64 protein-coding genes and 3 other annotated features (2 of these 67 running past the window's edge) are annotated in these 56,934 nt (G+C 40.9%); of the genes, 23 read left to right on the top strand and 41 right to left on the bottom strand.

The window, feature by feature from the left end:
* Positions 1 to 2,603, bottom strand: partial view of a 2-oxoglutarate dehydrogenase E1 component gene (locus tag LCL96_RS06425; protein ID WP_224940592.1) — the 5' portion only. 244 nt of this gene lie to the left of the window's left edge; 2,603 of the gene's 2,847 nt are visible here — the first part of the coding sequence; it begins with the start codon at positions 2,601 to 2,603; its stop codon lies off the left edge, out of view.
* A gap of 530 nt (positions 2,604 to 3,133) precedes the next feature.
* Here LCL96_RS06425 and LCL96_RS06420 point away from each other — a divergent pair.
* Positions 3,134 to 3,646 (top strand): Hsp20/alpha crystallin family protein, encoded by a 513-nt coding sequence (locus LCL96_RS06420; RefSeq protein WP_224940591.1) that lies wholly within the window; start codon positions 3,134 to 3,136, stop codon positions 3,644 to 3,646.
* 13 nt (positions 3,647 to 3,659) lie between these two features.
* Here LCL96_RS06420 and LCL96_RS06415 read toward each other — a convergent pair whose 3' ends face one another.
* Both LCL96_RS06415 and LCL96_RS06410 read right to left on the bottom strand, forming a co-directional pair.
* A complete protein-coding gene (locus LCL96_RS06415; RefSeq protein WP_224940590.1) occupies positions 3,660 to 5,069 on the bottom strand; it encodes a HAMP domain-containing histidine kinase in 1,410 nt (469 codons plus the stop codon).
* Positions 5,066 to 5,746: a response regulator transcription factor gene (locus LCL96_RS06410; protein WP_224940589.1), complete on the bottom strand. Its 681-nt coding sequence runs from the start codon at positions 5,744 to 5,746 to the stop codon at positions 5,066 to 5,068. The genes LCL96_RS06415 and LCL96_RS06410 overlap by 4 nt, the downstream gene beginning before the upstream one ends.
* Before the next feature lie 348 nt (positions 5,747 to 6,094).
* On the opposite strand from LCL96_RS06410, the gene LCL96_RS06405 reads away from it, so the two are divergent.
* The 6 genes from LCL96_RS06405 (at position 6,095) to LCL96_RS06380 (ending at position 10,547) form a co-directional block, all read left to right on the top strand.
* Positions 6,095 to 7,315 (top strand): MFS transporter, encoded by a 1,221-nt coding sequence (locus tag LCL96_RS06405; RefSeq protein ID WP_224940588.1) that lies wholly within the window; start codon positions 6,095 to 6,097, stop codon positions 7,313 to 7,315.
* Positions 7,316 to 7,453: 138 nt separating this feature from the next.
* Positions 7,454 to 7,630: a hypothetical protein gene (locus LCL96_RS06400; protein ID WP_224940587.1), complete on the top strand. Its 177-nt coding sequence runs from the start codon at positions 7,454 to 7,456 to the stop codon at positions 7,628 to 7,630.
* A gap of 827 nt (positions 7,631 to 8,457) precedes the next feature.
* On the top strand, positions 8,458 to 9,186 hold the full coding sequence (locus LCL96_RS06395) for a LamB/YcsF family protein (protein ID WP_224940586.1): 729 nt from the start codon (positions 8,458 to 8,460) through the stop codon (positions 9,184 to 9,186).
* A 72-nt stretch (positions 9,187 to 9,258) separates the two neighbouring features.
* Positions 9,259 to 9,552 (top strand): hypothetical protein, encoded by a 294-nt coding sequence (locus LCL96_RS06390; protein ID WP_224940585.1) that lies wholly within the window; start codon positions 9,259 to 9,261, stop codon positions 9,550 to 9,552.
* 12 nt (positions 9,553 to 9,564) lie between these two features.
* Positions 9,565 to 10,095: a 2'-5' RNA ligase family protein gene (locus LCL96_RS06385; RefSeq protein WP_224940584.1), complete on the top strand. Its 531-nt coding sequence runs from the start codon at positions 9,565 to 9,567 to the stop codon at positions 10,093 to 10,095.
* Positions 10,096 to 10,139: 44 nt separating this feature from the next.
* Positions 10,140 to 10,547, top strand: a complete 408-nt coding sequence (locus LCL96_RS06380) for a secondary thiamine-phosphate synthase enzyme YjbQ (RefSeq protein WP_224940583.1) — start codon at positions 10,140 to 10,142, stop codon at positions 10,545 to 10,547.
* A 112-nt stretch (positions 10,548 to 10,659) separates the two neighbouring features.
* Here LCL96_RS06380 and LCL96_RS06375 read toward each other — a convergent pair whose 3' ends face one another.
* Together LCL96_RS06375 and LCL96_RS06370 are read right to left on the bottom strand one after the other, a co-directional pair.
* On the bottom strand, positions 10,660 to 11,049 hold the full coding sequence (locus tag LCL96_RS06375; RefSeq protein ID WP_224940582.1) for a thiol-disulfide oxidoreductase DCC family protein: 390 nt from the start codon (positions 11,047 to 11,049) through the stop codon (positions 10,660 to 10,662).
* A 98-nt stretch (positions 11,050 to 11,147) separates the two neighbouring features.
* Positions 11,148 to 11,726 (bottom strand): histidine phosphatase family protein, encoded by a 579-nt coding sequence (locus LCL96_RS06370; RefSeq protein WP_224940581.1) that lies wholly within the window; start codon positions 11,724 to 11,726, stop codon positions 11,148 to 11,150.
* Between the two features lie 185 nt (positions 11,727 to 11,911).
* On the opposite strand from LCL96_RS06370, the gene LCL96_RS06365 reads away from it, so the two are divergent.
* On the top strand, positions 11,912 to 12,766 hold the full coding sequence (locus LCL96_RS06365; RefSeq protein WP_224940580.1) for an STAS domain-containing protein: 855 nt from the start codon (positions 11,912 to 11,914) through the stop codon (positions 12,764 to 12,766).
* 54 nt (positions 12,767 to 12,820) lie between these two features.
* Here the strand turns inward: LCL96_RS06365 and LCL96_RS06360 are convergent, their stop codons facing one another.
* Positions 12,821 to 13,312 (bottom strand): hypothetical protein, encoded by a 492-nt coding sequence (locus LCL96_RS06360; RefSeq protein WP_224940579.1) that lies wholly within the window; start codon positions 13,310 to 13,312, stop codon positions 12,821 to 12,823.
* Positions 13,296 to 13,781, bottom strand: a complete 486-nt coding sequence (locus LCL96_RS06355) for a hypothetical protein (protein ID WP_224940578.1) — start codon at positions 13,779 to 13,781, stop codon at positions 13,296 to 13,298. Before LCL96_RS06355 ends, LCL96_RS06360 begins: the two co-directional genes overlap by 17 nt.
* A 130-nt stretch (positions 13,782 to 13,911) precedes the next feature.
* On the opposite strand from LCL96_RS06355, the gene LCL96_RS06350 reads away from it, so the two are divergent.
* Both LCL96_RS06350 and LCL96_RS06345 read left to right on the top strand, forming a co-directional pair.
* Complete coding sequence (locus LCL96_RS06350; protein ID WP_224940577.1) at positions 13,912 to 14,109, top strand: hypothetical protein; 198 nt, start codon at positions 13,912 to 13,914, stop codon at positions 14,107 to 14,109.
* A gap of 464 nt (positions 14,110 to 14,573) precedes the next feature.
* Positions 14,574 to 14,765 (top strand): hypothetical protein, encoded by a 192-nt coding sequence (locus LCL96_RS06345; RefSeq protein WP_224940576.1) that lies wholly within the window; start codon positions 14,574 to 14,576, stop codon positions 14,763 to 14,765.
* Between the two features lie 56 nt (positions 14,766 to 14,821).
* Here LCL96_RS06345 and LCL96_RS06340 read toward each other — a convergent pair whose 3' ends face one another.
* Genes LCL96_RS06340 through LCL96_RS06325 form a run of 4 tightly spaced genes read right to left on the bottom strand, consistent with a single transcriptional unit; the run spans position 14,822 to position 16,462 of the window.
* Positions 14,822 to 15,292: an NUDIX hydrolase gene (locus LCL96_RS06340; RefSeq protein ID WP_224940575.1), complete on the bottom strand. Its 471-nt coding sequence runs from the start codon at positions 15,290 to 15,292 to the stop codon at positions 14,822 to 14,824.
* Positions 15,293 to 15,347: 55 nt separating this feature from the next.
* Entirely contained in the window at positions 15,348 to 15,692 is a 345-nt protein-coding gene (locus LCL96_RS06335; protein WP_224940574.1) for a VOC family protein, read from the bottom strand.
* Positions 15,693 to 15,715: 23 nt separating this feature from the next.
* Positions 15,716 to 16,078: an aminoacyl-tRNA hydrolase gene (locus LCL96_RS06330; protein WP_224940573.1), complete on the bottom strand. Its 363-nt coding sequence runs from the start codon at positions 16,076 to 16,078 to the stop codon at positions 15,716 to 15,718.
* A gap of 54 nt (positions 16,079 to 16,132) precedes the next feature.
* Positions 16,133 to 16,462, bottom strand: coding sequence for a hypothetical protein (locus LCL96_RS06325; protein WP_224940572.1), 330 nt, complete (start codon positions 16,460 to 16,462; stop codon positions 16,133 to 16,135).
* Positions 16,463 to 16,630: 168 nt separating this feature from the next.
* On the opposite strand from LCL96_RS06325, the gene LCL96_RS06320 reads away from it, so the two are divergent.
* Genes LCL96_RS06320 through LCL96_RS06310 form a run of 3 tightly spaced genes read left to right on the top strand, consistent with a single transcriptional unit; the run spans position 16,631 to position 17,887 of the window.
* Positions 16,631 to 17,224 (top strand): TetR/AcrR family transcriptional regulator, encoded by a 594-nt coding sequence (locus LCL96_RS06320; protein ID WP_224940571.1) that lies wholly within the window; start codon positions 16,631 to 16,633, stop codon positions 17,222 to 17,224.
* Positions 17,225 to 17,228: 4 nt separating this feature from the next.
* The gene (locus LCL96_RS06315; RefSeq protein ID WP_224940570.1) at positions 17,229 to 17,573 is read left to right on the top strand and encodes a DMT family transporter; all 345 of its coding nucleotides are present in this window, start codon (positions 17,229 to 17,231) and stop codon (positions 17,571 to 17,573) included.
* Positions 17,573 to 17,887 (top strand): DMT family transporter, encoded by a 315-nt coding sequence (locus LCL96_RS06310; protein WP_224940569.1) that lies wholly within the window; start codon positions 17,573 to 17,575, stop codon positions 17,885 to 17,887. The genes LCL96_RS06315 and LCL96_RS06310 overlap by 1 nt, the downstream gene beginning before the upstream one ends.
* 44 nt (positions 17,888 to 17,931) lie before the next feature.
* Here the strand turns inward: LCL96_RS06310 and LCL96_RS06305 are convergent, their stop codons facing one another.
* Genes LCL96_RS06305 through LCL96_RS06295 form a run of 3 tightly spaced genes read right to left on the bottom strand, consistent with a single transcriptional unit; the run spans position 17,932 to position 21,657 of the window.
* Positions 17,932 to 19,035, bottom strand: a complete 1,104-nt coding sequence (locus LCL96_RS06305) for a Ger(x)C family spore germination protein (RefSeq protein WP_224940568.1) — start codon at positions 19,033 to 19,035, stop codon at positions 17,932 to 17,934.
* Positions 19,032 to 20,141, bottom strand: a complete 1,110-nt coding sequence (locus LCL96_RS06300; RefSeq protein WP_224940567.1) for a GerAB/ArcD/ProY family transporter — start codon at positions 20,139 to 20,141, stop codon at positions 19,032 to 19,034. The genes LCL96_RS06305 and LCL96_RS06300 overlap by 4 nt, the downstream gene beginning before the upstream one ends.
* Positions 20,125 to 21,657: a spore germination protein gene (locus LCL96_RS06295; RefSeq protein WP_224940566.1), complete on the bottom strand. Its 1,533-nt coding sequence runs from the start codon at positions 21,655 to 21,657 to the stop codon at positions 20,125 to 20,127. Before LCL96_RS06295 ends, LCL96_RS06300 begins: the two co-directional genes overlap by 17 nt.
* A 271-nt stretch (positions 21,658 to 21,928) precedes the next feature.
* Between LCL96_RS06295 and LCL96_RS06290 the strand changes: the two genes are divergently transcribed.
* Positions 21,929 to 23,020 (top strand): AI-2E family transporter, encoded by a 1,092-nt coding sequence (locus tag LCL96_RS06290; RefSeq protein WP_224940565.1) that lies wholly within the window; start codon positions 21,929 to 21,931, stop codon positions 23,018 to 23,020.
* 105 nt (positions 23,021 to 23,125) lie between these two features.
* Here LCL96_RS06290 and LCL96_RS06285 read toward each other — a convergent pair whose 3' ends face one another.
* The 3 genes from LCL96_RS06285 to LCL96_RS06275 all read right to left on the bottom strand — a co-directional run bounded on the left by LCL96_RS06285 (position 23,126) and on the right by LCL96_RS06275 (position 25,820).
* The gene (locus LCL96_RS06285; protein WP_224940564.1) at positions 23,126 to 23,395 is read right to left on the bottom strand and encodes a hypothetical protein; all 270 of its coding nucleotides are present in this window, start codon (positions 23,393 to 23,395) and stop codon (positions 23,126 to 23,128) included.
* A 77-nt stretch (positions 23,396 to 23,472) separates the two neighbouring features.
* On the bottom strand, positions 23,473 to 24,177 hold the full coding sequence (locus LCL96_RS06280; protein WP_224940563.1) for a peptidase E: 705 nt from the start codon (positions 24,175 to 24,177) through the stop codon (positions 23,473 to 23,475).
* A gap of 131 nt (positions 24,178 to 24,308) precedes the next feature.
* Positions 24,309 to 25,820, bottom strand: a complete 1,512-nt coding sequence (locus LCL96_RS06275; protein WP_224940562.1) for a BCCT family transporter — start codon at positions 25,818 to 25,820, stop codon at positions 24,309 to 24,311.
* Positions 25,821 to 26,046: 226 nt separating this feature from the next.
* Here LCL96_RS06275 and LCL96_RS23400 point away from each other — a divergent pair, with 226 nt between their 5' ends.
* Positions 26,047 to 26,178: a hypothetical protein gene (locus tag LCL96_RS23400; RefSeq protein WP_263628064.1), complete on the top strand. Its 132-nt coding sequence runs from the start codon at positions 26,047 to 26,049 to the stop codon at positions 26,176 to 26,178.
* 452 nt (positions 26,179 to 26,630) lie between these two features.
* Here LCL96_RS23400 and LCL96_RS06270 read toward each other — a convergent pair whose 3' ends face one another.
* From LCL96_RS06270 to mscL, 4 genes are all read right to left on the bottom strand, one after another.
* Positions 26,631 to 28,160: an MDR family MFS transporter gene (locus LCL96_RS06270; RefSeq protein WP_318246412.1), complete on the bottom strand. Its 1,530-nt coding sequence runs from the start codon at positions 28,158 to 28,160 to the stop codon at positions 26,631 to 26,633.
* 150 nt (positions 28,161 to 28,310) lie between these two features.
* Positions 28,311 to 28,508 (bottom strand): cold-shock protein CspD, encoded by a 198-nt coding sequence (cspD, locus tag LCL96_RS06265; RefSeq protein ID WP_032088076.1) that lies wholly within the window; start codon positions 28,506 to 28,508, stop codon positions 28,311 to 28,313.
* 179 nt (positions 28,509 to 28,687) lie between these two features.
* On the bottom strand, positions 28,688 to 29,242 hold the full coding sequence (locus tag LCL96_RS06260) for a DinB family protein (RefSeq protein WP_224940561.1): 555 nt from the start codon (positions 29,240 to 29,242) through the stop codon (positions 28,688 to 28,690).
* 88 nt (positions 29,243 to 29,330) lie between these two features.
* Positions 29,331 to 29,714 carry a large conductance mechanosensitive channel protein MscL gene (gene mscL / locus LCL96_RS06255; protein ID WP_224940560.1) on the bottom strand — a complete coding sequence of 128 codons (384 nt, stop codon included), beginning with the start codon at positions 29,712 to 29,714 and terminating at the stop codon, positions 29,331 to 29,333.
* Positions 29,715 to 29,861: 147 nt separating this feature from the next.
* Between mscL and LCL96_RS06250 the strand changes: the two genes are divergently transcribed.
* Positions 29,862 to 30,332: an NUDIX domain-containing protein gene (locus LCL96_RS06250; protein WP_224940559.1), complete on the top strand. Its 471-nt coding sequence runs from the start codon at positions 29,862 to 29,864 to the stop codon at positions 30,330 to 30,332.
* Between the two features lie 123 nt (positions 30,333 to 30,455).
* The gene (locus LCL96_RS06245; protein ID WP_224940558.1) at positions 30,456 to 30,707 is read left to right on the top strand and encodes a DUF2164 domain-containing protein; all 252 of its coding nucleotides are present in this window, start codon (positions 30,456 to 30,458) and stop codon (positions 30,705 to 30,707) included.
* 33 nt (positions 30,708 to 30,740) lie between these two features.
* On the opposite strand, the gene LCL96_RS06240 is transcribed toward LCL96_RS06245, so the two are convergent.
* Entirely contained in the window at positions 30,741 to 31,190 is a 450-nt protein-coding gene (locus LCL96_RS06240) for a hypothetical protein (RefSeq protein WP_224940557.1), read from the bottom strand.
* A 677-nt stretch (positions 31,191 to 31,867) separates the two neighbouring features.
* Positions 31,868 to 32,485, bottom strand: coding sequence for an NUDIX hydrolase (locus tag LCL96_RS06235; RefSeq protein WP_224940556.1), 618 nt, complete (start codon positions 32,483 to 32,485; stop codon positions 31,868 to 31,870).
* A gap of 198 nt (positions 32,486 to 32,683) precedes the next feature.
* Here LCL96_RS06235 and LCL96_RS06230 point away from each other — a divergent pair, with 198 nt between their 5' ends.
* Positions 32,684 to 33,298: a PH domain-containing protein gene (locus LCL96_RS06230; RefSeq protein WP_224940555.1), complete on the top strand. Its 615-nt coding sequence runs from the start codon at positions 32,684 to 32,686 to the stop codon at positions 33,296 to 33,298.
* A 38-nt stretch (positions 33,299 to 33,336) separates the two neighbouring features.
* Here LCL96_RS06230 and LCL96_RS06225 read toward each other — a convergent pair whose 3' ends face one another.
* Complete coding sequence (locus LCL96_RS06225) at positions 33,337 to 34,320, bottom strand: cation diffusion facilitator family transporter (RefSeq protein WP_224940554.1); 984 nt, start codon at positions 34,318 to 34,320, stop codon at positions 33,337 to 33,339.
* 148 nt (positions 34,321 to 34,468) lie between these two features.
* Between LCL96_RS06225 and LCL96_RS06220 the strand changes: the two genes are divergently transcribed.
* Positions 34,469 to 35,530, top strand: a complete 1,062-nt coding sequence (locus tag LCL96_RS06220; RefSeq protein WP_224940553.1) for a DUF3900 domain-containing protein — start codon at positions 34,469 to 34,471, stop codon at positions 35,528 to 35,530.
* 138 nt (positions 35,531 to 35,668) lie between these two features.
* Entirely contained in the window at positions 35,669 to 36,490 is an 822-nt protein-coding gene (locus tag LCL96_RS06215) for a GNAT family N-acetyltransferase (protein WP_224940552.1), read from the top strand.
* A gap of 42 nt (positions 36,491 to 36,532) precedes the next feature.
* Here LCL96_RS06215 and LCL96_RS06210 read toward each other — a convergent pair whose 3' ends face one another.
* Both LCL96_RS06210 and metG read right to left on the bottom strand, forming a co-directional pair.
* On the bottom strand, positions 36,533 to 37,021 hold the full coding sequence (locus LCL96_RS06210) for a metallophosphoesterase family protein (protein WP_224940551.1): 489 nt from the start codon (positions 37,019 to 37,021) through the stop codon (positions 36,533 to 36,535).
* Position 37,022: 1 nt separating this feature from the next.
* Positions 37,023 to 38,666 carry a methionine--tRNA ligase gene (gene metG / locus LCL96_RS06205; protein ID WP_224940550.1) on the bottom strand — a complete coding sequence of 548 codons (1,644 nt, stop codon included), beginning with the start codon at positions 38,664 to 38,666 and terminating at the stop codon, positions 37,023 to 37,025.
* Positions 38,667 to 38,724: 58 nt separating this feature from the next.
* Positions 38,725 to 38,987 (bottom strand) — a binding site (T-box leader).
* Between the two features lie 144 nt (positions 38,988 to 39,131).
* On the opposite strand from metG, the gene LCL96_RS06200 reads away from it, so the two are divergent.
* The gene (locus LCL96_RS06200) at positions 39,132 to 39,719 is read left to right on the top strand and encodes a class I SAM-dependent DNA methyltransferase (protein WP_224941313.1); all 588 of its coding nucleotides are present in this window, start codon (positions 39,132 to 39,134) and stop codon (positions 39,717 to 39,719) included.
* 99 nt (positions 39,720 to 39,818) lie between these two features.
* On the opposite strand, the gene LCL96_RS06195 is transcribed toward LCL96_RS06200, so the two are convergent.
* From LCL96_RS06195 to LCL96_RS06140, 12 genes are all read right to left on the bottom strand, one after another.
* Positions 39,819 to 39,986 carry a hypothetical protein gene (locus tag LCL96_RS06195; RefSeq protein ID WP_224940549.1) on the bottom strand — a complete coding sequence of 56 codons (168 nt, stop codon included), beginning with the start codon at positions 39,984 to 39,986 and terminating at the stop codon, positions 39,819 to 39,821.
* Between the two features lie 147 nt (positions 39,987 to 40,133).
* Positions 40,134 to 40,925, bottom strand: coding sequence for a tryptophan synthase subunit alpha (gene trpA, locus LCL96_RS06190; protein ID WP_224940548.1), 792 nt, complete (start codon positions 40,923 to 40,925; stop codon positions 40,134 to 40,136).
* The gene (trpB, locus tag LCL96_RS06185) at positions 40,918 to 42,120 is read right to left on the bottom strand and encodes a tryptophan synthase subunit beta (RefSeq protein WP_224940547.1); all 1,203 of its coding nucleotides are present in this window, start codon (positions 42,118 to 42,120) and stop codon (positions 40,918 to 40,920) included. The genes trpA and trpB overlap by 8 nt, the downstream gene beginning before the upstream one ends.
* Positions 42,121 to 42,148: 28 nt before the next feature.
* On the bottom strand, positions 42,149 to 42,754 hold the full coding sequence (locus LCL96_RS06180; RefSeq protein WP_224940546.1) for a phosphoribosylanthranilate isomerase: 606 nt from the start codon (positions 42,752 to 42,754) through the stop codon (positions 42,149 to 42,151).
* Positions 42,751 to 43,539 carry an indole-3-glycerol phosphate synthase TrpC gene (gene trpC / locus LCL96_RS06175; protein ID WP_224940545.1) on the bottom strand — a complete coding sequence of 263 codons (789 nt, stop codon included), beginning with the start codon at positions 43,537 to 43,539 and terminating at the stop codon, positions 42,751 to 42,753. The genes LCL96_RS06180 and trpC overlap by 4 nt, the downstream gene beginning before the upstream one ends.
* A complete protein-coding gene (trpD, locus tag LCL96_RS06170; RefSeq protein ID WP_224940544.1) occupies positions 43,540 to 44,565 on the bottom strand; it encodes an anthranilate phosphoribosyltransferase in 1,026 nt (341 codons plus the stop codon). It abuts the gene before it with no gap.
* Positions 44,537 to 45,148, bottom strand: a complete 612-nt coding sequence (locus LCL96_RS06165) for an anthranilate synthase component II (protein ID WP_224940543.1) — start codon at positions 45,146 to 45,148, stop codon at positions 44,537 to 44,539. The genes trpD and LCL96_RS06165 overlap by 29 nt, the downstream gene beginning before the upstream one ends.
* Positions 45,145 to 46,542: an anthranilate synthase component I gene (gene trpE / locus LCL96_RS06160; protein WP_224940542.1), complete on the bottom strand. Its 1,398-nt coding sequence runs from the start codon at positions 46,540 to 46,542 to the stop codon at positions 45,145 to 45,147. The genes LCL96_RS06165 and trpE overlap by 4 nt, the downstream gene beginning before the upstream one ends.
* A gap of 70 nt (positions 46,543 to 46,612) precedes the next feature.
* Positions 46,613 to 46,862, bottom strand: a binding site (T-box leader).
* A gap of 49 nt (positions 46,863 to 46,911) precedes the next feature.
* Positions 46,912 to 47,158 (bottom strand) — a binding site (T-box leader).
* A 91-nt stretch (positions 47,159 to 47,249) separates the two neighbouring features.
* A complete protein-coding gene (locus LCL96_RS06155) occupies positions 47,250 to 48,107 on the bottom strand; it encodes a GNAT family N-acetyltransferase (protein WP_224940541.1) in 858 nt (285 codons plus the stop codon).
* A gap of 48 nt (positions 48,108 to 48,155) precedes the next feature.
* Positions 48,156 to 49,652 carry an FAD-dependent oxidoreductase gene (locus LCL96_RS06150; RefSeq protein ID WP_224940540.1) on the bottom strand — a complete coding sequence of 499 codons (1,497 nt, stop codon included), beginning with the start codon at positions 49,650 to 49,652 and terminating at the stop codon, positions 48,156 to 48,158.
* A 74-nt stretch (positions 49,653 to 49,726) separates the two neighbouring features.
* Positions 49,727 to 51,169, bottom strand: coding sequence for a sodium/pantothenate symporter (gene panF / locus LCL96_RS06145; protein WP_224940539.1), 1,443 nt, complete (start codon positions 51,167 to 51,169; stop codon positions 49,727 to 49,729).
* Positions 51,162 to 51,437: a YhdT family protein gene (locus LCL96_RS06140; protein WP_224940538.1), complete on the bottom strand. Its 276-nt coding sequence runs from the start codon at positions 51,435 to 51,437 to the stop codon at positions 51,162 to 51,164. Before LCL96_RS06140 ends, panF begins: the two co-directional genes overlap by 8 nt.
* Before the next feature lie 336 nt (positions 51,438 to 51,773).
* Here LCL96_RS06140 and LCL96_RS06135 point away from each other — a divergent pair, with 336 nt between their 5' ends.
* Entirely contained in the window at positions 51,774 to 53,324 is a 1,551-nt protein-coding gene (locus tag LCL96_RS06135; protein ID WP_224940537.1) for a hypothetical protein, read from the top strand.
* Positions 53,325 to 53,368: 44 nt separating this feature from the next.
* Here LCL96_RS06135 and LCL96_RS06130 read toward each other — a convergent pair whose 3' ends face one another.
* Both LCL96_RS06130 and LCL96_RS06125 read right to left on the bottom strand, forming a co-directional pair.
* The gene (locus LCL96_RS06130; protein WP_224940536.1) at positions 53,369 to 54,034 is read right to left on the bottom strand and encodes a phosphatase PAP2 family protein; all 666 of its coding nucleotides are present in this window, start codon (positions 54,032 to 54,034) and stop codon (positions 53,369 to 53,371) included.
* 30 nt (positions 54,035 to 54,064) lie between these two features.
* Positions 54,065 to 54,895, bottom strand: coding sequence for a Ku protein (locus LCL96_RS06125; protein WP_224941312.1), 831 nt, complete (start codon positions 54,893 to 54,895; stop codon positions 54,065 to 54,067).
* Positions 54,896 to 55,032: 137 nt separating this feature from the next.
* Between LCL96_RS06125 and LCL96_RS06120 the strand changes: the two genes are divergently transcribed.
* A complete protein-coding gene (locus LCL96_RS06120) occupies positions 55,033 to 56,874 on the top strand; it encodes a DNA ligase D (RefSeq protein WP_318246401.1) in 1,842 nt (613 codons plus the stop codon).
* Between the two features lie 47 nt (positions 56,875 to 56,921).
* On the opposite strand, the gene dapF is transcribed toward LCL96_RS06120, so the two are convergent.
* Positions 56,922 to 56,934, bottom strand: partial view of a diaminopimelate epimerase gene (gene dapF / locus LCL96_RS06115; protein ID WP_224940535.1) — the 3' end only. It continues 983 nt past the right edge of the window; only the last 13 of its 996 coding nucleotides appear in the window; its start codon lies off the right edge, out of view; it ends in the stop codon at positions 56,922 to 56,924.

Below are 56,934 nucleotides of genomic sequence, written 5' to 3'. Positions count from 1 at the left end.
GGGAAAGGATAAATTTCTTCGACTCTTAATATATGCAACCAATCTTTATCATCGATATCCTGAAGCTTCTCTTCTAAATCAATTGCAATCTTCCCACTGCATAATACCACTCTTTCAACGGCATCGGGATTTTCTCCAAGACCTTTTTGTTCAAGGACTGAATGGAATTCACCCTGTGCTAATTCATCTGCAGTGACGGCTGCAAATTGATTACGAAGTAAACTTTTCGGCGTCATAATGACCAGTGGCCGAACTTCTTCTTTTTGTAAGATGGCTGCCTGACGTCTTAAAATATGGAAGTATTGACCGGCTGTGGAACAATTGGCAACTGTCCAGTTATATTCTCCACCAAGCTGTAAAAATCGTTCAAGACGGGCGCTGGAGTGTTCAGGTCCCTGTCCTTCATATCCATGTGGAAGAAGCATGACAAGACCTGTTTTTTGTCCCCATTTTGCCCTTCCGGCAGAAATGAACTGATCAAACATCACTTGTGCCATGTTCGAGAAGTCACCAAATTGGGCTTCCCACAGCACCAGTGTTTCTGGAGCGAATACATTATACCCATATTCATATCCGACAACTGCTGTTTCGGTAAGAGGACTGTTATGGACAACAAATGATGCATGGCTATCCTTCAGGTTGTGTAAAGGAATGTATTCCTCACCGGATTTCTCATCATGAAGTACCAAGTGGCGCTGAGCAAATGTTCCCCTCTCAGAGTCCTGACCGGTCAATCGAATCGGCGTACCGTCCTTTAATATAGAAGCAAATGCCAGTGTCTCGGCATGTGCCCAATCAATTTTCCCTTTGCCTTCAAATACCTGACTTCTCCTCTTCAAGATGCGATCTAATTTCTTGAATACATTAAATCCATCCGGCCATTGAAGAAGTTCATTGTTAAGACCTTCAAGCTTTTCAAAATCAACGCTCGTATTGATTTCCGGTAGCCCGTTTGCTACATCCTCAGGAGGAGCCAGAACTGTGTCGGGATCATCATCTTTTGCCGGTACTTTATCATACGCAGCTTTCAACTCTTCTTCGATTTCAGTATCCATCTTCTCCACATCTGAATCAGTCAAAACCCCCTCAGATATTAGCTTATCTGCATACATCTTCTTAACATTCGGATGATTCTGAATGACAGAATACATCAATGGATTAGTCACCATCGGTTCGTCCATTTCATTGTGTCCAAATCGACGGTAACCGATTAAATCAATGACAAAATCCTTTCCAAATGTTTTACGATATTCATAGGCAAGTACCGCAGCAGCAAGACAAGCTTCTGGATCATCCGCATTGACATGCACGATAGGGACCTCGAATCCTTTAGCAGTATCAGATGCATATTTCGTCGAACGTGAATCGCGGCTCTCTGTCGTGAAACCAATCATATTGTTGGCGATGAGGTGTATCGAGCCTCCTGTATTATACCCGCGAAGTTGACTCATATTTAAAGTTTCAGCCACAACACCTTGACCAGGGAACGCAGCATCTCCATGAATCATGACAGCATAGGATGCTTCCGGTGATTGCTCTGGGTATCCCTTTTCTTCTCTAACTTCCTGAGCTGCACGTGTATATCCGGCAACGATCGGGCTCACAACTTCCAGGTGACTCGGGTTGTTGGCAAGTGTCACCCGTGCGCGTGCCGTAGGTGATTGTTGTGGGGAGATTTCACGGTCAGCCCCAAGATGATACTTAACATCACCCGTCCATCCGAATGTAATGCCAATCGAGCCTTCAGAAGGAATTAAATCCTTGCTCGGCGCATGTTGAAATTCTGCAAAGATCATTTCATACGGTTTCCCGATCACATGAGCCAATACGTTTAAGCGTCCTCGATGCGCCATACCGATATTCACTGTTTTAGCACCGGATTCAACTGAATAACGGACCATTTCGTCCAATAATGGAATCATTGCATCCAACCCTTCAATCGAGAAGCGTTTTTGGCCTACAAAGGTACGGTGTACGTATTTTTCAAAGCCGTCCACTTGAGCAAGTCGTCTTAATAATGCGACTTTTTTATCCTTTGAAAGTGGACTGAAATAGGATTCAGATTCAATTTTTTCTCTTAGCCAGTTCTTTTCTTCAAGTTCATGTACATGGGCATATTCAAATGCCAATTTATTTGTATAGACCTGCCTTAAGTGTTGAATCGCCTGTAAACCGTCTTTAATGTGAGAAGGTGCATTCGGACATAGGAAATCCACAGGGATTTGCTTTAAATCGTCTTCCGTAAGATTAAACTCAGACAGTTCGATTCTTCTTGTGTCCTTATTCCGGTCATTAAGGGGATTAATATCCGCAGCCAAATGACCATATGTACGAATATTATCTGCTAATTTAACCGCAGCCACCATTTTACTAAGAGCGGTTGGCTGTTCAGGTAGTGTAAAGGACGAGTCTCCATGCTGTGCGCTGGCGATGACCTTGACATCTTCAACTGTAGGAGGTCCCCATTGTTCAAATAATTCCTTTAGCTCAGGATCTACCTCTGATGGATCTTCAAGGAATTGTTCATAAACCTCCATTACATAACCCAGGTTTGGTCCGTAAAACGATTGCCACGGTTCCCCTTTTGCAGATTGCTTTTTCATTGTGAAAAACCTCCAACTATTTTGCCAGTTAGTATAATTTGGGTATCATGTATTCTTACAATTCATTATTCAAATTTCGTTATGCAAGAATAGTAATTTTTACTACATAAAAACGCTTACAAGGACATTTTATCACTGTGCAGTAGTAAGATAAAGTCTTTATAGCAAATTTCTCAAAATTTTGTTTTCCGCATTTCGTACGTGTCAATTACTTATATTCCCATAATAAATCTTTGGGAAACCTCTTCTTAAATCGACTATTCTGAAATAACATTTTATTAAGCGCTTTCTCATTCACCTTCTTGTATCCCTTTTTGAGTGTGCTTTTTTCATAAACCATCTTACTACTGTTACCTAAAAAAACCAAATATTTTTTGTTAATTTTGATGATTTTTTATTTAGTAATATGTTTATAGAGTAATAGATACAGATTTTTCGTCATCCCCTTAAAATGAACTCATCGCCCACCCATTGCATAGGATGTAACAAGAAAGAAACTCACCAATACTGTTTAAAGTGAGGTGGTTCACATGTTCCCATGGAGTTTATTTCCTTTCAATAAAGGGATGAAAGACCAAATGAACCAAATGAACCCGAAAGAAATGGATTCCTATATACAAGGAATGATGAAAAATATGTTCCCGGGCGGATGGGAAAGCATGATGAATCCGAATGAAATGATGAACGGGGCTCAGTCCTTTATGAATCCGATGGGGAATCATGGGCAGAAAAACAAACCGAAGGAAGATGAACGTTCTCCTTCTGCCATTCCTGCCAGTGTCTTTGAAACATTTGAAGACATCTATATCCGTTTTCACATTCCAAACGAGGAATGGATGAAGAATTTAAAAATATTCCACACGTCCAATCAGGCCATCATAGAGAACATTCCGGGGAATGAAGAAAGACAAGTGATCACTCTTCCTTGTTTAGTAAAGAAAAAAGGGGCTGTGGCTCAATTCAGGGAAGGTATCCTGGAACTGAAAATCCCTAAAAGCATTGATATGCAGTACACAGAAATAGACGTCTCAGAAAAGTACTGAGACGTCTGAAATGTTAATGGGCATATCTAAGGGAAATCCGTATGATGGTTCCATCAGGTTGGTTTCTCAAGGCCGTGATTTCACCGTCATAGTTCTGGATGAGCTTTGATGCAATGGCCAAACCAAGTCCATATCCACCCTTCTCCCTGCTTCTCGCTTTATCTACACGATAAAAACGATCGAAGACTTTTGGAAGATCTTCTTCAGGGATACCGATTCCCTCATCCTTTACCTCGATCATCACTTCCCCTTGATGCTCCATCATCTTCACTTCTATAGTTGAATTCTCATCAGAATACTTGACTGCGTTATCCAGCAGAATAATCATGATCTGCTCAAGGTGCCGTGGCATGATAGTCACCACAGCTTCCCGATTTAACTCATCAAAGGAAGAGAATGTATATTCCTTATGAAGGAACCGAAAGTCCCTTATCACTTTGTCCACTACTTTCTGGACATTTGCCCGTGCGTTTTCCAAATCGAACTTCTCCCGATCCGCCCTGGAAAGCTCCAGCAATTCACCTACCAGCCGCTTAACCCTTTCCAATTCTTCCAAGGACACTTGCAGGGATTCTTCCAGGATGGTTGGATCCTTTTTTCCCCATCTGTTCAATAACGCAAGATGCCCTTCGAGTACCTGAATGGGGGTTCTCAATTCATGGGAAGCATCTTCCACGAATTGTTGTTGCTGCTGAAAGGATTTTTCGATCTGACTCATCATTTTATTGAAAATCTGGGACAAATCACTGATTTCATCATGCGCCTTTACAATTTCGACTCGTTCGTGAAACCCTTTTCTTTCAATCGATCTCATCGTTTCAGAAAGCTTGTTCAGGGGACGTACAAATCTTTTAGCCATATAATAGCCAACGACTGCACTGATCAGAAGTGCCAAAATCCCTGTAATGGTCATCATCCAGAAAAGGTTTTTCATAATCTTTTCATAGCGGTTCAATGGTTGTATGATTTCTACAAACCCATTAAATCGGCTGGATTGAATCGGGGAGCGTCCAATAAGCATTTTCTTTCCCTCAGATTCAATCAGTGTTACAGATTTATCGTGGACAGGTTGAAACGGAACATAAAAGGATGTTTCATTCTCTCCTTTGATTTCCAATTCTTGATTTCCTTGACGATCCAAAATCCGTATTGTCTGGTCTTTTTCTGCAATTTGTTTCATCAAATCCCGGCTATCATAAATATCCTGAACTTGAATATTTTGGCCCCTTTGTTTAAAGAACACGTTGATTTCATCCAAAACCCGGCCAAAATTGTTTTCCTCCTCATCTAGCATCCACTTATTAATGGCGTGATATTGAAAGAAACTGAACAAGAAAAAAGCAAGGAATATGGCTGAACCGGCAGCCATAGCCCACTTCACCTTAAGGGATGAAGGCTTTAAACGATGGAAGTGTGTATTCATGTCCTCATCACATAACCCGTTCCACGTACGGTTTGGATATAGCTCTCTTCGTCTGGTGAATCAATTTTATTCCTTAAGTACCTGACGTAAACATCCACAACATTCGTTTCTACTTCAGTATCGTATCCCCATACTTTGTTCAATAAAACTTCCCGGGTCAACACAATATTCTTATTCTCTAAAAAGGCGAGTAAAAGGTCATATTCCCTTTTCGTCACCTCAATTTCTTCTTCAAGCTTAAAAACCTGCCTGGATTCTTTGTGTACGGTGATATCCCGGAAATGAAAAGTAGTCTGGGTAACAACCGTTTCCTCTTTTATAGCACGTCTGAAAACGGCCCTGAGTCTTGCTAATAACTCTTCGATGGCAAACGGTTTGACAATATAATCGTCCGCACCGCTGTCTAGTCCCGATACACGGTCCATCACGCTATCCCTTGCCGTTATCATTAGAATTGGAATGGATTTCACTTGACGTATCCGCCTGCATACCTCCAGACCATTCAAACCGGGAAGCATCAAGTCCAACAATATGATGTCCCATTCCTCTTCAAGAGCCTGTTCCAGGCCATCCCTCCCGTCGAAGGCGAGACCTACATCATACCCTTCATATTTGAGTTCCAATTCGATAAACCTGGATAGATTCTTCTCATCTTCAATGACTAAGATCCTTTTCACACAATCACCTGCTCAAATGCTTATTACACCTTATTTTAATTTAGTTTTATTAAAAATAAAATCATTAAGGGCATGGAATATTTCAATACCTTGATAAGTCATTAATGTAACGGCAGTAAAACTGAAAAATAATATAGGAATAATTCGAATCCACATGGTTCTAACCTCCCTTTTATCATTACTTTGATTTTCCTCCACCATCATTAAAATAGAATGAGAAAAGGGTGAATTTTCATTAAGAGATTCTTAGGTTTACATAATAAAATTACAATCAATTTAAAATGGTGGTATGAAAACACTCCCGTTGAGGAAAATTAGCTGTGTATAAATAAGAATGAGGTGCACGAAATGGATAGCAAGAAAACGTTAGATTTGTTTGCATTATCATCTATTCCTTTAGTAATGACCCTTGGAAATTCCATGTTAATTCCTGTTCTTCCTCAATTGGAGAAAGAATTAACCATAACTGGTTTTCAATCCAGCCTGATCATCACTGTCTATTCCATTATTGCCATCCTGTGCATTCCCATAGCGGGATTCTTGTCTGATCGCTTCGGTAGGAAGAAAATTTTGATACCCAGTCTGGTCATAGCTGGAATTGGTGGTCTCCTATGTGGTTTTGCGTCGATTTATGGTTCAAATGCTTATCTCTTTATCATCGTCGGAAGGATCATTCAAGGAATTGGTGCTGCGGGAGCCTTCCCGGTAGTTATTCCCACAGTTGGTGATTTGTATGACGAGGATGATCAGATCACCAAGGGGCTTGGACTCATTGAAACATCCAACACGTTCGGGAAGGTATTGAGCCCGGTATTAGGCGCATTATTTGCTGCATGGATTTGGTTTATTCCCTTCTTTTCCATTCCAGTCTTTTCTGCCATTTCAATTGTTCTCATTCTGTACTTTGTCAAAGTACCTCCTATTAAAGGGGAAGATACAAAGCAGACCATCAAAGAGTTCACACATGAAGTGAAAGTCCTTCTTGTTAAGGAAAGGAAATGGATATTCGGAATTTTCATCATCGGCATTCTTTCTATGTTCATACTTTTTGGATTTCTATATTATTTGTCAACCTTACTGGAACAGGCTTATAGCATCAATGGAGTCATGAAAGGGTTTTATCTGGCCATTCCCCTTCTTTTTTTATGTTTGACATCCTATATCACAGGAAAATGGATTGGAAAAAGCAAGGGTATAATGAAGTGGGTGATTGTATTAGGGACCCTGATGAGCTCGGTTGCGTTCATTCCTTTATTATTTAGTGAAGGAAAATGGATCATCATAACCATCTTTTCCATTGCAGGTATCGGTATGGGGGCAGCTTTGCCTTGTCTGGATGCATTGATCACAGAAGGTATCGAAAAGGAACATCGTGGCACAATAACGTCTATTTACAGTTCCATGAGGTTCACTGGTGTCGCTTTGGGACCTCCTATCGTGGCACTCATTGAACCAATGACCATTTTTATTATTTTTATCAGTCTCAGTATCTTCTCAAGTCTTGTTGGTATCTTTTTCATTAAGACTCCTGTCTCTCAGACACCTTCATTATCACCGAAAAAGGCATGACAAAAAACGGGGCCATGGTCGGTTCCGTTTTTTTATAAGGTTTATCAGCTTACCCCCCAATCGTTCATGGTTTATGTTTTTTCATATTGTGGTAGATATAACCATAAATATGGAAGAGATGCAAAAGGGGGAATCTGTATGACGTTGCTCATTGTAATCGTATCTTTCTTTATCCTGCTCATCCTAGCGGAAGAAATGGTGTATTATTTTTTACGGTCAAAGATCATGGACGATCCATCCAAAAGGGATAAAAATGAAGGGAAAATGAAAGAATGGTATTATAAAGTGAAATTAAAGCTTCATCATCCCCAATAACGTGTCTACATGACGGACAGAGAATTAATTTCTCTGTCCTTTTTCATTGAAAGATTACGATCTTTTAATCCACCGTTTCCCTTCCTGATACAGTTTTGGCAATCATTTGTCCTTTATTAATAAGGCTTTTTCCGCAAAAATTGTTGTTATTCTTCCACTGACGTTCGGCCGATCCTCCTCAGCAAAGACAGCTTCCGGGGTCTCGCCACGCCCGTTTGAGTCTCCGCAGTTCCCTTCACCCTTTAAAGCAGCAAGTGTTGACAGAACAAAAAAATTCTATAAATAGTTAAGAAAGAGAATTAGTACTATTAACTATAATTGATCTCTGCAACTACTAGAAAAAGAGATGGTGTAAGTATCCTGAACCGTACCCGATTATACTGAAACATTTTTGCTGGGAAAGTTGATTGGAGGGAAATCAACCACAACTCCTTACCTCCCTAAACAATAATGTTTACGAAAACAGTCATTAGTAAAGTCACTCTCAGCGAAATAATCGTGCAAAAAAAAGAAGACAAAAGCTTCAGCAAGGCTTTTGTCTTCAAAGGAAAGAAATTAGAATGGGTCTTACATAATAAAGATTTAAACAGATCAGAAAGCTACCCCACTTTCATTCTGTTTAGGGAGTGATAAATCCTTATTCATAAGCAAGATTCATTGTATCGCCCGAAAAAGTGAACTCTATTAAAACAAGATTAAAATTTGATGAGAATATATTCGATCTAGGAGGAAGTCTATCAACAATTAAACAGCTAAGCAGGTTTTATGTTATGATAAATAAGAATTCAGAATGTTACAATACATCTTATGGTTGAAAGGATGAAAAAATGAAAATCGATTTAAATTGTGATTTAGGAGAAAGTTTTGGTACATATACGGTCGGTAAAGATGAAGAAATGATGAATTATGTTACGTCAGTTAACATTGCATGCGGCTTTCATGCAGGTGATCCCCTTGTTATGAAACAAACCGTTACAAATGCACTGAAGCATCATGTAAACATTGGCGCACACCCGGGGTTACCCGATCTTCAGGGATTTGGTAGAAGAATGATGCACATCTCACCTGAGGAGGCCTATGCTTTCATCCAATATCAGATTGGTGCACTCAACGGTTTTGTAAAGGCACAGGGTGGGAAGCTATCACATGTAAAGCCTCATGGAGCTTTATACAATATGGCTGCCAAGGATTTCACACTTGCTAAATCGATTGCTGAAGCCGTATACGACATAGACCCTACCCTGACTCTATTCGGATTATCACAAAGCGAACTCACGAGAGCCGGCGAAGAAATCGGCTTACACGTCGCTCATGAAGTTTTTGCAGATCGATCCTATCAATCCGATGGTACATTAACTCCACGCTCTCTTCCAAATGCCGTACTACATAATGAGAAGGAAGTGGAAGAGCAAGTCCTTCGAATGGTGGAAAAACAGGAAGTGGTGTCAATCGATGGGAAGATTGTTTCCATCCTTGCAGACACGGTTTGTCTGCACGGGGATAATGAAGCGGCCTTATCTCTCGCTAAACGTTTATTTAATAAGTTAAGGGTATGAAACAGGGCGATCATCCGCTCTGTTTCATACCCTTGAAAGAAGGTAAATCAGTGAGGGAGATGGAGGTTCTATATGAACAAGACAGCACTTTTAACGGGATTAAGGTGGGGGTTCATCTTTCTCGTAGCATTCGTCATTTTCGTTTACTCATACAAACGGGTCATGTTGCATTCCGGTATTGAATCAGCGATACACAAAGTTGCCCCCCAGGCAACCATAGTTGGAATCATTCAGACTCATACTACAACCAGCAAGAACAAAATCTATAGGGCTCTTTATAAAACGACCGAGGGAAAATGCTTCAACGCATCATTCAAACGTGAAGATTACACAATCCTTGAAAATCAGGAATCCACTTGTCAATAAAGGAGCAAATAGATGAAAAGGGCCATTCATATCTTTCCTACATTTCATACACCTAACAAAATACAGGAAATCAGAAAGAGATACGATCCACTATCAAACAAAATCCCTCCCCATATCACACTCGTTTTCCCATTTGATTCATGCATACCCCAAAAGGAACTGATTCAGCATGTTGAATCAGTTGCGAACCTCTTTTCTCCGTTCAGCCTTACTATGAATGGCATGACTGGATCTGATGAAGAATATTTATTCTTGAATGTTAAACAGGGAAACGATCCACTTATACATTTACACGATGAATTATACAAAGGAATTCTGTCCTCTTTTCGGAATGTTCATATTACATACATCCCCCATATGACTCTAGGAAGGCTCGCGGATCGGGAAAAATGGACTGCCGTCGTTGAGGACTATAAGGATTGGGCAGAAAACTTTCAAACCGTTGTAAAGGAAATTGTCGTAGAAGAAATTGGAGCGGACGAAGTTGCCCATATCATCGGCAGGGTACGACTTAACGAAAACAGGTTTCAACTTCAGCTCTAAGAGGAATGTAAACGAATAGGTCTTACATGAAATGAGGGATATATATGAATAAAACACTCACGATCGATACTAAAAAGCGTGATGAAATGATCGACATTACGGATTATGTACAAGATATCATTTACCTTTCAGGAATGAAAGAAGGTCTTGCAGTAGTGCAATCACTACACACAACAGCCGGTATCACAGTAAATGAAAATGCCGACCCTGATGTGAAAACCGACTTTCTCAGGCGGTTAGATGAAGTATATCCTTGGCATCATCCTTCCGATCTACATGGTGAAGGGAATACAGCGGCGCATATGAAAACGAGTACCGTCGGCCATTCTCAAACGCTCATCGTTTCGGATGGTCACCTAATACTTGGAACGTGGCAGGGGATATACCTTTGTGAATTCGATGGTCCACGTTCAAGAAGGAAAGTGACCGTTAAAGTTATTCCTTCTGATTAAACCTTAGTATCCTGCCTCGAGTCTACTGGTAATGAAGGATGTTGAGAAGTCTACAGACTTCTCAACATCCTATTTTATCGGGTACGATTTCATTTACCCATGACAAATAACCTTATTCTAAAAAGCGATTACGAATGTTTTCGGAAGGGAGCATACAAAATTCCTGTTTACCGAACCACTTGTATCTATTTCTTGCAACCACCCTATACAACTTATCTCTCAAAGGTTTGGGAATAATGAGAAAAACACTCAACACCCTCCATGGCCATACTAGTCTCGTACAAACCTTCAGGGCTGCTGTCGATTCGATAAATGCATGGTGTTCTTCCACCAATACGAAGCTGTCTGTCGTTTTAGGAATGTTATGCTTTTCTAATAATTCCTGCCCAAACCTGCTTTGTAGCGAGGCAAATCGAAACGTCCCCTCAGGATCGCGATCAATGATGAATCGGACGCTATTATTGCAAAAATTACATATGCCATCAAATAATATTACCTGCATGTCACCAACCCTTGTCCTAATTTAATATCGATCCCTTATACTTTTATACCTTCATAAAGAATGATCAAGAAATACACTTTCCCGTGGTTCGGATTCTATTATACATGTTCTGATAAGTGTCCTGCCCTATTAAAGGATCGGACAATCCATTCGCCTTTTTCAAAATGGAGATCAGTGAGGCATCCATTCATGAGTTTTACATGGCCAAGATCAGTCGCATCTTTATGGAACTCCCGAATGATGGCACTTATGACGGCTCCATGAGCGACGACCAGAACCTTTTTATCCGGAAATTGTTGAAGAATATTTCTTAATCCATTGTGCACTCTCTCTACAAGTTCTTCATACGATTCCATGTTAGGGAACGTAAAGTCCGGAAATTGCTTTTCTCGATCTTCACGAAGCATTCCTTCCCCTTCACCGAAAAACCGCTCTTTGAAATGATCCATCTCTACAATATCCAGGTCTAATGCCCCATTGATGATCTCTGCGGTTTTCTTCGCTCTCAGCAGCGAAGTGGTGATTAGTGCATCCCATTGATCGGCCTTTAAAGCCTCCCTGCACATTGCCGCTTGTTGTTCCCCGGTTTCGTTTAATGGAATATCGGTTTGCCCCTGTAACTTTCCTTTCAGATTCCAATCCGTTTGTCCGTGTCGGACGAAGCATATATGTGTCATCTCTTCTTCACCTGCCGTTTGATTTAAAGTGTACTTCCCCATTTACACTCAGGGGACTGTCCCAGTGTGAACGGTTCATCAGAAAGTATTATTTTACTAACTTTTATGATATACTATATTACCATTAATTAAGATAATTTCGAAAGTTTTAAATTAACATGCAGTATAAGGAGTTGGCTGAAGAAATGAGAGACGAATTATTCTATTTGGGACAAAAAATAGTTTCCCATAAATCAGAAATTGCCCAAGGGGTCATTCACTATCAGGAACAGCGATATTCCGACCAGTTGAAGCTGTCTGGAATAAAAAAGGAACAACTCACAGAATGGCGTATGCAATTAATTGAAATGCTGGGACAATCCTTGTATGAAGACAAAGTGGAAACATTCAGGAAAGTTAAAGAGTGGACAGGGAGAATTGGAAAAGTGGCCCTTGAAAAAGGACTGCCTCTCAATGAATCTTTAAAAACGTTGTCCGCATTCCGTACTGCCATATGGGACATATTCACTGAACAATTGCATGATAACCAAATTTCCGCTGCCCTTATGCTCCAGGTAAATAAAGAAATCAATCCCATACTGGATGAAATTGCTTTTCTATTGAACGAAGTATTTCTTACCAAACAAAAAGATCAGCTTGCGTTAATACATAACGCAATGGATGAACTTTCGGCACCGATTGTACCGATCGCAGAGAAGATTGCCATCCTTCCTCTCATTGGGGAAATCGATACACATAGAGCGAGCTCAGTCATGGAAACAGCATTAAGGAAGAGTTCTGAATTACAATTGGATTTTTTATTCATTGATATTTCCGGTGTTGCTATCATGGACACAATGGTTTCCCATAATATCTATCAAATCATCAATGCCCTTAAAATGATGGGTGTACAATCTGTATTAACCGGAATTCGCCCAGAAGTGGCTCATACATTAGGGAATCTTGGGATTACGTTTGAAGACTTGAAAACAAGCGCGAGTCTAAAGAAAGCCCTTGAAGACGTAGGGTTCACCCAATATAAAATGGTCCTCCCTGTATAATTATAAAACCCAGATTCCGTCAGACACGGCTTCTGGGTTTTTTCACAAATAAGATTATAAGTAGTCTTTTTTCACTTTGTGATGGAGCAGGATTTGTATACTCTGAACAGCCATATAGATCGGTATGGACCAATACATTTTGTAGCCCTTATCGAAGTGAAAAATCCCGATTTTCACTGAAATCCATTCCATCAAAAGGGAGAAAGCGGTCCATATCAATATGTATGCAAGATTCATGATCCCATTAATCCTCAACTTTTTGTATATATAAATAAAAAAATAGCTATAAGGACCGTACATAATATAGCTGACGAAATCAATTCCCTGGTAGGCAGAGCTGTCATTTACATCGTAAAAGTCCCAAGGCGGTATACTGATGGTGTGATCATAAAACATTCCGATTGATATTCCATAAACAAAGTAGCTGAAGCCCTCAAGGAAGGAAAAAATCTTTGGAGTCACCCATATCAACAACAGAAGTCCAATCACGCTGATGATGATGAACCACTCATTCCAATCAAATGATCTTTCATAAATTCTGTCCAATTCTTCCCTCCTCCTTCTTCATCAAGTGGTAGAGCCCTTTCCCCATCCATATACATATCAGCAGATATACACCATTAATAATGACAGTATTCAACAAACTCCACTCCGGGTAAGAAAGGGAGTGAAAATAAACATGGAGGACATCCAATACGCTGATAAAGAATAAAAGACAAAGAAAGCAGATCACTTTATCTCTTCTTTTCACATAATATAAATTACCATTTGCCATTATCACCCCTACTAGAGGTAAAATACACTCCCGGTTAATCAGCAGGCTGATAAATTGAATGACATCCTCGGATGCCTTCATCCACTCTAAATTGTACGTCAATATCGTTATATAATTAGTGGAAATAATGGATAACACCAAAAATTGAATGGCATTAGCAGTAAATGAAAGTTTCTTCTTCATAAATAGAACGATATAAATTAAGATGATTAAAACTGAAATAAAGAAAGGAAGTGACATAGTATTCTCCTCTTACTTTTTTCATTATTGTTCCCTTAATTTCTCCGATACATAACACTCAGAGAGCACCAAGATGTTTGAATTGGATGTAAAAGGGAAAATAAGGAACAGTAATCAAGGAGGTAGATCGATGAAACATGAACCTGTAAACCCTATGTATGCAAAAGATGAAATCAATGAGATTTTTGTAGATGGCTTGCAGCGAGACCTCTCACCTGAAGAGGAAAAACTTATCTCCGGCTGGACCCAATCTTTCGATAAGAGTGAACGAGCAACCATCATCAATCTTTTGAAGGAATTATTAAACAAACACAAGAGACATGACTAAACTATTTGTTGTTAGCCACTGATCTCAAAGCAGTTGAAATATGAAAAGGCAAGCCCGACATGATGGGCTTGCCTTTTCTCAATCTATTTAGAGTCTCTCTTACATATCATTTGTTAATTCTAATAGTTTATCAATGTCAACGCGATAGATTGGGCGCTTTATATCCTCTTGTCCAAGTTCTACGGTATCTTCTAGTACTTCATCAATGTTCATACTTATAAATACCTCCCAGGTTGTTAATGTCAGAATGAGACACACGGATGATTTGTTCTCTTCACTACTATATAATACGAATGCATTATGTCATTCCTGGGGGTACTTTTCAATTATTTTTGATTTGAATTGTAGATAATAATCAGAAATTTGAATCAAATGCTACAGTATGTTATCGTTAAGCAACACTTGATTCTACTTAAATAGTAATAAATGGGTAGAATAGCTCTCTCCTTTAAGGAGGCATACCAATGAAACGATTTTCAATGCTTCACGTACCTAAGGATTTCAGGCATAGAGGGCGACCGGCTGTAACTGTTCATGTCTTACCTGTCCATAAAGAATACGTTGCGGTAGGTAAATCATTAAGTGGTAACGGTAAAGCTGCAAACAACAAAGAAAAACTAGCCGCGTATTATGCGTATCTAGATACAATACAATGAACGCTTATCTATAATAAACAGCTGATCAGAACGTCATCTGATCAGCTGTTTTAGTTTCAAATATCATCTTTCTTTATAAACCTTTCTTGATATTCATTTAATATATTTCGATGGCTACCCACCATGGCTTGTGGCAGGCTGTCAAATGGATAAAAGGTGAGGTGTATGGATTCTGATGGATCTGCTATCATCTCACCATGAAATTCGTTTGTAAAATAGGCGGTTGTGACAACGTAGAATTCATCGCCATTTTCTGCTTTAATGTATTGATCAGCACCAGAGTATACGTTTAACAAGTGTAATTCTCCCAATTGTAGACCCGTTTCTTCTACGACTTCCCTTCTCGCTGTCTCTTCAGTCGATTCTGCCAGTTCCATCAATCCTCCAGGAAGGCCCCAGGTACCCATTGGAAACCTTCGTTGCTGAAGAAGCACTTCATCCTTCTCATTTAATATAATGGCTACCGCACCGACCAATATCAGCGGACGCGTCCCGACCACTTTTCTTAATTCTTCTATGTATCCCATTTACAACTCACATCTCCCAAAAGGACTGAAATGGTCCATAATCGTTTACAATCTTTTATAACGGTATGTACTCGCACACTTCAAAACCATTCCCGTCCAAATCATAAAACTCAAAGTATGTGACATCTTCATCCTCTTTAATTTTCCCGACTTCAACCCCTTTCTCCAAAAGCTTTAATTGCGTTTCCTCCAGTGCATCAGAAAACAATATCGGTTTGATGGATGAGGGACGGACCTCCCCTGCTTGAATCGTAAGGGTGGACTCCCCTACCCCAATCTTAAAAACCAAATACTTTCCTGAATTGAAAACCTGTTCTAACTCCAATATCTCTTCATACCAATGATGAGCTTTCTCTAAATCCCTTACCAGAATATGGACCGTATCGATTTTTGAGAACAATGAGGTTTCCTCCTTACATAGAGTTAATCTTTTAATAGAGTCAAATGACCTACAATTTCCTTTGCTTCATATTTTTCCATAGGGGGAAGGGCAATAACGGTCAGGGATCCCTCTTTTATCTCCGTTAAGCCACTGTCGTGTATACTGAAATATCCTTTCTCCTCTATCTTCTTCAGCTCTGTCCATTTACCCTTTAAAACCACTTTTTTCATTCCTGTTTGTACCCATTCAATAAAGTCAGCCTGCTTGTCTTGAAACGGTGAATCCTGCGACATCAACGAAAGTGTACTCAAGGTTGCAGCATGCGCCACCTGCGCAGCCGTTTTACCTTTCGACATCTTCAGGTCCTTATTAACGATAAAATATTGCACAAGATCCTTCGCCATTTGTGTGATCCTCCCTTTTGGTTAATCTATGATATTATCCTACCACAAACACGCTTACTTCCTCCTTAGTTTCACCTTGTTATTTTCAATCGAGACAATTTTCACCTTCTCACCAACGGTAAAGTCCAAATACTCATCACAGTCCACTGAAAATGTACGACCATTATCAAATTTCATGGCACATGATGGATTTCTCTTTGAAACGTCGAGTATTTCTCCCGATCTGATGCCTACAGGATTCAACCCCTTCCTCTCAGGAAAGTATTTTTCTTCGATTACCACCCAATCTTGTTGGATGCTTTCCACTACCTTTATGATCACTAAACTCACCAATATGAAAACCAACATTCCCAGGATCGTTGTTTTCACCCAGAATACTTTCACAAGACTCCCCCTTTTCTTTCGTTTCCAACCAACAAGGGAGTATATGTAAAGGATGAGCTAAACATTCGAATACGCTATAAAGTGGAAATTAATTCTACTTGCAAATTGATGATAGTGGATTTATACTGAAACTAACGACCGTTAGTTAGTTATAGGAGATGATTCAACTTGAATGATAATAAACAACGAATAAAGAACGTTGCACTGGATTACTTCGGACAAAAAGGATATGAAGATACTTCCTTGGCGGAAATCGCCAAAGAGGTCGGAATTAAAAAACCTTCTATTTATAATCACTTCCGGAGTAAAGAGGATTTGTTTGTGGAAGTTTTGGAGGATCTTATTGCATCCGAAGTCACGGCCTACAGATTGACTGAAGGAAAAATGAATCACCAAGAACCCCTATTAAATATCAGAAAGCTCTTTGACTTATTCTGTCATCGTTTGATGACAACGAAAGAAGCATTATTGTGGAAGAGGGTTACATTCTTTCCTCCAGAACCATTTAAAGATTTGATACAGGAGCACTTTATACACTTCGAAAAGGTAACCACTTCCATATTAGTGTCTGTTTTTCGTGAAGGGGTTAAACAGAGCCTGTTTCAAGGGATTACAGAGGATGAATTTGTGGCATCGTTTTTATGCTTGGTTGACGGTGTCTTTTTAGAGCATCACTATTACACCAAGGAAATATTCGAGCAACGAATCCAATCGGCTTGGAAGGTATACGAGCGTGGAGTATCAAGTTACAAAGGAGAGTAGCATCATGGGTTGGCTATATGTGATCATTGGAGGGATCCTGGAGATAGGATGGGCGACCGGTTTATCCCTTTCAGAAGGATTTACTAAACCGGTGCCTAGTGTCATTACGGCATCCCTCATATTGGTGAGTTTTTACTTTTTCTCTCATTCCATGAGATTATTGCCCATTGGGACTGCCTATGCGGTCTTCACCGGAATCGGCGCAGCAGGCACTGCTGTAGTTGGGATGTTCTTCTTGAATGAAGGGATAAGTCTATTGAAAATTGCATTTATTTCGTTACTCATTTTCGGAGTCATCGGATTGAAAATGAGTGATAAGGGCGAAAAAGATACGGGAGGTGCTCTCTGATGGCGTGGATGTTCCTCATTTTTGCAGGGTTCTCTGAAGTGGTCATGGTGACGTTCATGAAACTCTCAGAAGGTTATAAGAAGCTCTTTCCATCCCTAATAAGCTTTGCAGCAGGAGCAATGAGTTTTTACTTATTATCACTGTCCCTCCTCGATATTCCAGTAAGCACCGGATATGGAATTTGGACTGGAATTGGATCTGCCGGTGCCGTGATCATGGGAATGGTGTTCTTCCATGAAAGAAAGGACGGCAAAAGACTCTTTTTTATCTGCTGTATTGTTGGCAGTATCATTGGGTTGAAGTTCATATCTTAAGAAGAAAAGATCTTGTCCCATTTGGGCAAGATCTTTTCTCAATATTAATTGATGATTCCGTTCCCGACAATTTTCAAATCAATAGTAGGTTTTATGGTGATGGTCGGGTATTCCTTTTCCCAGTCTAACTCTTCCCAATCCTTCGGGTGAAAGGCGATTAACTCTCTTCCTATCCCCAATAAATCGGAATTTGCTTCCTGGATTTTCTGGATGACCTCTTCTGTTTCTTTCTCCAGATGCTCTTTTATTTGTTTTTCCAATTCCTTTATTTTTGCTTTATCTGCCAATTTATCCTGAGGAAACTCCACAATTGATGCACTTGTCTTCATTGTCAATTCAACCTGTATATTTCCAGGTGTCGTTGATATTAATTTTAATTTGGTCTTAGGGTCCACCAAATTATATGTAATATAGTTTTCAATATTCACCTTGTGACCACTGTCCACTTTCGTAACAACTCTTGCGACCTTCCCCTTTTGGTTCATTAATATTAGCATAAGGGTCGATTCAGGAACAGACAGTGTTCCTGACATTGCTCGCTTATGAAATAGTGCGGTTCCGTCCATAATGACTTCTTCATCTTTAATTTTAAAAAGGGGCACGAAGAAGTCTTTCCCCTCATCAAACATGGTTGTACACACAGATTGTAGATTCACTTTTGGGGCACCGGTAAATGACTCGGCCGAGGTAATGGATTCAATAAGAAATTCAGATATTAGGACATTTTTTTGTTCAATCAATCTGAGAATATCTCCTGCTTCTCCTTCTGCTACTGCTAATTTTGCAGAAATGGAACTGTTAGGGTCCCGGTAAAAAATATCAAGGAAATCGTATACATCTTTCTTTGCTAAGCTTTCACCAAGTAAAAATATTCGATTCTTAGACGGTTCAAAAGTGCCAGATATCTTCCGATCCATATGCATTCGCAATTCTCGAATCGTTCGTGCATCTGCCTCTACTTCAGTATTGGTTGGTACTCCTTCTTTAAAATCTCGTATGATGGATGTGGCATGTATATTTCCTTCAGGTGTTAAATCAAAGGCTGAGGAGAATACCAGCCTCCCGTTTTTTAACAGCCTTTGATCCCAACATCCTGACAAGGTCAAGGAACCTATGATGAATAGGATAAGAATTCTATTCTTTTTCATGACCGCTTCTCCCTTTCATGTTTTTTGAACAAAAAAGATATGCCCAGCAGCATAATAGGAATGAAAATGACAAATACATAACTCATATAAATAATTGACTTGTTGTACAATTCCATTTGTTCATTTTTCACCAATAAGGCAATGATCAGTCCAATAATGCCAAAAATGACCGGAAGAAAGGTACGTTTGATTTTCTTGACCTTCCTAATAAAGAATGAGGTTCCTTCCGTTGAAAAAAACAAATAACTCGTAAGCGAGGTGATAACGTTAACAATCCACAGGGATACAAAAACAAGGTCAATACGCTCGATGATCTTTAAATACAGAGACTTCACAAAATATAAGACTGGCTGTGGAACAATTTCGATTTCAGTGGGGCTGAAAGTCACTATACTGACGATCGTCATAAAGCAATAAATGACCGTCACGCTAATATTGGCAACTGTGACCGACTTCAAGATGGCTGTAGATCCAATCTGATTAAAGTGAGGATATAAAATGAGCAATAACTCAAAGCCAAGCATGGAAAAATATGCTTCATTGGCCCCCTTCAACCAATTTAAACCTCCTGAATGGGCAATGGGAAACAAATATCTGTAATCAACCGGATAGGTCACAAGAACCAGGATCGAGATGATAAGAAGGAATACGATAAGACTGGATACGACGACATAGATATTGCTAATCCCAATGACATCTTCTTTCGCCAAGTACATGGCTGTGGCGATTAAGAGAAACATAATGATCCATTTAGGGGTAAAAACCAACACCCACATTTTAATGATTTTCGTTGAATACATTAAAACCAGTGCGGTCACCAAGAGTCCATATAGGATGTACCCGCAATTAAGTATCGTCCCTGTCACTTTGCCAAGTAATATCTTTGAGTATTCAAAAATGGACTTAGAAGGAAAACGCCTGCCCAAAAACCATAGAAGGAAGATGACCCCCTGTACGAGTAGTCCAGCTAAAAGAACTGAGATCCAAGCATCTTGCTTTGATTTTAAATAGACATTGAACGGAAGGCCCAATATACCGACACCGATCTGTGTCTGGAGAATGAAAAATGTGAGCTGCAGTCCACCCAGTTTAGTCTGATTGTTCATTCTTTTTCCACCTTCTGGGATCCGTCGTTTTCCATTTATAAATCGCTTTTAAATCTTTCGGCCTCTCTTTCATTAACCATATAGGAACCCGTATAAATGTATCTCTCCAAGCCTTTACATCGAGGGGGGCCAACGGATATAAATAGTAGTGACCAAGAGACTTTAGCTTGGACATATGTATGAATGTAAACATCAAACCTATGACAATTCCAAAGAACCCGAATAATGCCGCTAAAACCATCAATGGAAATCCTAATATCCTCAACGAAGTACTAAGTTCATTGGATGGGATAACGAATGATGAAATCGCGGTGATGGCGACCACAATAACCATTGTATTTGAGACAAAATTCGCTTCTACAACTGCAGTCCCGATGACGAGACCTCCTACCACACCGATGGTTTGAGCTACAGGATTAGGCAACCGAATGGCGGCTTCACGTAATAATTCCAGTGTGAACTGCATAATGGCTGCTTCGATAAGTGGAGGAAAGGGCAAATACTCTAATGAGCTTTTGATAGAAAAGATAATTTCGACAGGTATGACTTCATAGTTATAAGAAATAACAGCAATATAGAATGCTGGCAGGCACAAAGTAGTAATGAAACTGACCAATCTGATCAGTCGTAGGAAAGAAGCAATAAATGGACGCGTATTGTAATCCTCTGCGGTTTGAAAAAAACTGAAGAATGAAACTGGAAAGATCAATGCTGTTGGACTCCCCTCCATGAAAAGAGCCATTCTCCCTTCCATCAGATTGGCCACCACTCTATCCGGTCTCTCGGTATTTAAAAACTGGGGAAAAGGTGAAAACGAACTATCTTCAAGAAATTCTTCGAAATATCCAGGAGATTGGATGGAATCTGCCTCAATAGAAGAAATCCTATCTTCAATGGTCTTAATAATAGCGGGATCCGTCAATGTGGAAATACTCACCAGTGCATACTTAGTTTTAGTCGTTTCTCCTACATGAGAATATTTTACTGTCACTTTTCTATTGGTGATTCTCTCTCTAATGAATTGAACATTTTCGGCGACTTTTTCACCGAACCCTTGGTGTGACCCCCTAATGACCTTTTCATTCATCGGTTCAATACGTTGTGCAGACTGATCTTTCGGTGCTAGGATCATCTGCATGCATTCTTCGTTTTCTCCCATAAGCAAGCATGAACCATCCACCAAGGCATCTAGTGCCACTTGGAGATCAACGGTCTCATTAATCGTTGCTCCATTTACAATATTACTAATGTTTCCAAAGGGATGTTCCTGCATGGGTTTGATGACATTGGTCTGTATACTCTTTACATCAACAATCGAATTGATAAAAAAAAGTTTCATTCTTCTTTCATTAAAGATCATGTCTCTAATGGTGAGATCATCTGTCAGAAATAGACCTTCTTGAATAAACGTTACCCGCTCCTCTAAGTCAAGAGGGGAAGAAACGATGACTTTTTCTTCTTCTGGCACCGGATTAATTAATTTTCGTGTTGATCTCGTCTTAAATGACCTTCCCATGTGTAACACCTTCTGACAGAGTTTATTACCATGTAGGGTGTCCACATAAAGCTATGTTATTCAAGGACTTCCGACTGGCTATTACAACGGAAGTAACATCATCGTTCGATTCATTCCTGTCCAATGATTCTATATAGAGTAAGAGTGTTTAAGTAACCTACCAATTGATCACTATAAAAAATTTTCCATTTTCCAATAAGATATTAGTAGGGTTTACCTACCTGTTTTTGTTATACTTAATCAGATAAACAAGTCGATAGAGGTGAATAGGTTGACCAAGAACAAGATGTATTCCTGGAGCTTACAAATTCTTATTATTCTAACCATCATTTATGTTTCAACTAAGATTTCCTTTCTTTTTGAACCGATCGTTGTATTTGCATCTACATTATTTTTCCCGATTATCATTTCTGGCTTTCTGTATTTTTTATTAAACCCATTAGTGAATCTTCTCGTTAAAGCAAGGTTGCCTCGTACTCTTGCGATCATCGTCTTATATGCGGCGATCATCGGGGCAATGGTATTGATCATTGGAAATATCGCACCTGTCATTACCCGTCAGGTGACGGCATTATTCAATGCGCTGCCGGAGTATGCGCGACAAACAAGGAATTTCATTGAATACTTGTCTGAAACACAGCAGTTCAAATGGATGATGAATCAGGATTATGTGTCTCTGAAGGATATCGAGAATCAGCTGGTGGATTTCGCTAATACATTACCTGATAATATCACTACCGCATTAAAGGGGTTATTGAGTGTATTGACGAGTATTACAATCCTGATCGTAACCGTACCGTTCCTGCTGTTCTTCATGTTCAAGGATGGACATAAATTTCCAAGGGCGATTTCGAAATTCCTGCCTCCTGCATACCGCGAAGAAGGAATCAATACCCTAAAGGACACGAGTGAAACACTCGCCGCATACATACAGGGACAATTAACCGTCGCTTCTTTTGTCGGCACTCTTACCTTTATCGGTTATTTAATTATCGGTTTACCATATGCCTTGGTTATGGCGCTGATCGGGGCCGTTACAAACATCATTCCGTTCATCGGACCGTTCATTGGTGCGGCACCTGCCATCATCGTTGCCTTATTTGATTCTCCTACAAAAGCGATTCTGGTGGTTGTCGTTGTCACAATCGCACAGCAAGTTGAGGGTAACCTTCTTTCTCCCCTTATTCTGGGCAAGCGGTTGGATACGCATCCAGCGACAATCATTATCTTATTACTTGTTGCAGGTAATTTAGCAGGGATACTGGGAATGATTTTAGCTGTGCCAACGTATGCCGTGTCAAAAACAATCGTATTGAATTCGGTGAAGTTCATTAAATTACGAAGATCTTCCATACAGGACTAACAAAATGGAAACAACCGGGAAAACACCCGGTTGTTTTTTTATGTATGGTTTCCCATAAAAAAATGAAGCAATCTCCTTCTTGGAAATTGCTTCATTGATAGTAATTCATTTCTTTTTGAAAAGTTTATTCGAAGCACCTTTCACTGCTTTACCTGCTGAATCAACGGTTTTACCTATAGCTTTGTTTCCGGCATTGCTGACATTTTTCACAAAGTCCGTAGACGTATCCGATACTTTCCCAACCAACCCGCCTTCTCCACTTACACTCTTAATGATTCCATTGGCCGTGTCTGCCGTTTTATTCAGAAGCTCACTAGCCTGCTTCGACGTATTCTTCACCAGATCACTTGCTGTATTGCGCTTATCTTCATTCATGATGTTTCTCCTCCTTTGAAAAGACTCATCACTATCCCTATGTGGAACGCAACCAAAGTATGCATGCTTCTAAATCATCATATCGAATTTCCTAAATACTCCGTCGGCAATTTTGTTTCTTGAACCTTTCCACCTTTACTCTCAACCCGGTAGGCAGATGCTTGTTCTCTTGAACTGACGACCCTGGCAAGTTCACCATCGATAAAATGCAGAGCTGCCCCATCATCAGCTGCATAGCCGCCTTCCAATTCTCCCCTTTGGATATAAGAGTGATACAGAGGACGACGGTTTTCTTCACCGTCATAGTGTGGGGAATGACTTCCTGCAATCAATCCCAATCCCTTAATGGGCTCTAATCCATCTCCATAGGAATCAGTAGTCCCTTCTTCAAACCAGCAAATCGATCCTGCACTCAGCCCTGCAAGAATGGTCCCCGATTCCCAAGCCTTCCTTAAGGTCTTGTCCAGTTCCCACTCTCTCCATATGGCTAGCATATTTTTCGTATTCCCCCCTCCTACATAAATGATATCTTTTTCAAGAAGGAAACCTTCAATATCCCTGGTGCTTGGCTTGAATAAAGAAAGATGAGATGGTTCACATATGAGTGTTGAAAAGGCTTTGTAAAATCGTTCAATATAACTATCAGCATCTCCACTGGCTGTAGGCAGGAAACAAACGTTAGGCTTTATTGTTCCTGCTTGTTCTAATATGTACTGATCCAGTAACAGGTTTTCCGGTTCCATCGAGAATCCGCCCCCACCCATTGCGATTATCTGTCTCAAAACCATCCCCACTTTCATTTTAATGTATCTATATTCTACCAAATGAATCAAGATAGTAGTGATATTCTATTGAATGATTCTCACTATAAAAAATTCCCCCCTATCATTTGATAGAGGGGGAAGGATGTGCTTTATTTACTTGTTTCGGACTCTGTATTTCTTTTGCCTTTCATCCCGATATCCTTTTGGAATGAAATGATCAACCCATAGGTCATGACGAGTAAGATGACACCGAGTGGAAGTGCCGTAATGATGGTAGCAGCCTGCAACCCACTGATTCCGCCTGATCCCATTAAGATTGCTGCGATGGCTGCTAAAACGATCCCCCAGCTGAATTTTACGAAAAATGGAGGATTCAAACTTCCATTTGATGTTTGCATCCCTAGCACAAAGGTGGCAGAATCTGCCGAAGTGACAAAGAATGTGATGATCAGGAACAGGGAAATGACCGATAGGACCCCACTTAACGGCATTTGATCATAAACGTAGAATAATGCTGTTTCCAGGCTTTGTCCTGCCACATCTATTCCTTTTACAAGATCAAAATACAGTCCGGTTCCCCCAAAAACGCCAAACCAAAGTGAACAAACGATAGTTGGAACGATAATGACCGCAATAATGAATTCCCGCACGGTTCTTCCTTTTGAAACCCTGGCAATAAACGTTCCTACAAACGGAGTCCAGGAGATCCACCACGCCCAGTAAAAAATCGTCCAATCCTTCACCCATTGGTTATTTTCTACATTAAATGGCGAGAAGCGTAATCCCATACTTGGAAGGTTCTGAACATAGCTTCCAAATGTGGTCAAAAACAATTCCAGGACGAATTGCGAAGGTCCCACGACGAGGAAAACCATGAATAACACAACTGCCAGTATCATATTGGCATTGCTCAAATATTTGATTCCCTTCGATAACCCTGTGGATGCAGATGTAATATAAAGTACCGTAGCAATTCCCATAATAATCAGTTGCGTCGTAAAATTAATGGGAATGTCCATAAGGTAATTGAGACCGCTGTTAATTTGCTGAGCTCCGATCCCTAATGAGATGGCTACCCCGAAGATGGTTGCAAATACGGCAATAATATCAACAACATAGCCAATCGGACCTTTCGCTTTATCACCAATGACGGGATAGAGAGTCGCGCTCATTAGTCCAGGCATACCTTTCCTGAACTTGTAATAAGCAAGTGCAAGTGCAACGACAGCATAAATAGCCCATGCATGGAATCCCCAATGAAGATACGTATATCTTAACCCTATCTTCGCCGATTCAATGGTTCCACCCTTACCGAATGGAGGTGTCCCGTAATGGGAAACAGGTTCAGATACCCCGTAGAACAGAAGACCTATACCCATGCCAGCACTAAAAAGCATCGCAAACCAAGTTAAGGTCGAATATTCCGGACGGTCCGTATCTTTTCCTAAGCGAATCTTTCCGTACTTACTCAAGGCAAAAAAGATCGCGATGATAAAAAAGAACGTAGCGGAAAATTGATAAAACCAGCCAAACTTATCAAGGAGAACTCCTTGCGTTTTCGTCATGACATCAATTAACCCTTGGGGAAATATGACTCCCCACAGGACAAAAATCACCCCTATAGAAATCGCAATCCAAAACATTGATGTGAAATTTTTCAACTAACTTCCCCCTTAATCCATTTGAGTCAATTCAATATACACAATCCAATATGTAATAAAGAAATAAAAGCATGAACTTATTGATACCCTCCAACCCAGATTTATAAACTAGTAAGTTAATGGAAATGTGTTGTTAACGTCTTGAAAACAGGTGGAGAAAAAAATTCATATTAGGAGTATTTTTTTTGGAAACCGGGGCAAATTAAAGGAGACGGAGGTGATAAAGATGACAAATAATAACAACAAAAAGCCACAACAACAAAAAAATGAAGCAGAATTCGCTCAAGAGCAAAACGCTGCTCAAAAAGCTAAAAAAGCTGCTAAACAACAAAACCAACAAAACCAACAAAACAAATAATCTAACATAGTAACCAATTTGATACTTAAAGAGAGACCAGTCAATTGACTGGTCTCTTTCCATTAGAATTACATAATGATCAATGAAAATCCCCAAAACCTATATAAAAAACCTCCCCGAATTCCTTCGGGGAGGTAAATTACTTGCAGTAAAGAACAAATCAACTTTTATGTTTCTTTTTCTTAAACGGTTTGTAGGCTACCACTACCGCAACCACCGCTGAAATTACATTTATGGAAGTCCCAATGAGATGAGAGCCTTTATAACCTGAATCGGCATACATATTCGTTATGATAAGACCGGCTATGATACTCAATAAAAGACTGACACCCAGGAATACTCCAGTAAAAACAAAAAATTTCTTAGCATTTTTCCACAAAACTTCAACACTCCAATATAACAAACCTAAAATATAAACTTAATTGGGGAAGAGAACTTCAGACAGGAAGCATCTATTCATTCTCTTTCGCCCTATTCTCTGTAGATAGATTGCTGTTAACTTCAAGCCTGCTATTGCCCATAAGGAAAACAAATACCAACGCAACACCGAGCGGTATCAATGCATAAGCAAAAGTTGTTGTAATAGAGTCTGACATCGAGTCAGTGATCTTAGAAAGAACAAAGTCCGGTATCTTCTCCCGCATTTCAGGTTCGAAGATGCTACGTGGATCCCCCTGAAAATTACCTCCGCCATCTTGCCCCTTGAAGGCACTTTCCATATTCGAGGCAAAAAGTTTGGTTTGAAGGGTACCATAAACCGTTATTCCAATGGTCATCCCAAGCGAACGAAAGAAGGCGTTCGTCGAGTTTGCAGAACCTCTAAATCTTGGATCAAGTTTATGGATCGTGGCGTTAGGAAGTAATGAGAATGAAAAACCGACTCCAAATCCGCTTATGATCATATAAAGTGTCAATAACCATCTACTCGTATCTGGTTCCATTGTCGCAAGTAACACCATTCCTGTAATGAACGAAATGATTGAAACCCACATGATATTGCGATAGCTTGTTTTGGTCATCCGTATTCCAGCCACAGCGCTTCCTGCTACTGATCCCAGCATCAAGGGGGTTAAAATTAACCCGGCATTTGTAGCCGATCCTCCGTACACAGCCTGAACAAAAATCGGAATCAATATCGTCAATATGATGAAGGCTGCACCATACAAAAAGGCCAGGGCCTGTGCGGATGCAAACAGTGGACTTTTAAACATCCAAAATGAAATGATTGGCTCAGTTACTTTTCGTTCAATCAATAAGAAGCTAATAAAAAAGAGCAGGAAAGAACTGAATAATCCGATGATTGGCCATGATGTCCATTGAAATTCTTTACCTCCAAATTCAAGGGCAAACATCAGACTCACAACCGCTATCACTAACGTAATAGCCCCTCCCCAATCAATTCTCTGATCAGATCGCTGTGGGGATTCTTTATAAGCAGTTGTAATGAAAAAGAGAGAAAGAAGTCCGATCGGAACATTGACATAAAAAACCCAATGCCAACTGAGGTTATCCGTCAAAAAGGCACCAATCAAAGGTCCAAAAACAGAGGCAGAGCCAAATACCGCTCCGAGGAGCCCGGTCATTTTCCCACGTTTCTCAGGAGGGAATAAATCAAATACAATCGTAAAAGCGATAGGAAGAAGTGCACCTCCCCCGATCCCCTGGATGGCACGGAATATACTTAGTTGAACAATATCCTGTGCAATCCCACAAAGAGCGGAACCAATCAGGAAGATCGAAAGACCGAATATGTAAAACCGCTTCCTTCCGTACATATCAGACAGTTTCCCGAAAATCGGCATCCCGGCCATGACTGCTACCATATACGCTGATGTAACCCAGACGAATTGATCGAGACCTCCCAGATCTGATACGATAGATCCCAAAGCCGTTGCAACGATGGTATTATCCATGGCCGACATAAGGATCCCTAACAATAATCCGGCAAGCGCCAATTTCATATTACTTTCTTTTGCAACCAACACGATCATCCTTCCATAATAAAACAATCTCAAAGTGTCTATTATATTATAGAACTTTCTCCCTGATTGTCCAGCCGGACTGATTATCCATTAGAACAAAAAAACAGAGCACGTCAGCCGACGTACTCTGTTTGAAATTATACGGTTGGATTACTTTTGAACGTTAGCTGCTTGTGGTCCACGAGCGCCTTCAACGATTTCAAATGTAACGTCTTGACCTTCTTCTAATGATTTGTATCCTTCACCTTGAATAGCTGAGAAGTGAACAAAAACATCGTCTTGACCTTCAACTTCGATAAATCCGAAACCTTTTTCAGCGTTAAACCATTTAACTTTACCTTGTAACATAAAACATGTACCTCCTAGTGCAGTTGCACATAAAAATATTTATATTCCTGCTCTGATTAAGATTCAAGACGAATTGTGTTTCAATCATGTATATTAACCGAACAAAAATAACTATCTTTACTATAACAGATTGTCATCCAAAACTCAAGAAACGAATGGGTCTAATTGTAAATGTGAGCCTACTCTGTCATTGCCTTTCCATTTTCTTTTACATATAACTTTTTGATCATCCGTATCTGTCCCCTATGATTGATTTCATCTTCAAAGACATGAAACCATTTAAAGAAGTTATTACCCTTTTGTCCGTACCACCAATCTGTTTCCTCATAAAGCCATGACTCGTCTAATTTAGTAAATTGCTCAATCGTCTTCCTTCTTGTGTTTTGAAGATTCTCCAAATAGTACCGGACGTCATTTCCTTTTATGACTTCTGCAGCCTTGTTTCCCAGACTTAATGCAGGTTCCAATGTCGACGCATATGCTTCAATTTCATCATTTGTCCATTCTTCAAACGTGAGAACTTGATAAATCTTCTCTACTGCATCGAAATGAGCCAACAGCATCCCGATGGAATTCGCTTCATCATGGCAACGGTAATCAAGCATTTCAACTGACATATCTTCCACCTCTTGAATAGAAGTGAATCTGGCATAATCCATCATGGAGAGAAGCAATGAAAAGTCCTTCTTCATACCATTTTTCTCTTTGATTAAGTAAATTGTTTTCATATCCATTTATACGTCCCCCTTTTGGTCTTCACTTACTATATTGGATACAAAAAGAAAATCCCCTTTATTATTAGTCTAATTCGTCTGAAAAGGTCTATTGAGGTTGATTTGAAGTCTCCTTCAAAAGATCGCGTATTTCCTTAAGGAGTTCCTCTTTCTGATCGACTTTAGTTTCTGTTTTTACTTCTTCTTTTCTCTCCAACTTTTTATATAATCGTACGATGAAGAATATAACCCATGCTATAAGAAAAAAGTCCACTACATTTTGAATGAAGACTCCATAAGTAATCACGGCGTCCCCTACCGTTACCTTCAGATCTGTAAAACTGATCCCCCCAAGTATAATTCCAAGTAGAGGCATGACGATGTCATCAACTAGTGATTTGACGATTTTGCCAAATGCGGCACCAATGATAACGGCCACCGCGAGATCTATGACATTCCCTTTTACGGCAAATTTTTTAAATTCCTTCCACATAAGCATTCTCCTTTATACCTTTCATCACAGCTGAATTCGAGCCATGTCCGACTTAGTTTACCACAATTATACAAATTTATATGGTCGTTACGTTTTCTTTCTGCTAAACTGGTCTTTCACCAGTTCATGCAGAAAAGGAGAGATGGAATGTTATACCCTATTAGAATTCGTGCAGGTGCTATCATTGTAGAAACAGGAAGAATATTATTGGCTGAGTTCCAAGACGAACGTGGTCTTCATTATAATCTTCCCGCGGGTGGCGTTGAAGAAGGAGAATCGATTAAAGAGGCTGTAGTAAGAGAAGCATTTGAAGAAACAGGCGCAAGAGTAGAGGTTGAATCGTTAGCATTTACATATGAGTATGCACCCCATCTAAACAAACATCATTATGGACCGATACATACACTTTCCATGTTTTTCTCTTGTAAGCGGACAGATCATCATTCCACACTTTCACCAAGTCAGCCGGACCCTTCACAAACCGGTATCAGATGGGTCCCAGTATCAGAACTTCATTCCATCGTGCTTTACCCTATGATACAAGACCGGATTTTGAAATATATCCAAAAAGAGGAGCAGGAAGTTTTTATAGAAGAAAATGAGCTTATAAAGAAATGATCCCGGAATAACACATTGAACTCCCCATCTTTCAACACATCAAGAAGAATCGGAGGCTTTCTTCCGTATCCCTCATTGGCCCCCTTATGTTACGATGGAAGAAACCAAACAGGAGGGTTACATATGATGTTCACAAAGATACCTAAAGAACAGAAAGATGAGATGATTGGAAGGATACAAAGTTTTTATTATGAACAAACCGGGGACGAAATCGGCGATTTGGGAGCTGAGAATTGGTTTGATTTTTTCATGAAGGAAATTGGTCCATTTCTGTACAATCAAGGAGTGATGGATTCCAAGGATGTGTTGATGGATAAAATGCTTCTTCTTGAGGACGATCTTTATGCATTAAAAAGACCGGTGAATCCCAAATGATGCATATTGCATAAAAAGGAGCAGGGGTATACCCTACTCCTTTTCGATATCATGAAGAACCTTTTCATCTATCCGGCCATTATCATTCACGATTTCAATGGTGACCGCTTCTTTATCTTTGTTCTTAATTTCCTTAATGATATTATCTATATCGTCGCTTTTCTTAATATCTACAGTTTTTTCTACCTTGATTTCTTTTGAAGCCTCTCCTTTCGATCGGCTCTTAAGCTCTTCATCCGTATAGATCAAGTCGGTACCAAGTGCATTTTTGATTGTTTTTCCCTGGAGGAAAAAACGCGCACGGAACTTGGTATCCGGTTCTAGGGCTTCATCCGTTAAAACACCGGAAAAGGTAAGTGTGTCCGCTTCTTCATTCCACGTTACACCACCCTTTACAACCATGTCTGCTGCATTCCGATTACATCCTGCTAAAAGGATGGCAAAAAATACACCTACAATCAATATTGCTTTTGATCCTTTCACTTGTTGTCCTCCTCTTATGTATGTGCACTATTATCTTACCAAAAGATCTATTATGAGTGCCAGAACATTTGCTTTTCTTACGGATAAGAGAACATTCTTCGATTTGTTTAATGTTTAATGATGAGAATATAAAAATGATAAAGTTATTAGAGGGATATGGTGAGGATAGAAATGGAGTTTATACCGTCTGCTGGTATACTAGACCCAGCAATACTTAAAAAGAATAGGCAGGTGGTTGGATCAATGGTATCCATACCATTCCCAGATTGGAATGGGGGTTTCTGTATGTCATTCTACACTTCCGAACGATCTAGTCCTGAATTGATCATACCACCAATACGTGTTGCTCCATGGCCAGTGATTATTTTTTTAAATGCTTATTACATACCGCCTTCAGGATAAACAGTTTTTCCTGGACACTTAACATTCTCCAGCATTTAGCACGAATGATCATAATTTTTTCCCCTCTCCTTATTTCATCATCTAACTGTTACTTCTCTTTACCTCCTTCTAATCATTTACAAACCATTCAATTTGCTACAAATTTACAAATAAAAATACCTTCTCCGACAGATTAGATTATCGAAAAAAGTATTAAAGCGAAACGAATGTCAATTCGTACAAATAATTGTAGAATTTCTTTTTATATTTTTTTTGTTTTAATGGCAATTCAAAGGTTACTTTAGAAGTTTAATAAAATGATTCAGAACACGGGCGGTGAGCCCCCAGATGACTTTGTCTTCATAGTAATAGAAATGTTCTTTCATATTTCTTGCCTGCCAATTGTATTTTTCTCCACCGGGAATCTTTTTATAAGGGAAGCTCTCTTCAGGTTCCATTTTAAATTTGATATTGTACAAATCCGGTTCTCTTTCAAGAAGATAAGAGAGTGGTGCTGTGAAAATTTCTTCCACTTCGGCTGGGTTCGGACGCAATTCTTCCAATGCTACATTCAGTCTGCCTACATATGGGTAAATAATGGTCCCAAAAGGAGACACGATATAATCTAGCGGATATATGTCCGAGATGGTATTCTCATGAATTCCCAGTTCTTCAGACGTCTCCCTGCTTGCAGCTGCCTTCTCATCAGAATCTTTTCGATCGATACGGCCTCCTGGAAAACATATTTCCCCCGGCTGTCTCCGCATACTCAAGGAGCGGACTTCGAATAAAACGTGAATGTCACCATTCACTTCTATTAAAGGAAGCAGAATAGCATATTCGGAAAATGTTTCACTTCCCAGCACTTTAGGCGTTCTGTCCTTGAAGCGCATCAGTAGTTCGTTCACATTCATTCTATTCCCCCCTTTGCTATAATCTATTCTATGATTTTCTTTATTATAGTATGAACAGAATGTAACACCAAACCAAAGGTGCTCAATATTGAAAATACCAAATTTATCCATACATTATATAAAACTATGATATACTATTGAATACTTCTCAAAATAAAAAGAAGAATCTTCAGTACAAAATAGAAAGGATTTGAAAGCATGTTTGGAAAAGTTGCTTCAGACGTATTAGGTTTAAGTGATATCGGCACAGTCATCAAGCCGGCAGATTACGATAAAGCCGATTCCGATGATTATATTATGCATGAGGATGGAGAAAAAATTTATTTCTTGATCAAATCAAAGGCCGATGAATATTGCTTTACAAACAAAGCTCTCATTCATCTGGACGGTACCAGTGCAGCCAGCAAAAAACGGGTGCTACGCCGTCTGGATTATTATAAATATCAACTCTCGAATGTCCTGCTCGAAACTGCTGGTACAGTCGATCTTGATGTAGAAATCAAGTTTAAGATCGGATCTGACATCTATTCCATTGATGTTCATAAAAAACATTTAACAGAAGTGAAAGATCTATATAAATCTTTAATTAAGATTGGTGAAATCACTACTGACAATAGCATTTACTCTTCTTTTGCCAATGAAAGTCTTCAACTTGCGTCGTCGACTTTGGGTCAAGTGAAAACAAATGATGCGAATATAGTTGAACAATTTAAAGAGGTCAACCAATATGCCTTTCACTGGTTATCAGATAAGAAAAAAGAGTTTACTTTAAAAGATTTTGGGTTTGTATTTGAAACATTCATTCAAAATTAACCTTCATGATCCGGCTGGAATATTCAGCCGGATGTTTCTTATGACATTTCAGATGCATGTCTTCCTTTCCACTCCTGAATCCCATCATCCTCAATGATTCCCAACGTAACATCAGCAATATCAGGATCGGCTATTAACTTTTCCTGAATGGCAAACTTAATATCATCCGCTTCTGAAAGAGGCATTCCCTTCTTCAATTCAAGATATGATTCTACATGGTAATAGCGCCCTTCCTGGATGATCCTCAGCTTGAAGATATCAATGACTGCTTCATGTTCAAAAATGGCAGCGGCAATCCTGTCTTCTACTTCCTTCGGAGCCGCAACTCCAATCAGACCGACCATATTATCATACCCCACCCGAAAGGCAACCCCCACCATCAGAAATCCAATTACGATCGTCACGATCCCATCCAGGAGTTGAAACGTGGTGAAATAGGAGACAACTACCGCTATCATTGCAAGAATAGCTCCCGATACAGCTACCAGGTCTTCATAAAATACAAGCCTTGTTGGTGGAGCAGCCCTTTTTACATGCTTAAACGCATCCGTGACAATTCCTGCTCCCCTGCTCTCCACTCGTGCTTCCTTACCGATTTCCTTCATGGCTTTAAAGAGTATCGTTCCATCAATGATGATATTTAACAGCAGCACTGACACATTGATCCAGATCCCTTTAACCTCTGCTGGATGCTTGAGTAGATGAAATCCTTCACGTATTGTTTCATACGCCATGACCGACACTACGATGACCGCAATCATACAAAATAGATTGATGACACGTCCAAAACCTGTAGGGAATTTTTCTGTCGGCTTTTTTTCTGAAAGGACGCTGCCGATGAACACAAACCCCTGATTAACTGAATCGGCTAATGAGTGCATAGCGGATGCAAACATGGCCCCACTTCCACTGAATAGAAATGCAGCCCCTTTTGCTACTGCCAGGATCCCGTTTCCCACCATCGCAAAGAAAGAAGATTTATTGCCTTTTTTCACTAATGAGAGAAAAGATTCATTACTCATCAAGCTCACCCCTTACAATTTTTCAACCTAATAGGTAGTATCTCTCAAGTCAGTACTTTCATAAGTCAATTGACGAACCTTTTGAGCTTTTCTATACTGATACAAAGAGTGAGTATTAAGATTTCAAATTTAGTTAGGAGTACAAACCATGGATTTCACCATTCAGCATCTTTCCTTTTATTTAATACAGGTCGAAGGCAAAGGGGAAGAAGCAGATAAGCGACATAAACACTTTCAAACGCTAACAGGTTCTGAATATGAAGAAAGCCCTTTAAAAAGCTTTCTTGACGGAGAACTGACGAAGATCGTCAAACGAAAGGTAGACAGGCATTCAAAGTCAGAATCAGCTCCAACAAAGATTGGCCGTTTTGTTGTGGAACCCGGTCATGAGCTTACATCCAATCCAAACTACAATTTATTTCACCGAACCCGTTTCGCTGAGAATAAAGATGCTTTTCGTGAAGCATGCGACCAGTTTGTTCAAATGTACATAGAGACCAGCGCCATCAGAGGCGGGGCCTTTCTGGTGGCATCAGCAAAGCTGACAAAATTTTTTGATGATCCCTTCTTGTTCCTCATGAAATGTGATTTTGAACCAAAGGTAGCGACCATTACGGATGAAGCCACTCTGATTCACAATGTAGAGATGGCAATCACCACGAAAAATATGAAATCCATTCAATATCCGTATATGCCGGAGGAAGGTATGATGGATTCAGCGGAGATCAAAATTCATCAAGCTTCACACGCAAGATACTTCGAAGATTTCCTGAAATGGGTCGAGTATGAAAAGTCCATGCCTGAAATCGTCAAATCACAAGTATACGGTATGGTGAAGGAACATATCTCTGAAACCTATGCTGAAGAAAGCGACGAACGGGTTGAATTTGAAGAAGCTGTGGAAGAGTGGGCAATCAGCCCGAAGCGTGAACTGCAGGAACGGTTCACAACTGAACAAGTGGTTGAAGCCACCTCTCAAATCGTCGAGCAGTCCCCTGAAGTGGAACTGAAAGTGAAGCTTGACCATGTATCCGTGAAAGCTCTTCTCTCAGACTTCGGTGACATCGTTCACTTAGCCAAAGTGAACGGTCGCTATATCTTGATGATTGAAAGTGAATCGGTCATGTTTGAAAAAGGCTTCTCCCCTCTTGAATTTTTAAAGCCTGATGACTTGCATGATGTGATTCAGCGTATACAAGAAAAGCCGTGAACTTCTGCCATTGAAGTTCATGGCTTTTCTTTATCATATTCCTCTCATTGGTCTAATCACCCTATTGTCAATACATGGATAGTGAACTAATATTTAGAATGAATATACTTTATTCTGCAAGAGATCGGGGGATTAGAAATGCTTACTACCAAACAACTTCAAGATATCAAAGAACTTCAGAACATTTGCGAAAATCATGAAGACATCCACTTAAAACTAAACTGGGAAATGCTAAAAAAACGCCAAAACGATCAGGATGACTTTTTGCATTATAAGGATAACAGACTGATTGGATTTTTAGGTTTATATGGTTTCGGGGATTCGTATGAATTATGTGGGATGATCCATCCGGATTTCCGACGTCAATATCTGTTTCAACAGCTGTTCAAAAATGCACTGATCTCTTTGGAGAATCGTACAGTGAACAAACTCTTACTTAATGTTCCGGGGTCATCGGCTTCGGGAAAGGAATTTGTATCTACCACCAATGCCGTATACGACTTTACGGAGTATGAAATGAAATGGAATCAGTTACGATTGGACTTAGAAACGGATACTGTAGGATTAAGAACTGCTGATGAACACGACATAGAAACCATTATTGACCTTGATGAAAAATGCTTCGGGATGGTCCGAACAGATGCTGCATCCTACACACAAAGGTTATTTGAAGAGTCTTTAGGTAATTTTATGATCCAATATAATGAAAATACAGTCGGAAAGATAAGAGTTCATAGAACAGAAGGAAAGAGCTTCATTTATGGATTTGCTATCTTCCCCTCCTTTCAGGGAAAGGGCATCGGGAGAAAAGCATTGTCACAAGTGGTGATGAAGGAATCGGAGTGGACTGGTGACATTTTCCTGGATGTGGCAGCGAACAATGGTAACGCACTGAAACTTTACGAATCCAGTGGTTTTCAAACCTTCTACAGCCAAGATTACTATCATTATCCATTATAATAAAGTAAGGAAGCACAGTGCCATTTTCAGGCGCTGTGCTATTTAAGTATAAAATTTATGCTCAATCTTCCAAGTATCTTCAATCATCAAAATGCCATGAGAATAATAAGGAAGTTTACGTTTATCAGTGGGAGAACCAGGGTTGAACAGAAGAACCCCTTTCATGAAGCGTAAAAAGGGGATGTGGGAGTGACCAAAGATGATCACATCCACATTATCTTCTTCAAAAGCTTCCAATGCCCTTTTTTCAGTGGTTTTCCCCACTCCGTCCCCATGTGTCACACCAATCTTAAGTCCTTTCACTTCAAAGACCCTTTTTTTGGGGAGAAGCGATTGAAGTTCATCGCTGTCGACATTTCCGGCAACGGCAATCAATTCCCCATACCTTGCAAACTCTTTATATACATCAAGGGTCTGAAAATCTCCTCCATGGATGATAAGATGACTTTCCAGAAGATCCTTCTGAAGTGTACGAGGTAGTTCTCTTCCTTTCCTGGGCATATGTGTGTCAGACACAATGACTATCTTCATCTCATTCTCCTTCGGATTTTTCATTCAGCTTTTCCCTTTCCTTCTCAATCCATTCCACTTCAATCCTGTTAAACAGAGGCGATGTCTTTTCTATTGTTAGCTTCAATGGCAGGGATACACTTTTCCACTCGAGCTGATTGGACATGCCTAACTGTCCTCCTATCTTAGAAGCGGTGAAGGGTAAAAAGGGCTCAAGGAGATTCCTAAGGTTACTTATGATGTAGAGGAATTCTTCGAGTACTTTTTTCCCTTCCTCCCTCTTTTCTTTTACCATTATCCAAGGTTTTCGTTCATCAAAACGTTTATTCGACCATCGAATAAATTCGAATACCTCTTCCAGCCCCTGACGTGTACTCCCTGCTTCAATCCATTCACCAACAGAGGTATATGTTTCTTCCACTTTTCGTTGCACGATCTCTTCAACAGTGGTTAAGGTAACACCATTACCGAATTCTTTCTGGTAGAACTTCACCGTGCGTTGAACAAGATTTCCACATGCTCCTAGAAGTTCACTGTTATGGCTGTAAATAAATTCACGCCATGAAAAATCGGCGTCCCTCTTTTCAGGTGCATTAATGGTAAGGTAATAGCGAATGGTATCGGAGGGATAATCCGCTAGAAGGTCCTTCAGCCAGACAGCCCAATTTCGACTTGTCGAAATTTTTCTTTTCTCCAATGTGAGATATTCGTTTGAGACGATGTAATTCGGTAAAGTGATTTCTTCATTCAATCCCATAAGGACCGCTGGCCATATAATAGTATGAAATGGAATGTTATCTTTCCCATGAACATAATAAGCATGGGTATCCTTTTTCCAATATCTTTCCCACTTATCTACACCTTCTTCAGCCCATTTCTTTGATGCACTCAAATATCCACACACCGCTTCTATCCATACATAGATTTTCTTGTCACGAAAGCCTTCAATCGGGACTTCCACCCCATTTTCTAAATCTCTTGTGACCGGGCGGTCCACTAGCCCTTCATTAAGATAACGGCTGGTAAGCTGGACGGCATTCTCACGCCACTTTACTTTATGTTCATTCAATAATCGTTGTAGCGGTTGTTGAAAACGGGAAAGCGCAAAGTACAAATGGGTGGTTGTTTTGAGAACTGGTTCATGACCGCATAATTTACACCTTTTATCCAATAAATCTGTCGCATCCAAGACAGTCGAGCAGTGATCACATTGATCACCCCTCGCGATTGAACCGCAGACCGGACAGATTCCTTCCACGAATCGGTCAGGCAAAAATCGTTTATCATGCTGGCAGTACACTTGCTCTACTTCCTTTTCATACAGCCACCCTCTTTCATATAGGATGGTAAAGATCTTTTGTACCTCCTCATGATGGTGACGGTGATCGGTTCTTGTATACTCATCATAGCTGAATCCCAACGATTGAAAGCATTGGACAAATTCTTCATGATAACGGTCTGCTACCTCATCTACACGGACACCTTCCTCTTTTGCCCGAATCCCAATTGGTGTTCCATTGCAATCGCTTCCTGACACATAAAGGACTTCTTCTCCCTTCAAACGATAATAACGGGCAATGATATCCCCTGGGAGCAATCCCGCGATGTGCCCCAAATGCAGGGAGCCGTTGGCATAGGGCCAAGCCCCACCTATAAAAACAGTCATATTCATTTCCTCCTCACTATAAATAAAAAACCCCTCGTCCCGTAGATATCAAAAGACATCTAAGGACGAGGGGTTATGCTCGTGGTACCACCTTAGTTCATAGCCTGCTCACGCAAGGCTATCTCAACAAGTACGGGGTATGCCAACCCTTATACCGTAGCAGTGATAACGGACGCTCATCCCCGTTCTACCCTACACCCTGAAGGTTCGAATAGAATGCTCCGAGACCATCTTCCCAAGACCGTTCCCTTGCTTCTTTTCAGCATCCGAAGCTCTCTTTTAAGGGGACTGACAAGGTACTCTTCTCATCTACGCACAAATCAATTTGATTATATTATGCCACTATTTCCAAAAAATGCAACATTCTTTTGAAGGTTTTATTTTCAGGGTTTGGTGGAAAAGAGTAGGGACAAATTTTTATTGAAGTACCATCCATTAAATAGAGGTGATGCCCTGTTGTATTCGATGCAAAGGCAATTCAAACGTCCGAAAGGCTTTCTCGGCTGGGTTGTTGGGAAAGTGATGGAGATAGATAATAGGAAAATAAATAACTGGTCGATTAAACAATTGAACATCAAAAATGGTGAACGTATTCTTGAAGTTGGATATGGACCGGGCTATTGTATCCGGCGGATTACCAACCGCTTCCCACGAACTCTCGTAGATGGTGTCGATATTTCCGAAACCATGAAAGAAACCGCACAAAAGAAGAACGAGCATGTCATAAAGAGAGACATGGTTCGTCTGTTTATTCGTGACATCAGTGAATTCGAGATGGAGAATGTTCAATACGACCGGATTTTTTCCGTCAATAATTATCCTTTATGGAATGATAAGAAACGAGCCCTCAGCCATATTTACAATATGCTTAAAACAGAAGGTACCTTGCTCATTACCGTCCAGCCACGCGGAGAAGAAGAACGGGACAGCAGGGCCGAAAAGTATGGTAAAGAGATCTCTGAGGCTCTACAGGAAGCAGGATTTAAAGACATTGCACTTTCGTATAAAAAGGTTAAGCCTGCTTTGACTGTGTGTGTGAAGTGTGTGAAATAGAGATTTATCTGTAAGGGACGACCCTGGCAGGCTTCCACATTGATGCATCTTCTATCATGAATAATAATCAGCCGGTCCTTAAGGACCGGCTGAACTCTATTACTCTTGAGAACCTTCGTCAGAATTGCTCTCATCCGTGTTGCTTTCTTCATCCATGTTTTCTTCCGTACCTTTATCATCTTCTGTGTCGCTGCTGCACCCGGCTGCAAATGTAACTACTGATAGAGCTGTCATTAACATTAATAACCACTTCTTCATACTTTTCATTTTCATAGCCTCCTGTTATGATGCTTTGTTCAACTACATCTCTATCATACTGATTTTCCAGAGTAATAGAAGGCTATTTACCTTTATTTAACATACATTTAGATTCTGTTCATCTACTTCTTGATTTCTTTACAAATATGATATATTTCACGATTGGAGGGTCCCCGCTTTGGAGGCGCTGATTAATTCCGTGATTTCATCGAAGGAGTTCTGTTGAATAAGATCAATTATTCTGCTACCAACGACAACTCCATCACAATTCTCACTCATTTTGCGTACATGATCAGGAGTGGATATCCCAAATCCAGCGAGAACCGGAACTGTACTGTTATTCTTTAGTTTCTTCAAGTGAGTGGATATATTGCCGGCAAATCCCTGTCTTGTTCCTGTAATGCCGTTTATCGTAACAGCATACAGGAATCCCTCCGTCACTGACGCCAGTTCCTTGATCCTTTCAAGAGGACTTGTTAGCGTGGCCAGTTGAATAACGGCAATCTCCTGTTCTCTGGATGGTTCACTTACCAGCTCATAGTGCTCCAATGGAAGATCTGGAATGATGACTCCATCCACCCCCGCCTTTTTACATGCCGCGAAGAAACGTTCTATACCATACTTGTAAACTGGATTCATGTACGTCATAAAAATAAGGGGGATCCCGATTTCTGCTCTACTCTTCATTAATAGGTCGAACACCTGCTGAAGCGTTGTCCCTTTCCCCAGTGCTCTTTTTCCCGCTTCTTGAATCGTCGGTCCATCTGCAACGGGATCGGAGAACGGGATCCCGAGTTCAATGGCCGTCGCTCCACTATCCTCAAGTTTCTTTAAGGTTGCTATCAAGGATTCAATTCCACCGTCTCCCGCCATTACATACGGAATGAACAGCTTATTTCCTTGATCCAATTCAGCTTGAAGGGTGCTCTCCAAAAATCTCTTACCCATGTTGACTACCTCCCATTAATTCTTTTACTTGTTCAACGTCTTTATCTCCCCTGCCTGATAAACATATGACGACCGACTCTTCCATTGACATGCTCTTAGCGATTTTCACCGCATGAGCAACAGCATGGGAGCTTTCGAGGGCCGGAATGATACCTTCAGTTTGGGATAATTGTTTGAATGCATCCAGCGCCTCAGTGTCTGTAATGGACGTATAACGGACTCTTTCAATTTCCTTTAAGAAGCTGTGCTCGGGCCCCACACCTGGATAATCCAGTCCTGCTGAAATTGAATGGGCTTCCTGCACCTGCCCTTCTTCATTCTGAAGGAGATACATCATGCTGCCATGTAGGATACCGACAGACCCTTTCGTTAAGGTAGCGGCATGTTTTTCTGTTTCAACACCGCTTCCAGCTGCCTCGACTCCGTATAGTTCTACTTCTTGGTCATCAATGAACGGGTAGAACATCCCCATGGCATTGCTCCCTCCCCCTACACATGCCACTATGGCATTCGGGAGGCCCCCCTCTTTCTCGAAAAATTGTTTTTTCGTTTCATTTCCGATGACACTCTGGAAGTCTCGGACCATTTTCGGAAATGGGTGCGGCCCCAATACGGACCCCATGATATAGTGAGTATCTTCAACATTGGCGACCCAGTAACGGAGAGCTTCATTGACAGCATCCTTCAGAGTGGCACTGCCCTGAGTGACACTGATCACTTTCGCCCCGAGAAGCTCCATTCTGAATACATTCAGCTTCTGTCTACGAATGTCTTCCGCTCCCATGAATATGACACAGTCAAGGTTTAATAACGCACAAACCGTTGCGGTTGCCACCCCATGCTGCCCTGCTCCTGTTTCAGCTACGACCTTCCTTTTCCCCATTCTTTCAGCGAGGAGGGCCTGACCGATCGTATTATTGATTTTGTGTGCTCCTGTATGATTGAGATCTTCACGCTTCAGATAGATTTTCGCCCCACCTAACTGCTTGCTTAAATTTTCCGCATAATAGAGAGGGTTTTCCCTTCCAACATAATCTTTTAAATAGCTTTGAAGCTTCTCTTGGAAACCATCGTCTTGGGTTGCTTCCTCGTAAGCCTCTTCAAGTTCCTGTACGGCTTTCATTAACGATTCAGGAACGAACCTTCCACCGAACTGACCGAATAAGCCTTTTTGATCTGGTTGTGCATACAACATTTTACTTCCTCCATTCATTCTTTTATCTTTACACTGATTTTGCCTCTCGGATAAATGATTCTATCTTCATCCGGTCTTTCCTTCCATCGGTTTCAACTCCACTCGAGACATCCACCATATAAGGACGGACCTTTGTGATCGCCTCCCTCACATTGTCAGGGTTCAATCCTCCTGCAAGAATCAGGTGCTGAGGGGTGATCACTGAATCTGTATAGTCCCAATTAAATGTTGTCCCGTTTCCTCCTCGATGTGGTCCCTTTCCACTATCCAACAAGATCATCTCACCGCCGAAGTCTTCCATTCCGGCAATATCTTCTTTTTCCTTCACCGGGATCGCTTTGATAAATGGAAGATTGATAGTGTGGCAGAACCGAACTGATTCGTCTCCATGCAGTTGTACATAATCAAGATCCACCAGGTGAAAGATCTCTTCCAGTCGATCCATTGTTTCATTCACAAACACTCCGATTTTCAATAGATGTGTAGGAAGTGACGCACTGATACGAGCTGCTGATTCCACGTCTATTTTCCTTTTACTTTCGGCAAATACGAAACCGATGGCATCTGCTCCCGCTTCAAGTGCCCACTCGGCTTCCTCCAGTGTTCTGATACCGCATACCTTCACTTTTGTCATTTGATTACACCTTTTTTCACTTGAAGGGATGATAATGTCGATTCCGTATGTTCACTCCTCATCAATGTCTCTCCAACGAGGACTCCTTGTGCCCCTGCATCACTTACTCGCCTGCAATCCTTTTCATCTCTTATTCCACTTTCACTAATAAGGACAACCTCTCTCCCCTTCACCATGGATGCAAGTGATTCAGTAATGAGGAGATCCACATCGAACGTTTTTAAATTCCGATTATTGACTCCGATTATAGTAGCTCCAAGATCTAATGCTTCCTTCATTTCATCTTCGTTATGAACTTCTACAAGAATTTCAAGATCAAGGCAGGATGCGTAAGTATATAATTCTTTCAATCTGATGGGATCCAAGGCCGCAACGATTAAGAGAATCACATTTGCTCCTGCATCCCTGGCACGATCAATTTGAATTTCATCGATGATGAAGTCTTTGCAAAGAATCGGGATCGAGACCGCTCTCCGCACATCGGCAAGATCCTCCATCCTTCCTTTAAAAAAGGGTGTATCAGTAAGGACAGAGATGGCGCATGCCCCAGCTTCTTCATATTTAGCAGCCTGTAACACCGGATCGACTTCCATTCTGATATCCCCTTTTGATGGAGAGGCCCGTTTAATTTCTGCTATTACTTGTAGTACATCTGCTGTTTTTAATGATTCAAATAGAGATTTTGAAGACATATCTTGATTCTGATAGAGCTCATATCCAGCTTGTTTCAACTCCTGGACTTCTTTTTTCTTCTTTTCAATGATTGTTTCTAAAATGGTAGACAATTAAATCACCTGCTTTCGTCGTTGTTGGCTGAAGTGAATCAGAGATGACAGTGCATCTTCTGCACGACCGCTTTGAATGCTCTCCCTTGCAAACTTTACGCCCTCTGCGAAGGTCGATGCTTTACCATGTGCGAACAATGCGATACCGGCGTTGAATAGGACGGTATCAGTATAAGCTCCTTCTTTCCCCCGCAAAACGTCCTGTAGTATGCGGGCGTTGTCTTTTGCATTCCCACCACGTATTTCTTCGATGGAGTAAGAAGGAAGGCCGACTTCCTCTCCTGTTAACGTAAATGAGCTGATCTTTCCATCCTCTAACAAGACGAGATGATTCTCCCCTGCAAGTGATGCTTCATCCATGTTATCTGCACCATTCAGAACGATTGCCCGTTTTCTTCCCAACTGATGTAAAACCTTCGCCATCGTTTCTAGTTTGTCTCTTCTATAAACACCTACCAGCTGGGTTTCCAATTGAACCGGATTCGTTAATGGACCTATAAGATTAAAGATGGTCGGAAATTTCAACTCCTTCCTTACCTTCATGATTTTTTTCAGCCCCGAATGGATATGGGGTGCATACAGGAAGGCAAGATTGGTTTCTTGCAGAAGACGTTCGATTTCATTCGCCTGAAAGTCCAGGGAGACACCCAGTTGTTCCAACACATCTGCACTCCCGGTTTTGCTTGAGATGCTTCTATTTCCGTGCTTTGCCACTTTGACACCGGCACCTGCCAATACGAATGCGCTCGTGGTACTGATATTAAAGCTCTGAGACCCATCTCCTCCTGTTCCACAGTTGTCCAGTACACCATTCAAAGTGCTTGTAATCGGCAATGCTTTCTCTCTAAGCACCTCAACGAGGCCCGTCATTTCATCCACGGTTTCACCCTTCATTTTCAACAGTGATAAGAAACCTGCAATTTGACTATCTGTTGTATCTTCCATGAATAATTGTTGAACCGCTGTCCTCATCTCATCTCTCTCTAATGAATGACCCTCAGATAGTAATTGTAGATAATTTTTCACGGTTATTCTCCTTTCTCTTCTCTTCTAAAAAATTCTCAATGATTTTCTTCCCCGTTTTCGTCCCGATCGATTCCGGGTGAAATTGAACTCCGTACAGAGGATATTTCATATGCTTGATGGCCATGATCTCGCCATCATCCATAGAGTGAGCAACTTCTTCTAATGACTGCGGCAAAGTCCCTTTCTTGATAACCAATGAGTGATATCGCATCACTTCCAATGGTTGAGGCAGATATTCGAATACCCCACTGCCATTATGTTTGATAAGGGAAGTTTTCCCATGCATCACATTCCCGGCAATTTCTATGCTTGCCCCAAAGGCTGCTCCAATTGCCTGATGTCCCAGACAAACCCCGAGAATCGGCACACTAGCGTGAAGATTCTGTATAATAGGGATGCAAATCCCCGCATTTTCCGGCTGCCCCGGACCCGGTGAAAGGATGATTGCAGAAGGATTCATTCTCTTTACTTCATCCAATGTGATGGCATCATTCCGTCGAACGATGACTTCTTCTCCTAGCTCTTCGATATATTGAAACAGGTTATACGTAAACGAATCATAGTTATCTATCAATAAGATCATCCTGTTACCTCCAGTAATGATTTTGCTTTATTCAATGTTTCCTCATATTCACTTTCAGGATCAGAATCATATACAATACCTGCGCCTGCTTGAACATTTGCCTTGCCATCCTTCAGAACCATTGTTCGGATTGCCAGGGCAAAGTCCAGATTTCCGTTGACCCCTATATAACCGACAGCACCTGAGTATACGCCGCGTTTGGTGGTCTCGAGTTGATTGATGATCTGCATCGCCCTGATCTTCGGTGCACCGCTGACTGTCCCCGCAGGCAAGCAGCTTGTCAGTGCTTCTAGTGGGGAGACGTCTTCTTTCAATTCCCCTTTCACCTCTGAAACGATATGCATCACGTATTTATACCTCTCGATGGTTAAATACTTGGATAAAAAGATTGAACCTATGGTACAGATCCTGCCTAAATCATTCCTGCCCAAATCGACAAGCATGCGATGTTCGGCTATTTCCTTTTCATCTGATAGAAGCTCTTTTTCTAGTTCCAAATCTTCTACCACGGTGTTCCCTCTGTGTCTTGTTCCTGCTATTGGATTTGTGGTGATCTCTTTCCCCTGTACTTTCAACAGGCTTTCCGGCGAAGCCCCCAATACGATATAGTCTTCAAAATCGATGAAGAACATATATGGTGATGGATTTGATTTTCGCAAGCTTCGATAGAAAGAAAAGGGATCTCCTGAAAATGGGGCTTGAAGCCTTTGCGAAAGCACCACTTGAAAGATTTCTCCTTTTTTAATCGCCTCTTTAGCCCTGTGAACTTTCTCCATGAATTCTCCTTTTGATGTTTGTGCAGTAAAGGAGAGTCGTTTCAATTTTTCTTTATGAGTGTGCAGGTATACATCGGTTAGCTCATCCTCGATTTCCTCTACTTTTTCTTGAAGATTTTCTCCTCCCCCCTCTATCCATTCATCCATGACGACGATGAATACTTTATGTTCGAGATGATCGAAAACGATGACTTTTTCATAGAACATTAGGTGTATGTCCGGCATTTCCAGTTCATCATGGGGGGTGATTCCGATTTCTTCGTACTGCCTGATCACATCATATCCAAGGTATCCAATCCCCCCACCTGTAAATGGAAAGGGTGCATCGAGTATGTCCTGTCTCGGTATCAGGTTTTGAATCATCGCTATAGGATCCCCAGTCCTTTCTTCTATTTCGTCTGAATTGATTTTCTTGAACTGAACCGTATTTCCATATGCCTTACATTCCAAAAACGGATCGCTCCCAACAAAAGAATACCGTCCCGATTGTTCATGTTTCAGCGAACTCTCCAGTAAAAATTTCTTCTTGCCCTTTAGCGATTGATAGAGTGAAATTGGGGTGAACATATCACCATTCAATTCTTTTACCACATAGTTCAATTCCTGTTGCTTCATCATTATTTGCCTCCAATTCAACATTCCATTAAAAACCATAAAAAAAGTCCCCTATGAACATAACTCTCTGTTCATAGAGGACGATGCTGACCGCGGTGCCACCTCTTTAGTTGGGATACATATATGTATCCCCTCTTGATTCAAGTACGGGGTGTAATCACCCGATACTCTATCCTTTTAACGGTGGAAATCCGGACAATCCTACTTCATTCAGATCATCTCTCATAAGTCCATTCCAGACAAGCTATCATGCTAAGGTCTCACTATCCTTAACTCCCTGTTATGCATCACTTGAATGTACTCCTCTTAATCAGCGATTTATCAATATTTGATTATAAAAAAAAGGTATCTCATATTCCATTACATCATCATGTAAAGGACGAGATACCCGTGGTGCCACCTTTGTTGACTGTCATAAACAGTCCACTCAATCGTATCAAAGCAGAATGCTTGAATACACGTCTTTTGTAACGATAAGACATTCGCCAAAGCCTACTCCGGGTGGTTTCGGTTTGGAGGCTCGGAAGTCCATTCCCTAAGACCGCTCACACTGGTTCTCACCAACCACCAGCTCTCTTAAGTGTCGATCAAAGGTACTCCTCTTCGTCATAGCCATTCGCTCATTTAATTAATTGTTTATTATACTAATCCCTTTTTTTCTCGATGTCAACCATTTATCTGAAATTATATTCAGTGTCGTATTAAATGGTTCACCCAATGGAAATCATCGTCGAATCACAAACAGGCTTGTAGCCTATTTCCATATAAATTTTGTTTGAGGTGGGATTATCCAGGTCTGTATATAGTGAACAGAAGGAGTGATCCTTCAGTAAAAGGCGGCTAAGTTCTGCCACAACAGAAGATGCGTATCCTTTCTTCCTGTGTTCTGAAGGGGTATATACAAAATTTACGGTAATTCCATTTTCTGTTCTCCTTGCAGCCCTAGCCATGGAAACCGGTTGTCCATCCACTTCCCAAAAGAACACATAGGATTCATTTTCAATCATATCTTTCGCCCTTTTACGTGCATCTTCATCAGACATGGGTGTCACTTCTGTATCTGCGACAAATCCACTAATCCATCGGGCTAATAGTTCTTCTTGATCTGTATGTACAGGTACCATTCTTCCTTTACTTAACGTAATATCATTCACCCTATTCAATTGATATACACGTTGGTTCATACGGACCTTGAAGCCCTTTCCTGTCAGCCTACACCAGGCATTAGTCAATTGAGATGCGGTTTCTTTCTCGGAAACAAAGCCAGGAACGGCTATGTTTAAAGCATCACAAAAGGTTTTTAGCCGTTGTACGATTCCCAGAATCTCTTCTTCCTCCACCTTCAGAGTACCTACAAGATAATGGGGAGGAGTCATAATGAATGACCCCACAACGCCGCCTCCCTCCTTTTCAACCAGTAAAAGAAGAGGATCTTTATATTTGTCACTCGTCTTCATTGTGTTCACTAAACCCAATGGCAGGTTATTGGCCGCTTCATCTTCCATTAGAAGCGGGTACACCCGGTCGTGGAAGGCTGATGGGTCCTTATATTGTGTCAGTTTATACATATTATCACCCCATCACAGTATTCTCCAAGTCAAATCAGGATTCCTGCTTTACAAGGAAAGCTTTTTTCCGGTGATGGAATGAAAGACATGGTAACCACTCACAGATACACCGATGGTCCCCGCACCTGGAAAAACAGAGTCACCACATACCCAGATATTCCTCAAAGGTGTTCTGTGCGAAAGACTGTTAAACATGGCATGCTCTTTGGTTTGAGGGAATCCTCCAACAATCCCCCCGGGCCGACCCGTAAATCGCTCCCATGCCTTAGGTGCACCCGGAAAGATTTCGACAATCCCCTCTCTAATAGAGGGTATGGCTGACTCAATGGCAGTCAGCATTTTCTGTAGAAGTAGACTCTTGTAAGAATCATATTTCTCTTTCGTATTCCAATTGTCTAATTTGGTATGTGTGGATACGGTCAAGGTCCGGAATCCTTCAGGTGCACGCTGACGATCTTCTGGATGTGATAAAGAGAGAAAAAGGTGGTCCCCTTCCGTCATATTTCCCCTGGAACTCGTACATAACTGGGAAAACAAAGGAAGTGATTGCGGGATCACTTCTTCCTTTAATAAAATGTAAAGTGACATTGTCCCCCAGACAGCCTTACTATCTTTTCCTTGTAAATAGCGTTTAATTTTCGGTACATATTTGGAAGGAAACAGAGGTTCAAGAGTTTGAACCGGTAGGTTGCATATGACATGGTTTGCTCTATATTCATTGCCCCTGTGATCAAACACCATCCACTGATGATTTTGGTCATCCCGATCAATACCGACTACCTTCCTCCCCAAAGACGCTTTGACGCCCTCAGATTCTGCTGCATCGAGAAGACTATGAGCTATATGGAATAATCCACCTTCGAGGTAAAAAGCTCCTTCATGGTAGATATCGAGGGCCAGACATCCTAATAACAACGAACATTGATCGCTCACCACCTGCATACTGTCAATCAACTGTCCATCAATAAAGTGTTTAAAGGATAGATGAGTATGAAGACTGTATTTTTTCAGCAGATGAAGCATGTTTTTGTTAAGCGATGGAATGAGGGTCATTGATTCGGGACGCAGACTTAAGATGAGTTCCTTCCATTCTTTCACCGTTTGAGGGGGGAGAATCGGCATTGCTCCCATTAAATGACGGATTTCCTTTGCCACCTTGTATACTTCTTTAAAGTAATAGTCAATTTGATTGGCTATTTCCGGGAAAGCTTTCTTTAGTTCATTCACATGGGTTTCCCTATCCCGATGAAATGTCAAGCTAACATGAGGAAGGTGAACGTCCATCACCTGCTCGAGCGGCAGATGAGGTGGGGGGATGATACCCAAGTATGAGAAGATACGCTGATGAATCCCGCCTGTTTCAAACCCCATGCCTAGAGTCGCCCCAACAGGATATACAACGTTTCCCCGTTGGAACTTCCCTGAACATCCACCCCATTCCCGTGATGCTTCCAGAATCTGTACACGGAATCCTTCACTACCGAGAAGGGCTGCTGCAGTCAGCCCCCCGATACCTCCTCCGACTACAATAACAGAATGATCCATTTTCCCTCACCCAATCCGTCATTAGTTTCTATCCAATGTACTCTTTTTCACCTAAAAAGACAAAAATGGATGGGTTAGTTAAACCCATCCATCTCGTGTTTAGATTGTGTGGCCAGCGAAACCAATACATACATGAAAAAAGAGATGATAATCGGAAAGATGACCGTATGCATATCCAAATAGTTTGGAGCAAAGCTATGAAATAAAATATACGCCAAAAGTCCCGAAATCATGGAAGCGAACGCACCGGCACCATTCCCCTTTTTCCAGTAAAGCCCCAATACGATTGGCCAGATAAAGACCGATTCAAGGCCACCGAAAGAAAATAAATTAAGCCAGATGATCAAATCAGGCGGACTTAATGCAAGTAGAAAAACAAGTATCCCCGTTACACTTGTCACCCAGAAACTAATCGTCTTAATTTGTTTTTCTTTAGCATCTTTGTTAATGAAATTCATATAGACATCTTTTACAATTGCGGATGAAACAATCAACAGCAAAGAATCGACCGTTGACATGATGGCAGCCATAGGCGCTGCCAGTACTATACCCGCAAGCCAGGGTGGGAGAACCTCCAACGCAAGGAGCGGCATGACTTTATCTGCCACTTCGATTCCCGGAACGACAGCTCTTGCAAGTACACCAATAAGATGCATGCCAAGCATAATAGAACCAACGACAATCGTGCCGATGATCAATGCCCTGTGCAGGGACCGGGAATTTTTATAACTCATCGCCCTCACAGCTACTTGAGGTAGTCCAACGACACCTACTCCCACAAGAATCCAGAAAGAAGAAATATACCTGGCACTCAGTTCCCCATTCGGCCCGTGAGGACTTAATAAATTAGGGTTTTCAGCCTGGAGATCCATCATGATCTTTTCCATCCCCCCACCTGCCATGATCGTGGCTACTAGGAGAATAAGTGTCCCTCCAAGCATGACCACTCCCTGAATGGCGTCTGTGACGGCAACCGCGCGGAATCCTCCTATAATGACATACACGAGAACCGATACAGCAAAGAGGAACAGAGCCGCTTCATAACTCAATCCCGTCAATGATTCAATGAGTCTAGCACCGCCTACCCACTGGGCAATCATAGCCGAAAATAAAAATAGGATGATACTGATGGCAGATAAAATAGTAATCTTGTTGCTTCTGTAACGACCTTGTAAATAATCGATTAATGTCACAGCTTTATACTTTCGTGACATGATGGCAAACTTTTTCCCCAGAATCAGGAGGACAAAGTACCCAGTCACAACCTGACTCATGGCCAGAAGCACCCATGATAACCCATATGTATAGGCAGCTCCCGGTCCGCCAATGAAACTGCTGGCACTTCCGTATGTAGCGATCATTGTCATCGCCAGGATAAACCCTCCGAGCTGACGGCTCCCGAGGAAATATTCCTGTACAAACGAATTTGATTTGCTAACATTTCTGGCTGTATAAATCCCCACTATAAAAATCAATAGTAAAAATGCAAATAAGGGAATCAATGCCATACTATTCATGGTCACCCTCCTCTTCGTCAAAAGGAATATCAGTCAGAAGGAGTTTAACGACAGCAATCACTAATATGACCATTAGGAGAAAGCCAACAATGCAACTATAGAAGAACCATGCAGGCATCCCAAGGATCCAATCGTAATCTGTAACAGACTGACCTCCGAGCCCGAATGCAAACCCATACCACCATAAAAAATTTATAAGAACGAGGGCAATCCCAATCAATGCTTCGTGGTTGGCCACCCGAAACCGTTTATCGCTTTTATCGTTCACTTTCCTTTATCCCTCCTTTATTGAAACATCCTTTAACAATTTACGACAGGATGACAGGAAATGCAAGAAAAAGTCAGGCCTGAAGCAAATGCTTCAGGCCTGACTTTTCATTTAATAAAAGGGGGGGTTTTCATGAATCACTCTCTTATATGAAAGAGGGGGAACTCTTTTGTTTAGTGAGAATGATTTTCAATATCATTGTAATATCCCCAAAATAAAAAGTCAATACAGAAGATTATTTAGATGAAGGAAAATATTGGTGATTAATGAATAGAATTGTGGTAAAATTCTAAATTGTACTCACGTAAAAAAGAGATAAATTGAGGGGGAATCATAGTGAGAGCAAAACTTAAAGCTTTTGGAATACCCATCGTGTTAGTCCTTTTGTGTATTGGGGCACTTTTCTTCCATCAGCTGCTAAATGTCAAACAACAGCCGGACCCGGAGTGGAGCCGGTCCATTCCTCTGGGATACCAATCTGAAGAACGTCCACTTTCCTTTTATGGGGAAGAAGGGCTCTTTCTTGCAAGCAAAGGAGAGGTGGTTCAGTATTCATTAGATGAATCGTTGAATCCAACGAAAGAAAACACACTCAATACCAGTGTTACACGAGGCAAACCCTTCTGGTCAGATGGGAAGAATGTTGTACAAATAAAGGATGATCAACTCATTCTTTCAGGGGATGATCAAGAAAAAACAATCGACGATAACGTAACAGGGATCAGTACATCTGCTCAGGCTATATATTATTGGAAGAATGAGGTTCTCTACTCTTTCAATCCAGATGACCTAACCACTAAAGAGGTATTCAGATTCAAAGGTGAAGTCCAGGATACATACATAGGAACGAACGGAAGTGCCGTACTTCAAATCAGGCAGGATGATGCACATTCAATCCTTTATTTCATGGATGAAGGTCTGCAATTGGTAAAGCTCCCATTCGCTATCGTCAATTCTGCAACGAGCCACCATATTACCGGCCTGTCTTTTTCAAAGGCTAACAATCAATTAAACGTTTTGTATAATGAAGAGATGCGGGCTCAAGGAACCTTATCCTATAAAATTTTCAAATTAGAAACCCCGATTGATGATATTGGAAAGGATATACTCAAACCTAAAAAGCTAAAATTCACCAATCAACAATCAGGCTATCCATTGGAAAGTCCTCGATCCGTGCAGTTCGCTTCCATTGACGGAAAGCCTTCCATTCTCTTTACATCGGAGAGCCATCGAGTAGGGGATCAGAATGCTATCAGCCTGTATGTGGCTCCATACAATGAATCCACTACGTTTGCAGCCTCACCGATCAGCACAACCAAGCACTTTACCTACTCACCTGTGCAGATCACGGAAGAAAGTATTGCATGGCTCGATTATGGCGGTGATTATTATGAATTATTCGGAGCATCAAAGAACAAAGAAGCCATTATGAAGAGTACGGAATGGTCGAAACGAAGCGTAAAAGAAGCGGTTAATAATGCTGTCCTCATGCTGTTCAGCAGTTTAATCACCATTTTGGTATCGTTTTATTGGGTCCTTCCTTCCCTGTTTGTCCTGATTCTCCTTTATATGTTCAAACCGAATATATTTGAGAAGGAGGAAATTAACTGGGTAGAATATGCTTCCATCATTCTGTTTATCCTCATGCCATTGACGTTCATCGGTAAAGCGATGGGAGATTATTTCTACTTTTCCGCACCAGACTACCTCACGTTTACAGGAAGTGAGTATGTCCTACTGCTGGTCATAAGCGCCCTTACTGCGCTTCTTTGGAAAGTTGGACGAGATCCAGATTGGGGAACATTCGGAGGCGTATTTTACTTCATGGGAATTTACATTCTCCTTTACGTCTCATCCATTGGACCTTACATCTTTAATTTGTTTTAATTTTAAAACACGCTCAGGAGTTTCCTGAGCGTGTTTTCTTACCATTACTCTTCTTCCTTCCAATGCTTTCGCTTATAAAAATACATATAGATCGTGATGCAAAGTGTCAGCCATGCTCCGCCTGCAGTAAAGCCCCCTAGTATGTCACTTGGGTAATGGACACCCAAATACACCCTGCTCAGTCCTATTAGTAAGACCAGGGTGGCAACCACCATCACACTAGCCCATTTATACCGCTTACGATCCGATGCACGAAAAAGAATGAATGCCAGGGAACCGTAGAAAATGAATGAACTCATGGAATGACCGCTAGGAAAACTATATCCCCCCTGTTGGATCAACGCCTCTATATCAGGGCGCTCCCGTTTAAATATCCATTTTAACAGTCCATTGAAACCAGCCCCCGTGACGATGGTGATCGATACGAATAGAGCTAGGGGATACTTCTTCATAAATAAAAGGATGAGCACGACACATACAGTGAAAACGGTAATTCCCTTTATTCCTCCCAAAAAAGTGATGGAGGTCATGATTTCCGTTAATTTGGGTGAAATCGTTCCCCTGACAATGTCGAATACTCCATTATCGAACCGAGCAATTTCATTTTCTTTCCATTCTTCAACAATCGATACGAATCCCCAAGTAAATACCATCAAACACACGAATGATACAGCGACAAAGACGCCTTGTTTGATATGTTTCTCCTTCAAGACTTCTTCCTCTCCCTTACCTCACGGCTTCTATTGAGCTTTTTTCTTTGAAGTCGTTTTCTTTTTGGTTGTTTTCTTCGCCTTTTTAGGCTTGGACGATTCAATGGATGCTTGGAGTGCCGCCATTAAATCTGTTACGTTTTCTTTAGGCTGCTTTTCTTTGGATGTGACCATTTTTTCCCCTGTCTGTTTTGACTCTATCAGTTGACTTAATCGTTCTCGGTATTGATCTTTATAATTTTCCGGCTGGAATTCTGTCGTCAATTGATCGATGAGCATGGTAGCGGTCTTTAATTCTTTCTCTGTTATATCATCCTGTTCGGGCACATTCGGGACATCCCCTGTTCCCCTTACCTCATCAGGATAATGGATGGTTTCCATAACGAGTGTTTGCTCATATACACGTACGATGGAAAGCTGTTCCTTCGACCTCATCGTGATTTTGGCAATCCCTACTTTCCCTGATTCCTGAAGGGCTTTCCTCAAGAGGGAATAGGCCTTCTTCCCACCTTCATTCGGAGAAACAAAATAACTTCTATCAAAGAAAATCGGATCGATTTCCTCCATCTTGATAAAGTCCACGATTTCCACTGCCTTATCTCCACTTGCTTCCTTCAACTCTTTCAGTTCCTCATCTTCAAGCACAACAAATTTACCTTTTGTCACTTCATAACCCTTCACAATATCGGCTTGATCCAATTCTATTTCACACGCAGGGCATACTTTTTCATACTTAATTGGAGTATGGCACTCCTTATGAAGTGACCGCAGCTTGATATCTCGATCTTCTGTAGCAGCATGAAGTTTTATGGGGATGTTCACCAGTCCAAAACTGATGGAACCTTTCCAAATGGTATGCATATCTTTCATTACCCTCCTTTTCACAAACTAATCCCTTATTCATATCATTTAGTTCCCCGACTTTCTTCATCCCCTTAAACATATGGAAATATTTCTGCCCTTTAACGGACACACTACAACTAAAAATCAAGGTGAAGATGATGAAACCGATGCTCCCTACATTGCGCCACGAACTTCCTACAGGTAAAGATTGGCATTACGAAGTAAAATATGATGGATTCCGCGGAATTCTCTGCATTCAATCACAAGATCAAATTAGCATGCAAAGTCGGAATGGGAAGGAACTCCTTGTTCATTTCCCCGAAATCAAAGAGCAAATCCACACATTATTGAAGGAAATTGATTTTTCCCTTCCACTAATATTCGATGGAGAAATCGTATTATTACGATCTCCGTTCAGTACCGAGTTCCAGGAATTGCAGGTAAGGGGCAGGATGCGGAATGAACAAAGAATCCTTGATGCTGCAGCCAAGCGACCAGCAGCATATTTAGCATTTGATATCCTTCAGTCCGGGAATAGCTTGTATATGCATGAACCTTATCGTTCGAGAAAAGGTAAATTGAAAGAAGTGTTCACCCAGCTAGGAATGCCTCTTGAACCAAACCCCGCTCACCCATCCTCTTTGCAAATGGTTCCTGATTACAAGGACTTCGGGAAGGTGTGGGAGCTTGTAGAAAAGGAAGAAGGGGAAGGTGCGGTCGCAAAGAAGACAGGAAGCAAATGGGAAGAGGGTCAACGAAGTACCAATTGGTTGAAAAAGAAGAATTGGAAGTACTGTAAGTGTTTCATCACTGCTTTGGATGAATCGAATGATTATTTTCACATAGGTGTATTTCATCATGATCAGGTACTACCGATCGGGCTATTCCACTTTGGACTTTCTGCAGATGAGAAGAAAACGGTAATAAGTGCGATCAAACAAAATCACACAGAAAAAAAGCGCTCTCTTTACTATATAGATCCAGCTATTGTCGTAGAGATTTCATATTTACACTGGCAAGACGGGCAGCTCAGGGAACCTCACTTTAAGCAATTCCTATTTTCCTCAGAGCCTGAAGACTGCACATTCCATCAATTCAAAATGGATGAGGCTTCACTACCCAGAGAAGTAGATATAACTCACCCAGAAAAGGAGTTGTTCCAGGATGTACACATAACGAAATTGGATTATATTCGGTACCTCCGAAAGTTATCAGTGGTGATATTACCATTCTTAAAGGATCGGCCTTTAACCTGTATTCGATACCCACATGGTATCTTCGGTGAGTCCTTTTTCCAAAAGAATGCTCCGGACTACTCCCCTGATTTCGTTGAAACACATAGGGAAAATAACATCCATTACACCCTCTGCAATAACCTGGCAACATTGATTTGGCTTGGAAATCAGCTGGCTCTGGAATTTCATGTACCCTTCCAGAAAGCCAAAGAAGAATTTGTTAATGAAGTAGTCTTTGATTTGGATCCTCCGTCTAGAGCCCATTTTTCACTTGCCGTTAAAGCAGCGAGGATCATGAAAGAATTATTCGATGGGTTGAGCCTTCAAAGTTTTGTTAAAACGTCCGGCAACAAGGGATTACAAGTATATATTCCGATTCCCGACGGATACTCATGGGAGGACACAGCCCTGTTTACTGAATTCATTGCAACCTACCTTGTATCCAATTTTCCTGAAGATTTTACGATTGAACGCTTAAAGAAGAATAGGAATGGAAGACTTTATGTCGATTATATTCAACACGGGGAAGGGAAGACCATCATCGCCCCCTATTCATTGAGGGGGAATGCTGAGGCATTGGTGGCGACTCCTTTATGGTGGCATGAAGTGGACGATGATCTTAACCCGGAATTATTCACTATAGATGTTGTGTTGAGAAGATTTCAACAATTTGGATGCCCCTTTATTGAATACGACAGGGTAAAAGAACAACAGCCATTCGGCAAAGTGATTGAGTTTTTAAAAAAGCAGTCCAAAAAATAAGAAAGAGAGTGCCTGTAATAAAGGGCACCCTCACTTCTATCATGGCATCACGCACTCAAG

The organism is Rossellomorea aquimaris (assembly GCF_020172085.1).
Taxonomy (GTDB): Bacteria; Bacillota; Bacilli; order Bacillales; family Bacillaceae_B; genus Rossellomorea; species Rossellomorea aquimaris_E.
Note: the sequence above shows the minus strand (reverse complement) of the source record. Positions and strands in the feature narration are given on the sequence as shown.

Coding starts and splice junctions, on each gene's coding strand:
- LCL96_RS06420 (WP_224940591.1), top strand. CDS start 3,134: ATGTTCCCATGGAGTTTATTTCCTTTCAATAAAGGGATGAAAGACCAA.
- LCL96_RS06415 (WP_224940590.1), bottom strand. CDS start 5,069: ATGAATACACACTTCCATCGTTTAAAGCCTTCATCCCTTAAGGTGAAG.
- LCL96_RS06405 (WP_224940588.1), top strand. CDS start 6,095: ATGGATAGCAAGAAAACGTTAGATTTGTTTGCATTATCATCTATTCCT.
- LCL96_RS06400 (WP_224940587.1), top strand. CDS start 7,454: ATGACGTTGCTCATTGTAATCGTATCTTTCTTTATCCTGCTCATCCTA.
- LCL96_RS06395 (WP_224940586.1), top strand. CDS start 8,458: ATGAAAATCGATTTAAATTGTGATTTAGGAGAAAGTTTTGGTACATAT.
- LCL96_RS06390 (WP_224940585.1), top strand. CDS start 9,259: ATGAACAAGACAGCACTTTTAACGGGATTAAGGTGGGGGTTCATCTTT.
- LCL96_RS06385 (WP_224940584.1), top strand. CDS start 9,565: ATGAAAAGGGCCATTCATATCTTTCCTACATTTCATACACCTAACAAA.
- LCL96_RS06380 (WP_224940583.1), top strand. CDS start 10,140: ATGAATAAAACACTCACGATCGATACTAAAAAGCGTGATGAAATGATC.
- LCL96_RS06375 (WP_224940582.1), bottom strand. CDS start 11,049: ATGCAGGTAATATTATTTGATGGCATATGTAATTTTTGCAATAATAGC.
- LCL96_RS06370 (WP_224940581.1), bottom strand. CDS start 11,726: ATGACACATATATGCTTCGTCCGACACGGACAAACGGATTGGAATCTG.
- LCL96_RS06365 (WP_224940580.1), top strand. CDS start 11,912: ATGAGAGACGAATTATTCTATTTGGGACAAAAAATAGTTTCCCATAAA.
- LCL96_RS06355 (WP_224940578.1), bottom strand. CDS start 13,781: ATGTCACTTCCTTTCTTTATTTCAGTTTTAATCATCTTAATTTATATC.
- LCL96_RS06350 (WP_224940577.1), top strand. CDS start 13,912: ATGAAACATGAACCTGTAAACCCTATGTATGCAAAAGATGAAATCAAT.
- LCL96_RS06345 (WP_224940576.1), top strand. CDS start 14,574: ATGAAACGATTTTCAATGCTTCACGTACCTAAGGATTTCAGGCATAGA.
- LCL96_RS06340 (WP_224940575.1), bottom strand. CDS start 15,292: ATGGGATACATAGAAGAATTAAGAAAAGTGGTCGGGACGCGTCCGCTG.
- LCL96_RS06330 (WP_224940573.1), bottom strand. CDS start 16,078: ATGGCGAAGGATCTTGTGCAATATTTTATCGTTAATAAGGACCTGAAG.
- LCL96_RS06315 (WP_224940570.1), top strand. CDS start 17,229: ATGGGTTGGCTATATGTGATCATTGGAGGGATCCTGGAGATAGGATGG.
- LCL96_RS06310 (WP_224940569.1), top strand. CDS start 17,573: ATGGCGTGGATGTTCCTCATTTTTGCAGGGTTCTCTGAAGTGGTCATG.
- LCL96_RS06305 (WP_224940568.1), bottom strand. CDS start 19,035: ATGAAAAAGAATAGAATTCTTATCCTATTCATCATAGGTTCCTTGACC.
- LCL96_RS06300 (WP_224940567.1), bottom strand. CDS start 20,141: ATGAACAATCAGACTAAACTGGGTGGACTGCAGCTCACATTTTTCATT.
- LCL96_RS06295 (WP_224940566.1), bottom strand. CDS start 21,657: ATGGGAAGGTCATTTAAGACGAGATCAACACGAAAATTAATTAATCCG.
- LCL96_RS06285 (WP_224940564.1), bottom strand. CDS start 23,395: ATGAATGAAGATAAGCGCAATACAGCAAGTGATCTGGTGAAGAATACG.
- LCL96_RS23400 (WP_263628064.1), top strand. CDS start 26,047: ATGACAAATAATAACAACAAAAAGCCACAACAACAAAAAAATGAAGCA.
- cspD (WP_032088076.1), bottom strand. CDS start 28,508: ATGTTACAAGGTAAAGTTAAATGGTTTAACGCTGAAAAAGGTTTCGGA.
- LCL96_RS06260 (WP_224940561.1), bottom strand. CDS start 29,242: ATGGATATGAAAACAATTTACTTAATCAAAGAGAAAAATGGTATGAAG.
- mscL (WP_224940560.1), bottom strand. CDS start 29,714: ATGTGGAAGGAATTTAAAAAATTTGCCGTAAAAGGGAATGTCATAGAT.
- LCL96_RS06250 (WP_224940559.1), top strand. CDS start 29,862: ATGTTATACCCTATTAGAATTCGTGCAGGTGCTATCATTGTAGAAACA.
- LCL96_RS06245 (WP_224940558.1), top strand. CDS start 30,456: ATGATGTTCACAAAGATACCTAAAGAACAGAAAGATGAGATGATTGGA.
- LCL96_RS06235 (WP_224940556.1), bottom strand. CDS start 32,485: ATGAATGTGAACGAACTACTGATGCGCTTCAAGGACAGAACGCCTAAA.
- LCL96_RS06230 (WP_224940555.1), top strand. CDS start 32,684: ATGTTTGGAAAAGTTGCTTCAGACGTATTAGGTTTAAGTGATATCGGC.
- LCL96_RS06225 (WP_224940554.1), bottom strand. CDS start 34,320: ATGAGTAATGAATCTTTTCTCTCATTAGTGAAAAAAGGCAATAAATCT.
- LCL96_RS06220 (WP_224940553.1), top strand. CDS start 34,469: ATGGATTTCACCATTCAGCATCTTTCCTTTTATTTAATACAGGTCGAA.
- LCL96_RS06215 (WP_224940552.1), top strand. CDS start 35,669: ATGCTTACTACCAAACAACTTCAAGATATCAAAGAACTTCAGAACATT.
- LCL96_RS06210 (WP_224940551.1), bottom strand. CDS start 37,021: ATGAAGATAGTCATTGTGTCTGACACACATATGCCCAGGAAAGGAAGA.
- metG (WP_224940550.1), bottom strand. CDS start 38,666: ATGACTGTTTTTATAGGTGGGGCTTGGCCCTATGCCAACGGCTCCCTG.
- LCL96_RS06200 (WP_224941313.1), top strand. CDS start 39,132: ATGCAAAGGCAATTCAAACGTCCGAAAGGCTTTCTCGGCTGGGTTGTT.
- LCL96_RS06195 (WP_224940549.1), bottom strand. CDS start 39,986: ATGAAAAGTATGAAGAAGTGGTTATTAATGTTAATGACAGCTCTATCA.
- trpA (WP_224940548.1), bottom strand. CDS start 40,925: ATGGGTAAGAGATTTTTGGAGAGCACCCTTCAAGCTGAATTGGATCAA.
- trpB (WP_224940547.1), bottom strand. CDS start 42,120: ATGTTGTATGCACAACCAGATCAAAAAGGCTTATTCGGTCAGTTCGGT.
- LCL96_RS06180 (WP_224940546.1), bottom strand. CDS start 42,754: ATGACAAAAGTGAAGGTATGCGGTATCAGAACACTGGAGGAAGCCGAG.
- LCL96_RS06165 (WP_224940543.1), bottom strand. CDS start 45,148: ATGATCTTATTGATAGATAACTATGATTCGTTTACGTATAACCTGTTT.
- trpE (WP_224940542.1), bottom strand. CDS start 46,542: ATGATGAAGCAACAGGAATTGAACTATGTGGTAAAAGAATTGAATGGT.
- LCL96_RS06155 (WP_224940541.1), bottom strand. CDS start 48,107: ATGTATAAACTGACACAATATAAGGACCCATCAGCCTTCCACGACCGG.
- LCL96_RS06150 (WP_224940540.1), bottom strand. CDS start 49,652: ATGGATCATTCTGTTATTGTAGTCGGAGGAGGTATCGGGGGGCTGACT.
- panF (WP_224940539.1), bottom strand. CDS start 51,169: ATGAATAGTATGGCATTGATTCCCTTATTTGCATTTTTACTATTGATT.
- LCL96_RS06125 (WP_224941312.1), bottom strand. CDS start 54,895: ATGCATACCATTTGGAAAGGTTCCATCAGTTTTGGACTGGTGAACATC.
- LCL96_RS06120 (WP_318246401.1), top strand. CDS start 55,033: ATGATGAAACCGATGCTCCCTACATTGCGCCACGAACTTCCTACAGGT.